The 57671-nt window shown below is 61.0% G+C and carries 56 protein-coding genes and 3 tRNA genes; 32 read left to right on the top strand and 27 right to left on the bottom strand.

Going from position 1 to position 57671, the window contains the following annotated elements:
• Positions 1-128: 128 nt before the first annotated feature.
• Positions 129-659 carry an HU family DNA-binding protein gene (locus HV744_RS18975; RefSeq protein ID WP_175150999.1) on the top strand — a complete coding sequence of 177 codons (531 nt, stop codon included), beginning with the start codon at positions 129-131 and terminating at the stop codon, positions 657-659.
• A gap of 16 nt (positions 660-675) precedes the next feature.
• Positions 676-1125 (top strand): 4-hydroxyphenylacetate 3-hydroxylase N-terminal domain-containing protein, encoded by a 450-nt coding sequence (locus HV744_RS18970; RefSeq protein WP_217469143.1) that lies wholly within the window; start codon positions 676-678, stop codon positions 1123-1125.
• Here HV744_RS18970 and HV744_RS18965 read toward each other — a convergent pair.
• On the bottom strand, positions 1093-2640 hold the full coding sequence (locus HV744_RS18965; RefSeq protein WP_175150998.1) for a methyl-accepting chemotaxis protein: 1548 nt from the start codon (positions 2638-2640) through the stop codon (positions 1093-1095). The two genes, HV744_RS18970 and HV744_RS18965, sit on opposite strands and share 33 nt — an antisense overlap.
• A 533-nt stretch (positions 2641-3173) precedes the next feature.
• Here HV744_RS18965 and HV744_RS18960 point away from each other — a divergent pair.
• From HV744_RS18960 to HV744_RS18935, 6 genes are all read left to right on the top strand, one after another.
• A complete protein-coding gene (locus HV744_RS18960) occupies positions 3174-3491 on the top strand; it encodes a DUF4148 domain-containing protein (RefSeq protein WP_175150997.1) in 318 nt (105 codons plus the stop codon).
• 788 nt (positions 3492-4279) lie between these two features.
• Positions 4280-4549, top strand: a complete 270-nt coding sequence (locus HV744_RS18955) for a hypothetical protein (protein WP_175150996.1) — start codon at positions 4280-4282, stop codon at positions 4547-4549.
• Between the two features lie 135 nt (positions 4550-4684).
• Complete coding sequence (locus tag HV744_RS18950; RefSeq protein WP_175150995.1) at positions 4685-4978, top strand: DUF4148 domain-containing protein; 294 nt, start codon at positions 4685-4687, stop codon at positions 4976-4978.
• 182 nt (positions 4979-5160) lie between these two features.
• Positions 5161-5670: a hypothetical protein gene (locus tag HV744_RS18945; RefSeq protein WP_343056432.1), complete on the top strand. Its 510-nt coding sequence runs from the start codon at positions 5161-5163 to the stop codon at positions 5668-5670.
• A 1063-nt stretch (positions 5671-6733) separates the two neighbouring features.
• The gene (locus HV744_RS18940; RefSeq protein WP_175150994.1) at positions 6734-7009 is read left to right on the top strand and encodes a plasmid mobilization protein; all 276 of its coding nucleotides are present in this window, start codon (positions 6734-6736) and stop codon (positions 7007-7009) included.
• Entirely contained in the window at positions 7009-7206 is a 198-nt protein-coding gene (locus tag HV744_RS18935) for a hypothetical protein (protein WP_175150993.1), read from the top strand. The genes HV744_RS18940 and HV744_RS18935 overlap by 1 nt, the downstream gene beginning before the upstream one ends.
• A 309-nt stretch (positions 7207-7515) precedes the next feature.
• Here the strand turns inward: HV744_RS18935 and HV744_RS38680 are convergent, their stop codons facing one another.
• Positions 7516-7833, bottom strand: a complete 318-nt coding sequence (locus HV744_RS38680; protein ID WP_484555894.1) for a CppA family protein — start codon at positions 7831-7833, stop codon at positions 7516-7518.
• 383 nt (positions 7834-8216) lie between these two features.
• On the opposite strand from HV744_RS38680, the gene HV744_RS18930 reads away from it, so the two are divergent.
• The 6 genes from HV744_RS18930 (at position 8217) to HV744_RS18905 (ending at position 13473) form a co-directional block, all read left to right on the top strand.
• Positions 8217-8306 (top strand) — tRNA-Ser (locus HV744_RS18930).
• A gap of 560 nt (positions 8307-8866) precedes the next feature.
• Positions 8867-11218 (top strand): M23 family metallopeptidase, encoded by a 2352-nt coding sequence (locus tag HV744_RS18925; RefSeq protein WP_175150992.1) that lies wholly within the window; start codon positions 8867-8869, stop codon positions 11216-11218.
• On the top strand, positions 11215-11619 hold the full coding sequence (locus HV744_RS18920) for a hypothetical protein (protein ID WP_175150991.1): 405 nt from the start codon (positions 11215-11217) through the stop codon (positions 11617-11619). Before HV744_RS18925 ends, HV744_RS18920 begins: the two co-directional genes overlap by 4 nt.
• Positions 11620-11900: 281 nt before the next feature.
• On the top strand, positions 11901-12473 hold the full coding sequence (locus tag HV744_RS18915) for a hypothetical protein (RefSeq protein ID WP_175150990.1): 573 nt from the start codon (positions 11901-11903) through the stop codon (positions 12471-12473).
• A gap of 384 nt (positions 12474-12857) precedes the next feature.
• Positions 12858-13103 carry a hypothetical protein gene (locus HV744_RS18910; RefSeq protein ID WP_175150989.1) on the top strand — a complete coding sequence of 82 codons (246 nt, stop codon included), beginning with the start codon at positions 12858-12860 and terminating at the stop codon, positions 13101-13103.
• 220 nt (positions 13104-13323) lie between these two features.
• On the top strand, positions 13324-13473 hold the full coding sequence (locus HV744_RS18905; RefSeq protein WP_175150988.1) for a hypothetical protein: 150 nt from the start codon (positions 13324-13326) through the stop codon (positions 13471-13473).
• A gap of 127 nt (positions 13474-13600) precedes the next feature.
• Here HV744_RS18905 and HV744_RS18900 read toward each other — a convergent pair whose 3' ends face one another.
• The 3 genes from HV744_RS18900 to HV744_RS18890 form a co-directional block, all read right to left on the bottom strand.
• The gene (locus tag HV744_RS18900; RefSeq protein ID WP_175150987.1) at positions 13601-14005 is read right to left on the bottom strand and encodes a RidA family protein; all 405 of its coding nucleotides are present in this window, start codon (positions 14003-14005) and stop codon (positions 13601-13603) included.
• A gap of 249 nt (positions 14006-14254) precedes the next feature.
• Complete coding sequence (locus tag HV744_RS18895; RefSeq protein WP_175150986.1) at positions 14255-14485, bottom strand: hypothetical protein; 231 nt, start codon at positions 14483-14485, stop codon at positions 14255-14257.
• 230 nt (positions 14486-14715) lie between these two features.
• Positions 14716-15936, bottom strand: coding sequence for a Bcr/CflA family multidrug efflux MFS transporter (locus HV744_RS18890; protein WP_175150985.1), 1221 nt, complete (start codon positions 15934-15936; stop codon positions 14716-14718).
• A 265-nt stretch (positions 15937-16201) separates the two neighbouring features.
• Here HV744_RS18890 and HV744_RS18885 point away from each other — a divergent pair, with 265 nt between their 5' ends.
• The 8 genes from HV744_RS18885 to HV744_RS18850 all read left to right on the top strand — a co-directional run bounded on the left by HV744_RS18885 (position 16202) and on the right by HV744_RS18850 (position 23800).
• Positions 16202-16834: a hypothetical protein gene (locus HV744_RS18885; protein ID WP_175150984.1), complete on the top strand. Its 633-nt coding sequence runs from the start codon at positions 16202-16204 to the stop codon at positions 16832-16834.
• A gap of 137 nt (positions 16835-16971) precedes the next feature.
• Positions 16972-18255: a glutamate-1-semialdehyde 2,1-aminomutase gene (gene hemL, locus HV744_RS18880; protein ID WP_175150983.1), complete on the top strand. Its 1284-nt coding sequence runs from the start codon at positions 16972-16974 to the stop codon at positions 18253-18255.
• An 80-nt stretch (positions 18256-18335) separates the two neighbouring features.
• Positions 18336-19493, top strand: a complete 1158-nt coding sequence (gene ribD, locus HV744_RS18875; protein ID WP_175150982.1) for a bifunctional diaminohydroxyphosphoribosylaminopyrimidine deaminase/5-amino-6-(5-phosphoribosylamino)uracil reductase RibD — start codon at positions 18336-18338, stop codon at positions 19491-19493.
• A gap of 15 nt (positions 19494-19508) precedes the next feature.
• The gene (locus HV744_RS18870) at positions 19509-20123 is read left to right on the top strand and encodes a riboflavin synthase (protein WP_175150981.1); all 615 of its coding nucleotides are present in this window, start codon (positions 19509-19511) and stop codon (positions 20121-20123) included.
• Positions 20124-20339: 216 nt separating this feature from the next.
• Positions 20340-21473 (top strand): bifunctional 3,4-dihydroxy-2-butanone-4-phosphate synthase/GTP cyclohydrolase II, encoded by a 1134-nt coding sequence (gene ribBA, locus HV744_RS18865; RefSeq protein WP_175150980.1) that lies wholly within the window; start codon positions 20340-20342, stop codon positions 21471-21473.
• A gap of 49 nt (positions 21474-21522) precedes the next feature.
• Positions 21523-22029 carry a 6,7-dimethyl-8-ribityllumazine synthase gene (gene ribH, locus HV744_RS18860; RefSeq protein ID WP_175150979.1) on the top strand — a complete coding sequence of 169 codons (507 nt, stop codon included), beginning with the start codon at positions 21523-21525 and terminating at the stop codon, positions 22027-22029.
• Positions 22026-22460: a transcription antitermination factor NusB gene (nusB, locus tag HV744_RS18855; protein ID WP_175150978.1), complete on the top strand. Its 435-nt coding sequence runs from the start codon at positions 22026-22028 to the stop codon at positions 22458-22460. Before ribH ends, nusB begins: the two co-directional genes overlap by 4 nt.
• Positions 22461-22603: 143 nt before the next feature.
• On the top strand, positions 22604-23800 hold the full coding sequence (locus HV744_RS18850; RefSeq protein WP_175150977.1) for a pyridoxal phosphate-dependent aminotransferase: 1197 nt from the start codon (positions 22604-22606) through the stop codon (positions 23798-23800).
• A gap of 186 nt (positions 23801-23986) precedes the next feature.
• Here HV744_RS18850 and HV744_RS18845 read toward each other — a convergent pair whose 3' ends face one another.
• Positions 23987-25171, bottom strand: coding sequence for a lytic transglycosylase domain-containing protein (locus tag HV744_RS18845; protein ID WP_175150976.1), 1185 nt, complete (start codon positions 25169-25171; stop codon positions 23987-23989).
• A gap of 608 nt (positions 25172-25779) precedes the next feature.
• On the opposite strand from HV744_RS18845, the gene HV744_RS18840 reads away from it, so the two are divergent.
• Positions 25780-27348, top strand: a complete 1569-nt coding sequence (locus HV744_RS18840; protein ID WP_175150975.1) for a UbiD family decarboxylase — start codon at positions 25780-25782, stop codon at positions 27346-27348.
• A 51-nt stretch (positions 27349-27399) separates the two neighbouring features.
• Positions 27400-28077 carry a LysE family translocator gene (locus HV744_RS18835; protein ID WP_175150974.1) on the top strand — a complete coding sequence of 226 codons (678 nt, stop codon included), beginning with the start codon at positions 27400-27402 and terminating at the stop codon, positions 28075-28077.
• Between the two features lie 57 nt (positions 28078-28134).
• On the opposite strand, the gene HV744_RS18830 is transcribed toward HV744_RS18835, so the two are convergent.
• Positions 28135-29100: a threo-3-hydroxy-L-aspartate ammonia-lyase gene (locus HV744_RS18830; protein WP_175150973.1), complete on the bottom strand. Its 966-nt coding sequence runs from the start codon at positions 29098-29100 to the stop codon at positions 28135-28137.
• Positions 29101-29264: 164 nt separating this feature from the next.
• Positions 29265-29561: a hypothetical protein gene (locus tag HV744_RS18825; protein ID WP_175150972.1), complete on the bottom strand. Its 297-nt coding sequence runs from the start codon at positions 29559-29561 to the stop codon at positions 29265-29267.
• Between the two features lie 774 nt (positions 29562-30335).
• Here HV744_RS18825 and HV744_RS18820 point away from each other — a divergent pair.
• The 5 genes from HV744_RS18820 to trmB all read left to right on the top strand — a co-directional run bounded on the left by HV744_RS18820 (position 30336) and on the right by trmB (position 34341).
• Positions 30336-31271, top strand: a complete 936-nt coding sequence (locus tag HV744_RS18820; protein ID WP_175150971.1) for a Rossmann-like and DUF2520 domain-containing protein — start codon at positions 30336-30338, stop codon at positions 31269-31271.
• Positions 31272-31348: 77 nt separating this feature from the next.
• Positions 31349-31669 carry an EthD family reductase gene (locus tag HV744_RS18815; RefSeq protein ID WP_175150970.1) on the top strand — a complete coding sequence of 107 codons (321 nt, stop codon included), beginning with the start codon at positions 31349-31351 and terminating at the stop codon, positions 31667-31669.
• A 188-nt stretch (positions 31670-31857) separates the two neighbouring features.
• Positions 31858-32421 (top strand): YggT family protein, encoded by a 564-nt coding sequence (locus tag HV744_RS18810; RefSeq protein WP_175150969.1) that lies wholly within the window; start codon positions 31858-31860, stop codon positions 32419-32421.
• A 227-nt stretch (positions 32422-32648) separates the two neighbouring features.
• Positions 32649-32722: transfer RNA gene (locus HV744_RS18805), tRNA-Gly, on the top strand.
• Positions 32723-33558: 836 nt separating this feature from the next.
• Entirely contained in the window at positions 33559-34341 is a 783-nt protein-coding gene (gene trmB / locus HV744_RS18800; RefSeq protein ID WP_175150968.1) for a tRNA (guanosine(46)-N7)-methyltransferase TrmB, read from the top strand.
• A gap of 86 nt (positions 34342-34427) precedes the next feature.
• On the opposite strand, the gene HV744_RS18795 is transcribed toward trmB, so the two are convergent.
• From HV744_RS18795 to HV744_RS18785, 3 genes are all read right to left on the bottom strand, one after another.
• Positions 34428-35264, bottom strand: a complete 837-nt coding sequence (locus HV744_RS18795) for an undecaprenyl-diphosphate phosphatase (protein WP_175150967.1) — start codon at positions 35262-35264, stop codon at positions 34428-34430.
• 90 nt (positions 35265-35354) lie between these two features.
• Positions 35355-35948, bottom strand: a complete 594-nt coding sequence (locus HV744_RS18790; protein ID WP_175150966.1) for a DUF1439 domain-containing protein — start codon at positions 35946-35948, stop codon at positions 35355-35357.
• A 123-nt stretch (positions 35949-36071) separates the two neighbouring features.
• Positions 36072-36410, bottom strand: coding sequence for a YkgJ family cysteine cluster protein (locus HV744_RS18785; protein ID WP_425497763.1), 339 nt, complete (start codon positions 36408-36410; stop codon positions 36072-36074).
• Positions 36411-36631: 221 nt separating this feature from the next.
• Here HV744_RS18785 and hemN point away from each other — a divergent pair, with 221 nt between their 5' ends.
• The 3 genes from hemN (at position 36632) to HV744_RS18770 (ending at position 39612) form a co-directional block, all read left to right on the top strand.
• The gene (hemN, locus tag HV744_RS18780; protein ID WP_175150965.1) at positions 36632-38017 is read left to right on the top strand and encodes an oxygen-independent coproporphyrinogen III oxidase; all 1386 of its coding nucleotides are present in this window, start codon (positions 36632-36634) and stop codon (positions 38015-38017) included.
• A gap of 107 nt (positions 38018-38124) precedes the next feature.
• Positions 38125-38209: transfer RNA gene (locus tag HV744_RS18775), tRNA-Leu, on the top strand.
• A gap of 173 nt (positions 38210-38382) precedes the next feature.
• A complete protein-coding gene (locus tag HV744_RS18770; protein WP_175150964.1) occupies positions 38383-39612 on the top strand; it encodes a tyrosine-type recombinase/integrase in 1230 nt (409 codons plus the stop codon).
• A gap of 469 nt (positions 39613-40081) precedes the next feature.
• On the opposite strand, the gene HV744_RS18765 is transcribed toward HV744_RS18770, so the two are convergent.
• The 16 genes from HV744_RS18765 to HV744_RS36805 form a co-directional block, all read right to left on the bottom strand.
• Positions 40082-41254, bottom strand: coding sequence for a M24 family metallopeptidase (locus tag HV744_RS18765; protein WP_246279113.1), 1173 nt, complete (start codon positions 41252-41254; stop codon positions 40082-40084).
• Positions 41255-41274: 20 nt separating this feature from the next.
• Positions 41275-42396: an FAD-binding oxidoreductase gene (locus HV744_RS18760; protein ID WP_175150962.1), complete on the bottom strand. Its 1122-nt coding sequence runs from the start codon at positions 42394-42396 to the stop codon at positions 41275-41277.
• Between the two features lie 14 nt (positions 42397-42410).
• The gene (locus tag HV744_RS18755) at positions 42411-43667 is read right to left on the bottom strand and encodes an aromatic ring-hydroxylating oxygenase subunit alpha (protein ID WP_175150961.1); all 1257 of its coding nucleotides are present in this window, start codon (positions 43665-43667) and stop codon (positions 42411-42413) included.
• 118 nt (positions 43668-43785) lie between these two features.
• A complete protein-coding gene (locus HV744_RS18750) occupies positions 43786-44712 on the bottom strand; it encodes a LysR substrate-binding domain-containing protein (protein ID WP_175150960.1) in 927 nt (308 codons plus the stop codon).
• A 33-nt stretch (positions 44713-44745) separates the two neighbouring features.
• Positions 44746-45894 (bottom strand): branched-chain amino acid ABC transporter substrate-binding protein, encoded by a 1149-nt coding sequence (locus tag HV744_RS18745; RefSeq protein WP_175150959.1) that lies wholly within the window; start codon positions 45892-45894, stop codon positions 44746-44748.
• Positions 45895-45936: 42 nt separating this feature from the next.
• On the bottom strand, positions 45937-46347 hold the full coding sequence (locus HV744_RS18740) for a cupin domain-containing protein (protein ID WP_175150958.1): 411 nt from the start codon (positions 46345-46347) through the stop codon (positions 45937-45939).
• A gap of 172 nt (positions 46348-46519) precedes the next feature.
• Positions 46520-47524, bottom strand: a complete 1005-nt coding sequence (locus HV744_RS18735; RefSeq protein ID WP_175150957.1) for a LysR substrate-binding domain-containing protein — start codon at positions 47522-47524, stop codon at positions 46520-46522.
• 213 nt (positions 47525-47737) lie between these two features.
• Complete coding sequence (locus HV744_RS18730; protein ID WP_175150956.1) at positions 47738-48508, bottom strand: pyrroline-5-carboxylate reductase; 771 nt, start codon at positions 48506-48508, stop codon at positions 47738-47740.
• Positions 48509-48576: 68 nt separating this feature from the next.
• Positions 48577-50070: an aldehyde dehydrogenase gene (locus HV744_RS18725; protein WP_175150955.1), complete on the bottom strand. Its 1494-nt coding sequence runs from the start codon at positions 50068-50070 to the stop codon at positions 48577-48579.
• 17 nt (positions 50071-50087) lie between these two features.
• Entirely contained in the window at positions 50088-51419 is a 1332-nt protein-coding gene (locus HV744_RS18720; RefSeq protein WP_175150954.1) for an NAD(P)/FAD-dependent oxidoreductase, read from the bottom strand.
• A gap of 6 nt (positions 51420-51425) precedes the next feature.
• Positions 51426-52313 (bottom strand): dihydrodipicolinate synthase family protein, encoded by an 888-nt coding sequence (locus HV744_RS18715; protein ID WP_175150953.1) that lies wholly within the window; start codon positions 52311-52313, stop codon positions 51426-51428.
• 76 nt (positions 52314-52389) lie between these two features.
• A complete protein-coding gene (gene glyA, locus HV744_RS18710) occupies positions 52390-53685 on the bottom strand; it encodes a serine hydroxymethyltransferase (RefSeq protein WP_175150952.1) in 1296 nt (431 codons plus the stop codon).
• An 81-nt stretch (positions 53686-53766) separates the two neighbouring features.
• The gene (locus HV744_RS18705) at positions 53767-54648 is read right to left on the bottom strand and encodes a glycine betaine ABC transporter substrate-binding protein (RefSeq protein WP_175150951.1); all 882 of its coding nucleotides are present in this window, start codon (positions 54646-54648) and stop codon (positions 53767-53769) included.
• 98 nt (positions 54649-54746) lie between these two features.
• Positions 54747-55631: an ABC transporter permease gene (locus HV744_RS18700; protein ID WP_175150950.1), complete on the bottom strand. Its 885-nt coding sequence runs from the start codon at positions 55629-55631 to the stop codon at positions 54747-54749.
• Complete coding sequence (locus tag HV744_RS18695; protein ID WP_175150949.1) at positions 55628-56917, bottom strand: quaternary amine ABC transporter ATP-binding protein; 1290 nt, start codon at positions 56915-56917, stop codon at positions 55628-55630. The genes HV744_RS18700 and HV744_RS18695 overlap by 4 nt, the downstream gene beginning before the upstream one ends.
• A 387-nt stretch (positions 56918-57304) precedes the next feature.
• On the bottom strand, positions 57305-57671 hold a 367-nt coding region (locus HV744_RS36805; RefSeq protein WP_217469142.1), incomplete at its 5' end, for a hypothetical protein.

The following is a 57671-nucleotide window of genomic DNA, read 5'->3' as shown; positions in this document are numbered from 1 at the left end:
CAGACGTTGCGTCTTCATGCCGGTCTTGTTACGCTCGCGCCCGACCCGAGGATTTGTACCTTTGCGTTAGTCGGTGACGGTGCAAAGGCAAAGGTCTTGGGCAACCTTTGACTAGACACAAGGAATTTATGGCAACAACAGCTACAAAGAAAGCCGCTGCTCCGGCTACGAAGAAAGTGGCAGCGCCGGCCGGCAAGAAATCCGCCGCTCCGGCTGCGAAGAAAGCGGCAGCGCCCGCCAGCAAGAAAACCACCGCTCCGGCTGCGAAGAAAGCGGCAGCGCCCGCCAGCAAGACAGCTCCTGCACCAGTTGCGAAGAAGTCTGCTGCGGCGGCTGCTCCCCTGAAACCTATCAAGGGCTCGTTCACGAAGGCATCGCTGACCATTCACCTGGCTGAGCGCTCAGGCGTCGAACCGAAGGCGGCCAAGGCGTTGATGGCGGCGCTCGAAGAAACGGTGCTCGCATCGATTCACAAGAAGGGCGCGAAAGAGTTCACGCTCCCCGGCCTGCTGAAGGTTGTCGCGCAAGACGTACCCGCCAAGAAAAAGCGCTTCGGCAAGGACCCGTTCACGGGTGAAGACAAATGGTTCGCGGCGAAGCCCGCTTCGGTACGCCTCAAGGTGCGCCCCCTGAAGAAGCTGAAGGACGCCGCGCTGTAAGCGAAAGCGTCCTGACGTGATAACGCCCCTCGCGAGCAGAATCCGAGGGGCGTTTTTATTTGCGGCGCAAGACGTCGGCGTAGCAACCGACGAAGGCATCTACGTCAGTGGCGCACGCGTGATTGCGATGCTGGGCCCGGTCTCCGACGAAATGATTATGCACAACCTGCCGCGGTTCCGGGCAGGCGACGAAGACCACGCGCGCATCTTCGCTGTGCCGATGGACGTCAAGGTGATGCGTCAGATTTCCCGCGACCCTTACTACGCCGAAGCGCGTGAGAGCTACGACCATCCGCTGTCGATGCGCTTCGAAGAGAACGACTCCCTACTCATTTTGGACAACGTCTTCGTGACTTTGGGACCGTGTCTTCTGCTATCGCCAGGGCGAGCTGTCGAATCAGTTGTACTCGCATACGCTAACATGCGCGCCGTCTCAGAGCTGGAAGGCACGAACCGCGAGGCGTAGCTGCTGCGCTTGAGTTTCGAGCGCGCTGGCCGCTTGCACTCCCTCCTGCGCGAACGAGGCATTGTTTTGTGTCATACGGTCCATCGTCACGACTGCAGTATTGACCTGGTCGATGCCGGCACCTTGCTCGGCAGAAGCGTTGGCAATCGATTCGACCAGATGAGAGACGCCTGTGACTGCACCAATCAAGTCCGTGATGGTCGCACCCGCTCTTTTGACCGCGACGCTGCTCAGGTCGACTTCGGCGGTCATGCCTTTGATTAGCACGTCGATTTCCTTCGCAGCGCGTGAACTGCGCTCCGCCAGTGCACGAACCTCCTGCGCGACAACAGCGAAACCTCGACCGTTTGCGCCAGCTCGCGCGGCTTCGACTGCAGCGTTCAGCGCAAGAAGGTTTGTCTGGAACGATATGCCTTCAATAACCGACGTTATTTCGCGCACGCGTGCGGAACGTTGTGCCAGCTCGTTCATTCGTTCGATGGCATCTTTCGCAGCGCGGTCACCGTCCTCAGCCTTTTCGGATGCGACGCGAGCAAGAATATGCGCCTGCTCGGCATGCTCAACGTTTGCTTTGACGGTCGACGCGAGTTGCTCCATGCTCGCGGACGTCTGCTGAATTCCCGCCGCATGTTCCTCAGTCCGCCCCGCAAGCCTGGCGTTGCCTGCAGCAATGTTGGCTGTCGCATCGGCGATGGTCTCGGTCGACGACCGGATGTCTCCAATCATCAATGCAAGACGTTCACGCATCGTTGACATCGCGAACAGAACGCTAAGCGTGTCGCCAGGCTTAACGGGGACACTCACTGAAAGGTCGCCGCTGGCAACGCGTCTTGCCGCGTTGGCAGCAACGTGTGGCTCCCCTCCCAGTTCGCGAAAGAGACTGCGCGCCATGCCCGCGCAAAATAACGCGACAATTGCAAGTCCACCGACTATGAACGCACCGACCACCGCCTGGACGACATGCCCGGCATACCGTGCGTGGTCGTACTCCTGTTGTGCGAGCTGCAGTTCCATCTTGCGCAACTCTGAACCCTGAGACCTGACGGCTTTCGTCATCGGTTCGATGGTCTGTGTCTCGACCCATTGCGCCTCCGACAAATTGTTGTCCACGAGCAGCTTCATGGCTGGACGCAGCCCTTTGTCGCGCAATCCGGTCCAGTTCGAGGAGAACTGCGAGGCCAGCTGCTTTACTTCACCGACCGCGCCGTTCTCAGCGTATTGCCGCATCAAGTCGTCGACCTGTCGGATGTGAGCGTCGGCGGCGTCGGTCACGCTCTTCGTCTTTTGCGCGGAAGGGTCAAGGATGGCATCACTTACCGAGAAGCGGGTCTCCGCCACCAGTTCGTCAATCGAGGAGATGACCTGCAGGGCCTTGGCGCGTCCTTCAAACATACGCTGCAATGCATCCGTTGCGCGCGTCACACCAATCAGACCAGCTGCGCCTACACCGAGAAGAACGACAGCAACTGCCGCCGTAAGAAGGACAAGACGGCTCTTCACCGTGAGATTACGCATGGGAGACCTACGATACTTAAAATGACGCCGAATCCATGTTCGTGGATGGCGGGGTCCCAACCACGTTAATTCACAGCTTCGGCCAAACCAACGCGCGCATCAATCCAGGTAAAAATCGATGTGCCGCCCTTCTTCGTCCGTGGCCCGCAGCAGAATCTTTTCCGGTGCCGACGTCAAAGCGGCCACGCCGGAATCCTCTGTGCGACTACCACCTGTCATCTCCATTCACGGCATGACCAGCAAAAACTTGAGAGTGCGCCCTAGAGTTTTCAACGCAAATTGCAGATAGTCCGACGCAGTCGGCTCTCAGGAGAAGATGCCCAACTCGCTGGCGGAGCGCGGGCGCGGATTGATAGCCACGGGTAATCTCACCCAATTTTCGCCTGGGTATGCCCTAGGGTTTACACCTAATTTAACAATAATACTCTCCAGGCAATGCTCTTAATCTTAAGGGTTTGCTCACATAGACTGTGGTCACTGGATTACGAACAGGGCTGTTCGTAGCAGGAAGAAAAAGTCTGGAGGTAGTAACCATGAAGTCCCTCATTCAAGCCGTCGTTGTTGCCGCTGCGCTTGTTGCGCCAGTCGTCTCGTTCGCCCAGCAGTCCGATGCCCCGAAACTGACCCGTGCGCAGGTGCGCGCTGAACTGGTCCAGCTCGAGAAGGCTGGCTATCGCGTGGGCGACGGCGACAACACGACGTACCCCGCGCAGGTGCAAGCCGCAGAAGCGAAGGTCGCGACGCAGAACGGCGCATCAAGCGGATACGGCGGTGCGGTGAGTGGTTCATCGCAATCGGGTAGTCGCGGTGTATCCGCCGCCGACTGGACCGCGATGTACAACCATCCCTAAGTGAATTGATTTCGGCCGCGTGCGAAGGAGGTCAAGAGTCTCCCGCCCACGAACCACGGTCTGAGCGCGCAGCATCACTACGCGTCACCCATCAAGAGAGCTGGCTCGCTCCTGAGGTTAATCCAGGAAGCGGGCCAGTCTCATTTTGAATACCTCCGCCGTCGGCTCCCGATGGCTTCGCTCAGACCGTCCAGGTCTGGGCGCTTTTTCGCAGAACAGCTTGATAACCAGTTCCAGTGTGAACATTGTTCACGGTCTGGTCGTTGTCGTGGACCATGCCAGCCTTAATACGCGACGACTGTACAAGGCTCCGGAGTAAGGAGCGCATATGTACCTTACTTATCGGAACGGTGCGCAAGTGGCAACAAGACTCTGACGCCCAGGCCGTCGAAAAAACGACCGCTGCAGCATCCCCGACTTCGGTGAAAGTGAGAACAAACCGATAGACCTGGTCGCCGATTTGCATCTGGTTGACGCCAGAGTGAGCCAATTCGAGCATCTCATTGGCAAGCGGTATTGCAATCGTCCCTATCTTCTTCAGTTCCTCAAGCGGGCCGGCTACGGGACCGCCGAAGCCAAGCGTGCCGAGCCTTAGCGCACAGGTGCAACTACTTCCGGCGCACCGCGGCTCGCATTATTTCGTTTCTCAGGCGAAATAATTGCAAATTATCGATATAAATAGTTGATAGTAAGTGTTTACACTTATACGGCAACGTCGCAGACACAACTTCCAGACGCTGTCGCGACATCTTCCTGACCCGAAGTCTGAAACATATCCTGGAGTCCTCATGACGACCAAGCCTCTTGCTGCCCTGCTCGTTGCTGCTTCCGCCATGCTCGCCGCACCCGCTTTCGCCAGCGGCTACGGCCCGGCACCGTTTTATCGTCCGGACGTTGGCGCACCCGCGTCGCAACGAGGCCAAAGCGCTCAAACCGTGGCTGCCGAGCGCGCCAATGCGGACGCCAATGCGGATGCCAACACTTACGGCGGCGTCCAGCCAGACGCTACGCAGTCGGGTGCGCGCCAACCGGCAAACAACCCGCAACCGGCTTACTAATCGGGGGCGATGAAGAAGGTAGCCGAGACGGTGAAAGGGGCACGGCGGCACGATGAGTGTTTATTCGAGAGGATTGTCGAATTTTTGATTTATCGCGGTCGTTCGAATTTATTTCAACTTGCTTGGATGTAGAAAATGAAACGTAGTGCGAAGGTCGGATTGTCGGTGGCTCTTCTGCTTGGAAGCGTATCGGCGATGGCTGATACAAAGCTGACCGTTGAAGAATGCAACGATTATCCGTTCAAGCCGGTAGTGGGGAACGTAACGCACGCCCAGTTAGTGCAGGAACTGGCGGAACTTGAATCCGTTGGTTATCAGCCCGCCAAAAGAGACTGGCACTACCCCTCTGACCTTCAAGCGGCTGAGGCCCGATTGCACACGAAGTACCTTGCGGAATGCGCGCCTGTGCCTCCTGGCCAAGGCGGCTGATAACTGCGTAAGATGCCGTGCGCAGGAACCTGTCACGGAGTCTCTCGGGCGCTGAATCTGAGGGAAAGACCCGCCCCGCTCCCAGTTCGACAGGTCCCGTACAGACTATCGTGTGAAGACGCCGAGCGACTGCTCATTCTGGTGTCTAAGCCTGGCTTAGTCGTCGGCTGCCAGCAGCATGGTTGAACAACGGCCCCAAAGCGGAGATCGAAATCGTCATGGCCAGTAAATCGCGTACCCACAAGCATGCGACTCCGGCAATGCCCCCGTCGCTACGTGCATTGACATTTAGCGGTGCCGCGCACAAGCCGCTGACCCAGGCGATGCTCCTACAGGCGTATGCGAGTCTGGATGGGTTTCGTCGAGGATATGGTTCACATGAGCTGTTGGAGAACCTGAGTCGACAACTGCTCGTCGCCGAGGAGCTGTGCCACCTCCGGAACGACGCTCACGGCTGGACTGACATCGAGGCGGCGCGCGCAGCTACGGCACAAATTGCAACAGCCGTAAAGATTAGCGGGGCGTGGCTGATGAACGATTTTGCGTATGCACAACTCTGCAATGCGCTTGGCATCTTCGATAGTCAGCTATCTGTTGCGTCGTTCGGTGATATTGCGAAAGCCGAGGCGCGCGGAGCACGCGCGCTGATGCGAGAGGAGCAAGGCGCCGTAGTCTCCATCGCGGCGGTGTGAACACCGTGTGACCAGGCGTTTCTACCGCCGCGAGGCCCGAGGCGCGAGGGCAGCACAGCACAGTGGCGTCGCCAGCATGATTGGGAAGTACAACAATAACTGGAAATTGGTTGGTGATTATGTCTACGGTAGTGAAAACAAGGCGGCCTGGCGCGGCGCCGGTACCTCTTGGACTCAGATTACGCCGGATGCTGAGCGCACATGAAATTGCCACACTTCTGCTACTAGTTCAGGCGCCGGTCGAGCTCATGGCAGTGACGCCAGACGTGATGGCTCTTCGCGAAGTCGGACTCGTCCAAGATGTTGAGTCGGAACAAGGCGAAGCCACCTCCATGTTCGCACTTACTGCCGATGGACGTTCCTTGTTACGCGCGCTTGGCGCTGGATGATTTGTGGTGGTAACGCTGATGTCGCCAATGCCCAGCTTTGACCCGCATGCCGAAATGCGGCTGACGACAACTCTACGGACAGCTCCGGATACCTTAAGCGTATATGACAGCGGCGGCTTTCACCGCGCTGGAGCAAATATTCGCGATGTAGCGTTTCGCTCGAGACGACGTCGTTGAATTTTCTGAAATGCAGATTTCGTTTAGAGCCATGTGCCTTAGCGCAGCAACGTGTGGGTCGGCATCAGAGACAATCTGCCATATAGCAGCCTTTCGAGCCGGGCCTATACTGTTTTCGTGACCCTTCCATGTCTTTTCCAGGTATGGATTAGGCCCGACTATATAGGCAGGCCTTTTTAGCTCGTCGTTACTGCGGTTGGGTGATGAATGTCGCTCTCACCAAACAATTCATGACTCTCAGGTTCTGGCACGGCCCTCGGAAATGGCCAGAAGCTTTCAGCCGACATCCCTGCGATGCCGGCTTTTTTTCGTCTCAGTGCAGTCGCGTTTTCCTGGCAATGAGCGCGCAGACCGAACAATGCGCCCTGCACCGGCTCGCAGACAAACCGCTCTCCGAGAGCGGCAAGGACTCGACAGATTGCGCGTCAAGAACTGTTTGACTACCCTCGGCCTGAGGCTATAATGTACATACCATGTGCATGTACATAGAGGGGCAAATGGCAGCAGCAACCGAACGGATTGTCGTCCAAGTGACGGCGGTCCAAAAGCGAGCAATAGCGGGCACAGCCAAGAGGCTTGGTCTCAACGTGAGTGAACTGATGCGGCAGGCAGCACAAGGGTTCACGCCATCTGACGACGAACAGGAGATTCTCGCGCTGGTCGAGCGAGTGAATGCTTCCACAAAGGAGACAAACGATGCGCTCGACGACGCGCTCTCGTTTGTCGCGGAGTCGAATAAGCGCATCACGGCGATGACAGAGGGCAAGAAGTAATGGGTGTGACCGACAAAGTGTGGGATGCGCTCACAACCGTTATCAAGATGAACGACAAGGTGGTCTTGCTCGCCAGTACGGTGAAAGAGCAACAGGCGAAAATCGAAGGCCTGACCGAGCGAGTCATTCGTCTGGAAGCGACGCTGGAACTTTTGATGCGCACAGGCGGGGGTATGAAGAAACTGCCACGTTCGTAGACAGGAAAACGACCATCGTGCGCCCCGCAGGGCGCTCCTCATCGTCCGCCGCAAGGCCTGCCGGCCTCAAGGGGTAACTCCGTCATAATGCCGTCCAACCCGCAATTATGTAGGAGTTGGACCAGCGCTTATTAAAGTGGACCCGTGTGTCAAGACAGAGATGATCGCAAGGTCATGAGCATCCAGATACCGCTGCGTTCGGGAAAGATTGTCCGAGTTCATGCACGGTGAAGCACATGATTTTAGCCAATGAACTCAGTTCGACCTATCGTCGAGCTCGACAACATGCCGACTGAAGCCAACCCCGGGCTATGACTTGCCTTTCGGTCTGCTACCAACAATCGACCGCATCTGTTCGATGTGTTCATCGGCTACGCTCGAATCTGCTGTTCGAATCGAGTCTGGAAGACTCGCGCCGAGAACTTTCGCGATGTTCGAAACATAGGGGCGCCTCTGCCCAAGCAATTTTTCTCGGGCTCGCTTGACCACCTCGATTCCATAGGTCTGAACGAGATAAGCGAGTGTTCTCTGGTCAAGTGGGGTCTCCACGATTATTCCCAAATTTTCGGCTTCGTCTAACGCGCTGCCTCCTGGAGAGCCATCCGCGGGTTTCACGGCTTTGCTCATGACTTTACGGTGGGAAGAACCCGAGCGCAAATACATAGACCCACGGCCGGCCGCAGACCGTGCCGCGGTCATCGCCGGCATTTCGCACGAAGCCGAAGCACGGCTCGACAGTCGATTTCAAGTAAATTTTTTTCCCGTTTGACTGCCAAGCGCGCACGCCTGGCAGTCGGTCGCGTTGGCCAGCAGGCCGACGCGACCATGTGTCGGATTTGCCGTACCCATTGCCGCGGACAATTCATGGCGATTGGGCGAGCACGCCCAATCGCCGTGTGCCGGCCCGCCGGTCGGCACACTTCTTGTGCAACCAATATTTGGAGGCGGGAGACGAGCATAAACCCCTGAGGTTGAGTCGCCCCGCCTAGTCCTGTTACAATTGTCGGCTTGGAGGTGTGGCCGAGCGGTTTAAGGCACCGGTCTTGAAAACCGGCGAAGGAGCAATCTTTCCGTGAGTTCGAATCTCACCGCCTCCGCCAATGAAGGCGGCTGAAACCCCGTAAGTTCAATGACTTACGGGGTTTTTGTTTTTTCTGGCCGATCATTCAGCCCATCACTGAGCAAAGCCTAACGGTTCTTCGGGGACTTCCCAGCCGCTCGACGACTGTCGAGCTTCCAATCCGCTCCGTTAAAATCCGGCTATGTCCGCGCAACCCGAAAGGAGGCCGCGATGAGCAAGCCGTGGGAAAACGATAGCTGCGCGACGGTGCAGGCGTGCTACAACGTCTATCCCGTTACGGAAGCGGCGGCCTTGTGGTGCAGAAATGCTTGCTCGCAAGCATTTTTTCTGTGTGCGGTGGCTCGGTGCAGTCAGTCCGCCAGCCGTATTGCGCCATGACAATAGTTGACGAATTTTCGGACTGCAAACGATTGTGGCGGGCACGGTTTACAGGGTATAAGGCTGGACGAACCTGAAAATGGTCCCGCATCGCGGCCTCTCCGACTTTGCAGTTCTGATGCACCGGGCCGCGCCCCCCCCCAATCCCAACCCGCACGGTGTCGTGCCTGTTGCGGGACACGCGCGAGAAGTTCTCACCGGATGATTATCAGCCCCCCGTTTCTGCCGCAACTGAACCCGGCGAAGATTGATTCCACAAAACCCGATCCAATGATGGACGCGGTTGACCAGTTCGAACTTGCCCACGGCATCTATCCGATTACCTTCGACCGACGCTGGCATTGCGGTGCGCATCTCTCGCCTGATATGCATGGTCCCGTGTACGCGATTGCGGATGGCGAGGTGGTGGCGTACCGGGTCTGCCAGCATGCGATTGATTCTGGCAACAGCAACGTGGGATTTGTGCTGCTCAAGCACACGACCGAGACCGGAGAGGGACGGACGCTAACGTTCTATTCGCTCTACATGCATCTGCTGCCGCTCGCTGAATACCATACGTTTGGATATGTTGGCACTCAGTTGCCTGAGTTCCTGCGCATGCCTTCCGGCCAGGTTCCCGTGGGACAGGTGACACCGGCCGTATCGGGTGGCGGAAAGAAGGTCTGGCGCAAGGATGTTCTGGGCTTCCTTGGACGCTACCAGGGCCCGACGTACCTGCACTTCGAAATCTTCATGACGCAGCCGGATTTCGCCGCCTACTTCAGCCACACGCAACTTGGCAATACCTCACCCTCAACGCCAGACGGGCCGGAATGGTGGGGGCACGCGTACTTCACCATTCCGGCGGGCAGCGATTTTTTCAGCCTGCCGCCAGGAACCGGCAGCGACAACAAACTGCACGGGATTGAATTCAAACCAGGCCAGACGGGCCAAAATACCCTGCCGCTGCACGTCGAGACGTACTTCAGTCAGGGCGCGAAGTACACCAACGTCTGGAGTGAGGCGGCTGATGGAACCCGCACGCTGCTGACGCCCCACCCTGTGCCAGAAGAAGGCTACGAATATGGCCTCTACGACCGCGCCACGGCGCTCTATCCGGCGTGTCCCAGCGATGGCTACGAACTCATGCGCCTTGGCCGTATCGTGTCCGCGACGAAAACGCTGGCCGCCGATGCGCGCGCCACGTGGATGAAGGTCGCCTGGGCATCGGGCAAGCAGGGATACATTGATATTAACCCCCTGAAAATCACGAAGCTGTCAGACGTGGATTTCCCGTTCTTCATGGGCTGGCAGAAGGTCACCGACGGCAACACCCCGTTTGGCAGTGACGGGCTGTGCGATATCGACGTGCTCAAAAAGATGCTCAAGGACGTGAGCGATCACGAGTCATTAGCCGATCTGCAACTCACAGGACTCCACGAGAAGGAAGATATCCTGTTGCGCTATGTGCGCATGACGGACGGCGTGCGCGAGAAGTTGCGCGGGTTCGTCTGCCTGGCACCGAGCGAATGGGACAGCACACATAACGACACGCGCTACATGAAGCTACTCGACGAGGGCGGGTTCTATCACGGCAACCAGAAGGGCTATAACGATTTTCTCAAGTATCTGAACGAGGTCCAGTTCTGGGACAAGACGCGCTTGCCCGCAGGCCAGAAGCTCTGGTTCTTCCATCCGCTCGCCTTCATCCGGCATTTCAGGAAGTGTGGGTGGTTGAGCGAAAACGAACTGCTCAGCGTCCTGCCAACATCCGCGCTGCGCTATGCCAAGGCTGCCGACGGGCACAAGTATTGGACATCGGAAAAGGTAGTAGTCAACCGAAACAATCGATTGACCATTCAAAGTACGCATCTGGAACTTAACAGATCAATGCGCAAATTCGGCATATCGCCAAATCCGTGGCGCATAGCGGCGTTTCTCGGTAATACCGTGGAAGAGACACAATGGTTCACCAAACTTCACGAGGACAACTCCGGTGCAAAGTATTGGCCTTGGGATGGCCGGGGCTTTCTGCAGCTAACGTGGCCTGACAACTACGTCAAGTACTGGGAATTTCTCGGGCGAGTCATTCCGGAGCCTTTGAAGCGCGAACTGAGCGCTTCGGCTAAGACAGCCAACAAAGACGGAAGCAATGCAGCCCTTCAGGACAGCAGGCATCCGGCGCTGACTGCGCAGATGATTCAGTGGCGTGAGGACATAGCATCGAAAGCTGTTTTTTCCGCCGAAAGCTCAGGAGCATATTGGGCCTGGACAAAAGCCGCTGTTTATGCTGATAAATTTCCCGTTTTGCAGCGCCAAGCCCAAAATATCACCAAGCCACGCTTTAGTTCCGTTGTTTACTACAGTTGCCTAAGCTATGGGCAGGTGGCGGCAACGGTAAATTTTGGCAGCCCACAAAAGGATGCCTCAAGAATCGCGCGTGTAAATGGCATTCTGGCGCGATATCAGGCTTATACAAGTGCATTAATGGTTCTGGCGGATGGCACACTATTCCCAACGGCGGAATGCCAAGGCTGGGACACCCCTGACGGCTATCAGCGGAGAGATATGTGAAGAGATTTTTTTGTCATTTGATTATGGCTTTTTTGCTGACTAATCATGTGCAAGCTGAAAACGTTGTTGAGCGTCAGGCATCCCTTGATCAGTGCGTTTTTATATTAAGCGATCCATTTAATGGAAGGGTTTCTGTTGACACAGAAAGCGCCCCTCACTCCGCAAGCTACATCGCAATGATCAATACCGAAGCAAAGCGCCCTTTCGAGACGATGATTCGGTTCGACTGTCATAGCAACGTTAGTACGGGTGATTTGTCTGATTTGGCTGGAATATCAAAGAAGGATGGAAAATGGGAAATTGATTTTGATGGAAATGCCGGTGCGGTTATATCTGCTGCGTGGAAAAGGATGGGACGGCGCGAGTATCACCCAAGATCAAACGGGCGGGGACGAGAATAGCCGAAGTCGTGCGTTTACATTTTGTTTGGTACACGGCACCCAAGCGCTGTGTGGCTTAGACGATACAGTGATGTATCTCACCGACCCTGGAGAAACCGCGTGACCTCACATCATTCGATTGCTTGACAGTATCGAATTCGTAAACTGACCGGATTAAATGGCATTCTGGCGCGATATCATGTTTACGTAAGCGCATTAATGATCCTGGCTGACGGCACGTTATTCTCGAACGCGGCGGGTCAAGGTTGGGAGAGCCCTGACGGATATGAACGGAGAGACATGTGAAGAGATTTTTTTTGTATTTGGCTATGATCCCTTTGCTAGTTAACCAGGCATACGCCGAATCTACAGTTGAGCGTCAGGTTGCCTTCGATGGCTGCGAATTCACACTCCGCGACCCATTTAACGGTAGGGTTTCTGTTGACAGCGAGAGCACCCCTTACTCTGCAAGCTATATCTCGGTAATTAATCCGAAGGCGAAATATCCTTTCGAAACGTGGATTCAATTTAGCTGTGAAAATCCTGCAAATGACAAAACATTCTCCGATCTTGCAGGAATAAAAATGAGTGCCGACGGGTGGGCAATGGACACGTCTCCTGGCGCTATCGGCGATCCAAAGGAGAATACGACCTTCTACCCTCTGCGTGGAAAGGGGTGGGACGGCGGCGGTGTTACGCAAGATACTATCAATGGCGACGAAGAGCGCCGCACACGAACTTTTGCTTTCTGCATCTCGCACAAAGCGCTCGCAGTTTGCGGGATCGCTCGCTCAGTGGGTTATCTGCGACATCCCAACGAGTCCGCGCTCCCCCAAGTCATTCGCCTCCTGGACAGTGTTGAATTTGCAAATTAATCCGCTTCTCGTAAATACTTATACAAGTGCGTTAACGATTCTGGCGGATGGCACTCTGTTCCCGAGGGCGGAAGGCTAGGGCTGGGACAGCCCTAATGGTTTTGAACGCAGAGGGATAATGAATTTTAAACTACTTCTATTGGTTCCGCTGTTCTTTATGGCTGCTTCAATTTGGGCCGACGAAGAGAAGGCTGGGAAGGTGATTGCCCACGAAATGAGCTTAGATGGCTGTCACTTCAGGATGACCAACCCTTACGATGGAACACTTACACGGACGAGCGACGGGGGGGACCTCCGGTTGCAAACTACGAAGCTGAAATTAACCCTAAGGTTCAACTCCGATTCGGGATTGAGATTCAATTTGGATGCCATAACAACGTCAGCGTGAAAGACCTTTCCAATTTTTCGGGAGTTAGCAAGCGGGATGGTAGGTGGGTAATTCATTTTGACGGGGATGCAAAGGCAGTGAATACAAGGCTATATCCACTCCGTGGCAAAGGATGGGATGGCACGGATATCACTCAAGATCAAGTGGATGACGACGGAAAACGGTGCGCGCCTGAAGAAAGCGTGCTGCCACAACTCATTAACCTGTTGGATGGCATTGAATTCGTAAACTTACAGGATTAATTCATAACGCTGCATACATGCGTCGCCCAGACTTCCGTCATCGGGCGGCGCTACTCCAAAAGGTCCGTTCTGTTATATGCGGCTTCGACCTTGTTCGACACGGTATGCGCGAGCGTAGCCGTGCTCGCTGGCCCAATCACGGAAGCTGCTTCTGAAGCCGTACAGTGTTGCCATACGTCCCGGCGTGCCGCTCTTGACCTTCACGCGACGCAAGAAAGCCGTGAGCGTCATATCGCTCAATACCTTTTCGCGAGGCAGCGCGACCGCTGCACTCGACGCCAGCGCGATGACAGGCGTGAGCGGCAATGCGGGTGTGAATATCGCGGCCGGCGTGAGCAATGTCCAGTTCAATGGACTGGTGGTTCACTAAGCCGGCATCGGTGATGAGGCTCATCAGTGAGCCGCGCTATAAAGGCTCAATAAAGAGGCACCCCAATGAACCCAATAAACACGAGCGACCGCCAAAACTCGCGACCACTCGTCGCCACGCCCTCGACCTAAACCAGCGCAGTCGCCTCCACCTCGATCTTGAATCCATAGTGCAGTTGGGGGACCGGCACAACGGCACGCGCCGGCCGTGCTTCACCTGCCCAACGCGCGTAGATCTGATTGAAGCTCATCCAGTGCTCGACATCGACGATATAGACGCGCACCTGCACCAGTTGCGCGATGCTGCTGCCAGCGCTTTCGAGAGCGGCTTGCACATTGGCCAGCACCTGTTCGGCCTGCACCTCGAACGACGCATCGGCTAGCTTGTCGCCCTGCGCGCTGATCGGCAATTGCCCCGAGACAAACACGAAGCCATTCGCGATCGCGACGTGGCTGTAGTGACCGCCTGGCTTTGCAAGCGCGGCTGGGTTGTCCGTCTGGGGCAGACGCGGATCGTGCTGGCTACCAGCCATGAATATCACTCCAAAGGCGATGACGTTTCAGCGGCGCAGACTGCACGCATGATGACGCACGCCGCACACGCGGCGAGCGTCATCATGCGCTCATTCGCGAACGCAACGCAACGCAGAGCAGAGTCACGCAACACACGGCAGCAGCAAACAAAAGCTGCTGCGTTCAATGCACCAGGCGATACACCAAACAGCGTCCAGCGCGCCGCGCATGCTTGAATTAGCAAGCCCGCTCGACCACCGCCACGCCCGTCACACGCTAAGCAACTCCAGCTTCTCGCGCGCATCGGCGCAACGGTGATTCAGGTCGCGATGCATCAACTGGCTGTCGAGCAAAGCCGACACGTCGGTCAACCCGTAATCAAAGCGCAAGACGTATTCAATGTCTGTGTAATCGTGATAGGCGCCGCTGTCAGCCAGCTTCTGCGCTTCGGCGAAAGCAGCATGTTGCCGTTCGCCGTTCATCAAGTCTCTGATCGCCATGATTGCCGCTCCGAGGAACAGTGGCTCCATCATAGCAATGCAATTTGATTGGCACGGTAGCGCGCACGCAACACCTGGTGTTTTCCGTAGGCACGCCGTATTGCCGGCGACGAACGGGTATGCGATATCGGCGACGCCGGCATCGTCCCCCTCAGGCAGACCTAAGGCAGCCCTCAGGCAGCCCTTAGGCAGCCCTCAGACGAAGTTCCGGCAACGCCTTCGGGCACCCCTCAAGCGGCAGCGACAGGCGCCTTCGCTCCATGCCACTTGATGACCAGAATCCGCCCGACGTAACACAGCGATCCCGCCACGCCCACCACGATGCCCATGCCTCTTGGCGAGCCGTCCTGCCACAGCCCGACCGCGAGACTCGACAACGCGCCAAGCGCCAGTTGCACCGCGCCGAACACGGCGGCCGCGGCGCCGGCGTTCAGCGGATAGCGGTGCATCAGATCGGTCGTGCAGTTGGCGGACAACAAACCCACCACCCCGACCACGAAGAACAGACCGAACACGATCGACCACAATCCGCCCCAACCGCTCAGCGACACGAGACAGACAAACAGCGAAGCCACGAAGCTCACGGTTGCCGCGAATGAAATGATCGGCAGCGAACCGAGCCGGCCGACGAGACGCGTATTCATGAAGTTGCCGAACATGATGCCGACGATGTTCAACGCGAACAGGAAGCCATAATGCTGTGCCGACACATGGAAATACTCGATGTACACGAACGGCGTCGCCGTGATGTACGCGAACATCGACGCGAACGCCATGCCGCCGCACAGCATATGCCCCCACGCAACCGGATCGCGCAGCAGCTTGCCATATGCGCCGAACGATTTCAGCAGCGCCGACTGCGCACGCTTCTCGCTCGACCACGTTTCCGGCACCTTGAAGAAAGCGGTGACCGCGCACACTGCGCCGAACAGCGTCAGCACGACAAACACCGCGCGCCAGCCACCGAGCAGCAGCAACTGACCGCCGATCAGCGGCGCGAGCAATGGCCCGATCGCCGTGACGATCGCGAGCATCGACAACACGCGGGCGGCATCGGTCGGGCCGTGCGCGTCGCGTGCAATCGCGCGCGCCAGCACCGACGCCGCGCCCGCGCCCAGCGCCTGCACGAAGCGGAACGTCACCAGCGTGCCGATCGAGACCGACAGCGCGCACGCGACGCTCGCGAGCGCATACATGACGATGCCGCCAAGCAGCACCGGCCGCCGGCCATAGGTATCCGACAGCGGACCATAGAGCAGCATGCCGATCGAAAAGCCGAACATGAAACTGGTGAGCGTCGCCTGCGCGGCGCCGGTGCTGATCGCGAAGGCCTGCGCGATGGTCGGCAGGCTCGGCAAATACATGTCGATGGAAATCGGCCCGCACGCGGCAAGCGCACCGAGCAACAGAATCAGCCGGCCATCGGGCCGGCTTCTGACGACGTGAGACATGGGAATCCGAATGGAGCGCCGCGCCGTCACCGGCAGCGGAACGGGTGGAACGGGAAAGCGGCAACTTGTCGGCCTCGATTGTACGCGACGGCTCATGCCGGCGAGTGCCCCCGCTGTGCCCGAGATGCCTGTGTGGATGAGCGGCCGCAGCGTCGACCGTGCGCGGCAAACGCGCCGTCGATCGGTTAAGCTGCCGCCTGAACGTTCGGGCAGCGCGCGAACGCGTTCGCGGCAGCCTTCCCACTTATCCCGTTTCGAGCCTGCGATGACCGCATTCCTGCTGATCTGGAGCCCCGAGAAATGGCCGTGGCCCGAGTTGCCCGACATCGCGCAACGCGTCGCCGCGGGCGTCGCGGTCACTGACGTGTGGGGCTGCGGATTCGCGCGCAGCATTCTGCCGGGAGACCGCGTGTTCCTGCATCGCGTGGCCCGGCAACCGAAGGGCATTTTCGGCTCCGGTTACGTGACGCGCGCGCCGTATGAGGTCCCCGACCCGGCGACGAAACGCGGCTATCGCCTGTGCATCGACTTCGTGTACGACTGGCTCGTCGACGCGCACGAAGCGCCGGTGATCCCGCGCGAGATGTTGCGCACGCATCCGCTCTCCGTGCAGACCTGGGATGCGCAATGCTCGGGCACGGTGATCAAGCCGATTGCCGAAGGCGCGCTGGAAAAGCGCTGGGCTGAGCTCACCGGCAAACGCAAGCCGCCGAAACTCGACACGCCGACGGGCCCCACACGTTCGAGCAAAGTCACGGCCCACGCGGCGGCGGCGGCAAAGAGCGCGGCGGCGAGTCGCCCAGGCACGAAGCCGAAAGCGGCAAGCAATCAGACCGCTGAATCCGCAACCAAAACAGCAACGAAGAAGACGGCGACGAAACGCCTACAAGAAGGTTGAGCAAAAGGCCGCACGCCGGGGCAACCGCACAGCCCGTTCACGCTGACTCCGGTACAATTTCTCCACCTATCCCAGCATCGCGCGAATCGCCCACGGGCAGCCTGCGCCGCTGCGCAACCCCAATTTCAGCCATCGCCATGTCCAGAAACGAAATCCTCTTCGACCGCGCGCAACGCACCATCCCCGGCGGCGTGAACTCGCCGGTCCGTGCCTTCCGCTCCGTAGGCGGCACACCGCGCTTCATCGAGCGCGCACAAGGCCCCTACTTCTGGGACGCGGACGGCCAGCGTTATATCGACTACATCGGCTCATGGGGCCCGATGATCCTCGGCCACGTCCACCCGGAAGTCCTCGAAGCGGTGCAGCGCGTGCTGGCCAACGGCTTCTCGTTCGGCGCGCCAACCGAGTCGGAAGTGGAAATCGCCGAAGAGATCTGCAAGCTGGTGCCGTCGATCGAACAGGTCCGCATGGTGTCGAGCGGCACCGAGGCGACCATGAGCGCGCTGCGTCTCGCGCGCGGCTTCACCAACCGCAGCCGCATCGTCAAGTTCGAAGGCTGCTATCACGGTCACGCGGACAGTCTGCTGGTCAAGGCGGGCTCGGGCCTGCTGACCTTCGGCAATCCGACGTCGGCGGGCGTGCCGGTGGATATCGCCAGGCACACCACCGTCCTCGAATACAACAACGTCGCCGAACTCGAAGAAGCGTTCAAGGCATTCGGCAACGAGATCGCCTCGGTGATCGTCGAGCCGGTCGCGGGCAACATGAACCTCGTGCGCGCCACGCCGGAATTCCTGCAAGCGTTGCGGCGCCTGTGCAGCGAATATGGCTCGGTGCTGATTTTCGACGAAGTGATGTGCGGTTTCCGCGTCGCGCTCGGTGGCGCGCAAGAGGTCTACGGCATCACGCCGGACCTGACGTGTCTGGGCAAGGTGATCGGCGGCGGCATGCCGGCGGCGGCCTTCGGCGGACGGCGCGACATCATGGCTCATCTCGCGCCGCTCGGCGGCGTCTATCAGGCGGGCACGCTGTCTGGCAATCCGATCGCGGTGGCCGCCGGCCTAAAGACGCTGCAACTGATTCAGGCGCCGGGCTTTTACGACATGCTCGCCGCGCGCACCACGCGTCTCGTGCAGGGTCTCGCGCAGGTCGCGCGCAAAGCGAAGGTGCCGTTCGCGGCCGATTCGCTCGGCGGCATGTTTGGCCTCTACTTCACCGAGTCGATCCCGACCAGCTTCGCCGAAGTCACGAAGAGCGACGTGCCGCGCTTCAACGCGTTCTTTCACAAGATGCTCGACGCAGGCGTGTACTTCGCGCCGTCGGCGTATGAGGCGGGCTTCGTTTCGATCGCTCACGACGACGCGATCGTCGACGCCACGATCGATGCAGCGCGCGGCGCGTTCGCGGCGCTGGCGGCCTGAAGCCGGCACGCTCCAGCAACACCGAACCCGCCGAAACCGAAACTCAACACAGCCTAGCCACCGTACCCGACCGGACCCCGATGTTTTCGCAAACCGACTTCGTCCATATGGAACGCGCGCTCGCGTTGGCCAAGCGCGGCATGTACACGACCGACCCGAACCCACGCGTGGGTTGCGTGCTCGTCAAGAACGGCGAAGTGATCGGCGAAGGCTTCACGCAACCGGCCGGCCAGGATCATGCGGAGATTCGCGCGTTGAAAGACGCGCGCTCGCGCGGCCATGATCTGGGCGGCGCCACCGCCTATGTGACGCTCGAACCGTGCAGCCACTTCGGCCGCACGCCGCCATGCGCGAACGCGCTCATCGAAGCTCGGGTCGCGCGCGTGGTCGCGGCGATGGAAGACCCCAATCCGCAAGTGTCCGGACGTGGTCTCGCGATGCTGCGCGACGCCAGCATCGAAGTGCGTTGCGGGCTGCTCGCCAACGAAGCGCACGAACTGAACATCGGCTTCGTGTCGCGTATGACGCGCGGCCGCCCGTGGGTCCGCATGAAAGTGGCGGCTTCGCTGGATGGCCGCACCGGCCTGCCGTCGGGCGTCAGCCAGTGGATCACCGGCGAAGCGGCGCGCGCCGACGGCCACGCGTGGCGCGCCCGCGCGTCGGCGATCCTGACCGGCATCGGCACCGTCAGGGAAGACAATCCGCGCATGACGGTGCGCGCCGTCGACACGCCGCGCCAGCCGCACCGCGTGTTGATCGACAGCCAGCTCGACGTACCGCCGGATGCGCACATTCTGGCCGGCGCTCCCACGCTGATCTTCTGCGGCAATCTCGATCAGCGTCATGCCGATCGCGCCAACGCGCTGCGCGATCGCGGCGCCGAGATCGTCCAGCTGGCGAACGCGGCCGGCAAGGTCGATCTGCCTGGCGTGCTGAAAGTGCTCGGCGAGCGCAGCGTCAACGAGCTGCATGTCGAGGCGGGCTACAAGCTGAACGGCTCGCTGCTGCGCGAAGGCTGTGTCGACGAACTGCTCGTGTATCTTGCACCGAGCCTGCTCGGCATGGATTCGATGAGCATGTTCAATCTCAGCGCACCCGAAACGCTTGATGGCCGTGTCAAACTGAATTTCCACGCGGTCGACCGGATCGGCGACGATCTGCGGATTCTCGCGCGCTTCGCGCCGCAGGCCGCGCCCGAAGCCGGCATCGATCACGCACTCCCACCCGTTTCGAATTGACCAAGGATTAGCACGATGTTCACAGGAATCGTCGCGGCAGTGGGCCGCATCGAATCAGTCAAGCCGCTGGGCACGGACGGCGACGCGGGTGTGCGCCTGAACGTCGAAGCCGGCGGCCTGGAGCTCGGCGACGTGCAGCTCGGCGACAGCATCACAATCCAGGGCGCCTGCATGACCGTGGTCGCGAAGACCGCCCATTCGTTCGAAGTCGACGTGTCGCGCGAAAGCCTGAACTGCACGGCGGGCCTCGGCGAGATCGGCGAAGTCAATCTCGAGAAGGCGCTGCGCGCGCACGACCGGCTCGGCGGCCATATCGTTTCCGGCCACGTGGACGGCCTCGGCACGGTCACGCATTTCGCGCCGGTGGGCGAATCGCACGAACTGCGCGTGCTGGCGCCGCGCGAGATCGGCCGCTACCTGGCGTACAAAGGCTCTATCACTGTCAACGGCGTGAGCCTGACCGTCAACTCGGTTAAAGATCGCGACGACGGCTGCGAATTCTCGATCAACCTGATTCCGCACACGGTCGAAGTGACCGCGCTCAAGCGTCTGCGTGAAGGCACGCAGGTGAATCTGGAAATCGATCTGATCGCGCGCTATGTCGAGCGCATGCTGAACGCGCCGAAATAACGGGCCAACGCCGGGCCGCGTGCCCGGCCACGCATGGGCCGGCGGCGGCGCCCTGCCGCTTTGCGCCGGTTCATGCGTCCATCGTTTCAACGAGCATAGCAACGGCGAACGGCTCATCGCCAGTCGGCCAAACGGCCTATGCCATTCGGCGGAGGCGACTTGGACTCGCGCGTGGCGTAAAATACGCGCTTTCCCGATAATCTCGCCAACGCCAACATGACGCTCGCCTCCACCCCAGAGATCATCGCCGAACTGAAAGCCGGCCGGATGGTGATCCTCGTCGACGAAGAAGACCGCGAAAACGAGGGCGACCTCGTGATCGCCGCCGAGTTCGTCACGCCGGAAGCGATCAATTTCATGGCCCGCTACGGCCGTGGTCTGATCTGCCTGACGCTGACGCAGGAACGCTGCAAGCTGCTGAACCTGCCGCTGATGACATACCGCAACGGCACCCAGTACGGAACCGCTTTCACGGTCAGCATCGAAGCGGCCGAAGGCGTGACCACCGGCATTTCGGCGGCCGACCGCGCCCGCACCATCGCCGCGGCGGTCGCGCCGGACGCCAAGTCCGAGCACATCGTGCAGCCGGGCCACATCTTCCCGATCATGGCCCAGCCCGGCGGCGTGCTGGTGCGCGCCGGCCATACCGAGGCGGGTTGCGACTTCACGGCGCTGGCCGGCCTTACGCCGGCCGCGGTGATCTGCGAGGTCATCAAGGACGACGGCACGATGGCGCGCCTGCCGGACCTGCTGGAGTTCGCAAAAGAACACGATCTGAAAATCGGCACGATCGCAGATCTGATCCACTATCGCAGCCGCACCGAGTCGATCGTCGAGCGTATTTGCGAACGCACGATGCACACGGCGCACGGCGCGTTCCGCGCGGTCATGTATCTCGACCAGCCGAGCGGCCAGCCGCATATCGCACTCGTGCGCGGCAAGCCGCACCCGGAGCAGGACACGCCGGTGCGCGTACACGAGCCGCTGTCGGTGCTGGATCTGCTCGAAGTCAGCGAATCCACTCACTCGTGGACGCTGGATGCGGCAATGAAAGAGATCGCCGCACGCGACCTCGGCGTGGTCGTGCTGCTGAACTGCGGCGACTCGAAAGACCATCTGATCGACGTTTTCAAGGCGTTCGACTCGAAGGAAAAAGCGCAGGCGCTCAAACGCCGGCCGGTCGACTTCAAGACATACGGCATCGGCGCGCAGATTCTGCGCGAACTCGGTGTCGGCAAGATGCAGGTGCTGTCGAACCCGCGCAAGCTGGGCAGCATGTCGGGTTACGGTCTCGAAGTCACCGGCTTCGTACCGATGCCGGGCAGCACCGCGCAGGCCCCGCAAGGCTGATCCAACCATTCACGCGCTTAGCGCCCACTCAAATCACTACGGAATTCACATGGAAATCGGACAATACCAACCGAATCTCGACGGCGACGGACTGCGCATCGGCATCGTCCAGGCGCGCTTTAACGAACCCGTCTGCAATGGCCTCGCGGACTCCTGCATCGAAGAACTCGAACGCCTAGGCGTGACCGGTGAAGACGTGCTGCTCGTCACCGTGCCGGGCGCATTGGAAATCCCGCTGGCGCTGCAAAAGCTCGCGGAAAGCGCGCAATTCGACGCACTGATCGCGCTCGGCGCGGTGATTCGCGGCGAAACGTACCACTTCGAACTGGTCTCGAACGAAAGCGGCGCAGGCATCTCGCGTATCGGCCTCGACTTCGGCATTCCGGTTGCGAACGCCGTACTGACCACCGAAAACGACGAACAGGCCGTCGCCCGCATGACCGAGAAGGGTCGTGACGCAGCGCGCGTGGCCGTCGAAATGGCGAACCTCGCCGTCGCGCTCGAACAACTCGGCGGCGACGACGGAGAAGAAGACGAAGAAGAGGAAGAGGCATGAAGAGCGCACGCCGACGCTCCCGCGAACTGGCCACGCAGGGGCTTTACCAGTGGCTGCTGTCGGGTTCGCCCGGCGCTGAGATCGACGCGCAGCTGCGCGGCGCGCAAGGCTTCGACAAGGCCGACCACGAGCATCTGGACGCAATCCTGCACGGCGTGATCCGCGATTCGGAGGCGCTGTCCGCCGATATCGCGCCGTGTCTCGACCGCCCGCTCGACCAGCTCTCGCCGGTCGAACGCGCGGTGCTGCTGGTCGCCGCGTTCGAACTGAAGAATCACGTCGATATCCCCTATCGCGTGGTCATCAACGAAGCGGTTGAGCTTGCCAAGACGTTCGGCGGCGCGGACGGCTACAAGTACGTGAATGGCGTGCTGGACAAGCTGTCGGCGCAACTGCGCGCGACTGAAACGCAGGCGGCTCGCAAGCCCTGAGCGTCTGGCGCATGACTTCGGCAGGGTCCCGGCATGCGCCGCGCCGCACGCGGCAAACCGAACCGCCGGCAAGGACGCGGTCTCGCGCATGAACGATTGCGCAGGCGCCGTCCCGCTTTTGCTTCTGAACTGGATTTGATTGTATGAACTCCGTGACCGAACCTTTGGTGCGGCTTGCTGCGCGCGTCGACGCCATCCAGCCTTTCTACGTGATGGAACTGGCCAAGGAGGCCGCGCTTCTCGAGCGCGACGGACGCGACATCATTCACATGGGAATCGGCGAACCCGATTTCACCGCGCCCGAGCCGGTCATCGAAGCGGCGGCCAGCGCGCTGCGCCGCGGCGTGACGCAATACACCAACGCGCTCGGCGTGCACGCGCTGCGCGAAGCGATTTCGGCGCATTACGCCGAGGTCTACGGTGTCGACGTCGATCCGGCGCGGATCGTCGTCACCGCGGGGGCCTCCGCCGCGTTGCTGCTGGCCTGCGCGGCGCTGGTCGATCGCGACGACGAAGTGCTGATGCCCGATCCGTGCTATCCGTGCAACCGGCACTTCGTGATCGCCGCCGAAGGCAAGCCGGTGATGGTGCCAAGCGGCCCGGCCGAACGTTTCCAGTTGACCGCCGCTGACGTCGAACGCCTGTGGAACGAGCGCACCCGTGGCGTGCTGCTCGCGTCGCCGTCGAACCCGACCGGCACATCGATCGAGCCGGCCGAACTCGAGCGCATCGTCAAGGCCGTGCGGGCGCGCGGCGGATTCACCATCGTCGACGAGATCTACCAGGGCTTGAGCTACGACGCGAAACCCGTGTCGGCGCTCTCGTTCGGCGGCGACGTGATCACCGTCAACAGCTTTTCGAAGTACTTCAACATGACCGGCTGGCGTCTGGGCTGGCTGGTGGTGCCGCCCGGCATGGTCGGCGCCTTTGAAAAGCTCGCCCAGAACCTCTTCATCTGCGCATCGGCGCTTGCCCAGCATGCGGCGCTCGCCTGCTTCGAACCGGAAACAATCGCCGTCTACGAAGCCCGTCGTCTGGAGTTCAAGCGTCGCCGTGACTTCATCGCGCCCGCGCTGGAGTCGCTGGGCTTCTCGGTGCCGGTGATGCCCGACGGCGCGTTCTACGTCTATGCCGATTGCCGCACCGTCGCGCATCAGGCGGCCGGCGACAGTGCGGCGCTCACCAAAGCGATGCTGCACGATGCGGGCGTGGTGCTGGTGCCGGGCATGGACTTCGGCACGCATGCGCCGAAGGAGTACATCCGGTTGTCGTACGCCACCGCCTATCCGAAGCTGGAAGAGGCGGTTGAGCGGTTGGCGAAGTTGTTCGGTCGGCACTGACCGGCATGTTGTGAAGCCGCGGCGCCGAGATCGCCGCCGCGGACGTGCTTGAAGTACGCGTCGAGCGCCACACACCGCGCCCCCGCTTTGCGCGCCCGCCAGGCGCAAAAAAAAGGACACTCGTGAGTGTCCTTTTTTCATAGCGGCCGCTCCTGCATCAGACCGCCGACATGGCGCTGCTCAAGCTCAAGCGCCCAACTCCGAAGCCGACGCCACGTGCTTCGTATTCGAGCTGGCATCGTCCTGCTCGGAAGCAGCCGGCGTCTTCACCGGCGCGCTCAGCACATGACCGCCTTCGAGCGTCACCTGCACACGCTTGCCGCTGCTGGCAGCAGCCGTCGCCGTGTTGGTCGATGCGGTCAGAACAGGTGCCTGCGGGGCGTTGATCGGCACCTTGCGGCCGCGCGCCACGTCGCGCAGACGGCCACGCTCGGCCATCACCTTGGCGCCGTAGCCGCCGTCATCCTGTGAGGTCGAGCCGACGTACAGGCGCAAGCCGCCCGGCAGCGAACCGCCGCGTGCGATACAGTCCTTCAGCACCAGCGCGCCCACCTTGATGTTCGCGAGGGGTTCGAGAGCCGCGCTCTCGCCGCCGAAATACTGGAATTTGTCCGAATGCACTTTGGACATCACCTGCATCAGGCCTTGCGCACCCACGCCGCTCTCGGCGTACGGGTTGAAGCCCGATTCGATCGCCATCACGGACAGCAGCAGAAGCGGATCGAGACCGACTTCGCGGCCGGTGTCGAACGCGGCCTTCACGAGCTCGCCGACGGGCTCCTGAGCGACGCGATAACGCCGCGCCAGGTACGACGCGACCATATCCTGCTCACGGCTCGATACCAGCACGCGGTCGTCGCGTGCGTCGGGCGACACGCGCTGCGCCGGAATCAGGCGCGCCAACGCGCTGACGCTCTGCATGGTGCGCGGGTCGAGCCCGTTCAGCGCGGCGACGCCCATCCCGGCCGAGCCGGGGCCGTCGAAAGCGCCGTCGAAGCTGGTGTTGGTCGCGGTGAGGCTGGTGTTGCCGCTATTCGAACCGCTCGCGGGGTCGGTGCTGTTCGGCGAGTTGGACGACAGCGACTCGTCGGAGGGCGCGCCAACGTTGCCAGGCGGCCCGAAAGACGGCAGCGGGTTGCCCTGCAGCAGACGGGCGGGGCCCGCTTGCACGGCGGCGGAAATTACCGGCATCAAGCGCGCGGCAAGGGTGCCGCGCCAGGCCGGCATCAGCCACAGTGCGACTGCCAGCACGACAGCGATACCGCCGACGATGCTGAACAGGTGATGACTCATTCGCGTCCCGCGACGCAGCACACCACGCACAACTTGCGCGATACGCTCATCGGGACGCCACGATAACCAGGCGTTCATTCAGATCTCCCATGTTGCATGATCCGCGAACCCCGCCAGATGAAGATGGCGGCACCACACGCTCGCAGAATCAAGACATCGCGCGCTCTGTCTGGTTAGGGCAGCAGCGACGTCGGGAAAACGGCAAAAACCGTTTGTGGGAAGCCATCTTGAAAAAATGGCCCGCGCCATGCCAAAAAAGCATGCGGGCGGTGGCTCCCACGCGAAAAACCAGCGTCCGTCGGCGCTGGCAAGAACTTCAATAAACCGTCAAATACCGTGCAGGGGATCGGTAAGCGGTGACGCGTTGCGTCTGATGGGACCGGGGGCAGTGGTAAAAAGGTTCACGCCCTGCAACCAATGTGGACGGATTCTATGCACGGTTTTATAGATCGTCAACACTATAGAGTCGCAAAAATATAACTATTTGTAATAATGAACACTGTTCAGTCCGCCAGGAACCGCGCGCCACGCGCCTTTTGAGCGGTCTGAACTCATCCGTTCCGGCTAAGCCGTTTGGTCAATCTACGTGCGCTAGCCAACGCAGGTAAAATCGACAATTGTTCTGGCGCCGTGCAGCCTGCCGCGCCCTTCTCTTTCGCCGCTGACGCGGCACTGAACCGCACCAGATGAAATACAAAGACCTGCGCGATTTTGTCAGTCGTCTCGAGGCGATCGGTGAATTGCGCCGTATCTCGCAGAACGTCTCGCCAAACCTGGAAATGACCGAGCTGTGCGACCGCGTGCTGCGTGCCGGCGGTCCCGCATTGTTGTTCGAGAGCAAGCAACAGCATGCGTTCCCGGTTCTCGGCAACCTGTTCGGCACGCCGCGCCGTGTCGCGCTCGGCATGGGTGTCGACGCGCAAGCCGGTGAAGGCGATGGCGCGGCGCTGGAGTCGCTGCGCGACGTCGGTCGCCTGCTCTCCGCGTTGAAGGAGCCGGAGCCGCCGAAGGGGCTCAAGGACGCGGGCAAGCTGTTTTCGCTGGCCAAGGCGGTGTGGGACATGGTGCCCAAGACGGTAAGCGCGCCGCCCTGCCAGGAAATCGTCTGGGAAGGCAACGACGTCGACCTCGCCAAGCTGCCGATCCAGACCTGCTGGCCGGGCGATGCCGGCCCGCTGATCACATGGGGTCTGACCGTCACAAAAGGCCCGAACAAGAGCCGACAAAACTTAGGCATATATCGCCAGCAACTGATCGGCCGTAACAAACTGATCATGCGCTGGCTTGCGCATCGCGGCGGCGCACTCGACTTCCGCGAATTCGCGCTGCAGAACCCCGGCAAGCCGTATCCGGTGGCCGTCGTGCTGGGCGCCGATCCGGCGACGATCCTCGGCGCGGTCACGCCGGTGCCCGACACGCTGTCCGAATACCAGTTCGCCGGACTGCTGCGCGGCGCGCGCACCGAACTCGCGAAGTGCGTCACGCCGGGCGTCGACGGCCTGCAGGTGCCCGCGCGTGCCGAGATGGTGCTCGAAGGCTTCATCTATCCGCAGGAAGGCACGCCCTCGCCCGCCCCCGCAGGCGCGCCGCCGCGTCCGGCCAAGGGCGCGGCGGCGGCGTATGAACATGCGCTCGAAGGGCCGTACGGCGACCACACCGGCTACTACAACGAGCAGGAGTGGTTCCCGGTCTTCACGGTCGAGCGCATCACGATGCGGCGCGACGCGATCTACCACTCCACCTACACCGGCAAACCGCCCGACGAGCCGGCTGTGCTCGGCGTCGCGCTCAATGAAGTGTTCGTGCCGCTGCTGCAGAAGCAGTTCACCGAAATCACCGACTTCTATCTGCCGCCCGAAGGCTGCAGCTACCGCATGGCCATCGTGCAGATGAAGAAGAGCTACCCCGGCCACGCCAAACGCGTGATGTTCGGCGTGTGGAGCTTCCTGCGGCAGTTCATGTATACGAAGTTCATCGTCGTGGTCGACGAGGACGTCAATATCCGCGACTGGAAGGAAGTGATCTGGGCGATCACCACGCGCATCGATCCGGCCCGCGACACGGTGCTGGTGGATCGCACGCCGATCGACTATCTGGATTTCGCGTCGCCCGTGGCGGGCCTCGGCTCGAAGATGGGACTCGACGCGACCAACAAGTGGCCTGGCGAAACCGATCGCGAATGGGGCCACCCGATCGTGATGGACGACGCGGTGAAACAGCGCGTCGATAGCTTGTGGAACGAGTTGGGCCTGTGAGGCGAGCCGTACGACAAGACCAACAACAAAGTAGATGGAGCAGTTGCACGGATGCACGCCTTTTCAATGATGTCGGACGGATTTTTTCTGTCGTTGTCGTTGTGCCTGGATATCGGTCTCGTGAACGTCGCGATAATTTCGCTGACGCTGTCGCACGGTTTCAAGCCGGGGTTCTGGCTCGGCCTGGGTTCGTGCGTCGGCGATCTGATTTACGCGGCGCTCGCGCTAGCGGGCATGGCCGCGCTGCTGCAGTTCGAATCGGTGCGCTGGGTGGCATGGATCGGCGGTGCGGCGATCCTGCTGTTCCTCACGTGGAAAATGGCGCGTGAAGCGATGTTCCCGGCGTCGGCGCCGGCGTTGGCCGGCGAAGGCGACGCCAATGCGCCGCACCTGTCGCCGTGGCGCGGCTTTTTGCGCGGCGTGCTGCTGGCCGTGTCGTCGCCGTCGGCGATTCTGTGGTTCGCGGCGGTCGGCGGCGCGCTGATCGCGAAAGCAGGCGCCACGAGCCCGAAGACCGCGCTGGTGTTCCTCGGCGGCTTCTTTCTCGGCGGTCTGTGCTGGACGATCTTTATCTGCGGACTCGGCAGCCACGGCCGCAAGCGCGCAGGCGCCGGTCTGCTGCGTGCCTGCCACGTGCTGTCCGCGCTGCTGTTCGCTTACTTCTCGTACAGCGTGATCGTCAACGGGTATCACGATCTGATCGTGCAAACCGCGCCCGTCGCGAGCTGACGAAAAAACGGCTCGCGTTGGCGAGCCGTTTTCTCCAACCAGATTCGAGCCGATCGATCAGGCCAGATACTCCGCAAGCTTCGCCAGATCGACATTGCCGCCGCTCACCACCACGCCGACGCGCTTGCCCCTCACCGGCACGATGCCTTTGAGCACCGCGGCCGCCGCGAGGCAGCCCGTCGGCTCGACGACCATCTTCATGCGCTGCGCGAAAAAGCGCATCGTCCCGATCAGCTGCTCGTCGCTGACGGTTTCGATGCGCGCCACGCGCTCGCGGATAATCGCGAACGTGTAGTCGCCGAGATGCGTGGAGGCGGCGCCGTCGGCGATCGTGCGCGGCGTGTCGATATGCACGATCTCGCCGCGTGCGAGCGATTGCTGGCCATCGTTGCCCGCTTCCGGCTCCACGCCGATCACCGTGCACGCCGGGCTCAATTGCGCCGCTGACAAAGCGCTGCCGCCGAGCAATCCGCCGCCGCCCAAGCACACGAACAGCATGTCGAGCGGGCCGGTTTCGTCGAGCAACTCTTTCACGGCGGTGCCCTGCCCGGCGATCACATGCGGATGGTCATACGGTGGAATCAGCGTCATACCGCGCTCTTCGGCGAGCCGCCGGCCGATCTCTTCGCGGTTCTCCGCATAGCGGTCGTAGGTGATCACTTCGCCGCCATAGCCCTTGGTCGCCGCAACTTTGGCCGCAGGGGCGTCGCGCGGCATGATGATCGTCGCGTGGATGCCGGCGAGACGCGCCGACAGCGCAATGGCCTGCGCATGATTGCCCGACGAATACGTCAGCACTCCCGCTTTGCGTTGTTCAGCATCGAAGTGCGATATCGCGTTATAGGCGCCGCGAAACTTGAACGCGCCCATGCGCTGAAAATTTTCACATTTGAAGAACACCGACGCGCCCGTGTGTTCATCGAACGTGCTCGACGTCAGGACGGGGGTGCGATGGGCGACGCCTTCAAGACGCGCGGCGGCGTCGAGTACGTCGTCGAAAGTGGGAGCGGGAAGCGCTTGCATCGGCGAAACTCTCCAGAGCGTTGGCGAAACAGCCATTTTCCCAGTTTCGCGAATGCTTTGGAACGTCGGCCTTGCCGGCACGGGAACAGAAATGCAAAAACGGCGCAACCCGGCGCTCAAGCCGGCGTTACGCCGTCGACATAGTTAGGGATTGCCTGCCGCACTTAGTAGCGATAGTAACCGTGGCGGTAACCGCGGTAGTAGCCGTGGTGATAGTAAGGACGGCCATAACCGCCGTAGTAACCACCCACCACCACAGCAGGCGGCGGTGCATAGTAGACCGGCGGCGCATAGACCGGCGGCGGCGGTGCATAGTAGACCGGCGGCGGTGCTGCGTACACCGGATAAGCCGGCGCAATCGGAACCCCAATACCGATACCAACGGAAACGTGCGCCTGAGCGGCACCGGCGAGTCCCAGGCCGAGTGCTGTGGCAACCACGAACGGAACGATCTTTTTCACTTTTGTTCTCCTAGCGCGGCCTACCTAGGTCGCCGACTTCGCATGCCCTGCATGCTACTGCACCAATGTATCGAAAAAGACCGCGCGCATTTGTTCGCATTTGTTGCAAATTGCAATTCCCGGCAATCGCCCGTCATTCGCGTGAGCGCGGCAGGCTCTGGGGCGGCATCCTGGGGGGCTGAAGATCAAGGGTTTGAGCGGACTTCAACGGATGTGAATAGGCCATTCTGTGGAACCCGCGCTTTCCATGTTCGCATTTCAGTAATTTTTGATTACACATTAGCTTCAATCCTGACAGCGTGAATGGGTCGCCCAATAAAAAATGCCCGGCGAATTGCGCCGGGCATTTCTCACCAGTGAAGCCGCCAGTTCAGCCGACCTTCACATACGCAAATTCGCGGGACACACTGGGCGGGACGTAGGCGCCGCTGATATGCACACGCGGCTTCAGGCGCTTTTTCTGATCCCACCAGCGACGGCGCTGTGCATGTGTCAGGAACCGCAAGTGCTTTCGGTAAGAAAAAATACTCATCGTGAACCTCCCGAATCTGACTGCGAAACGAAGTACCCAGAAACAGCCACTGCCAAACCGGCGCATCAAGAATTGCGAGCAGTTTTCAAACTTGCGGGCGGCGCGCGGCCGGATGACCGGCTGCAGACACCATATTGCGCGCCATCTGATCAGACGAAAGCCGGTGCCGGATCGCGCTGCTGACAACCGAATGCGCGATACTTCTGCTTTCCGTTCAAATGTTCCGTCTGGAGCAGGCAACCATGTCCCAGTCCCATCTGCCGCGCCTCGGTTTTATCGGTGCGGGCCGGCTCGCGCGTTGTCTCGCGCTGAGCTTTTCACGCGCCGGCTATCCGGTCACGGCGGTGGCGAGCCGCTCGGCGGCCTCGGCCGGCCGGCTTGCCAGTCAAATCGAGCATTGCGCGGCATCCACCGATCCACAACAGGTGGTCGACGCCGCCGATATCGTGTTTTTAGCCGTTCCCGACGACAGCATCGGTACGTCAGCGCACACACTGCGGTTCGGCCCCGACGCCGCCAGCCGGCACGGCAAGGCGCTGGTGCACTGTAGCGGCGCGTCGCCGGTCGAATTGCTGGCGCCGGCGCGCGACCAGGGCGCGTCGATCGGCGGATTTCATCCACTGTACCTCTTTAGCGGGGATCTCGCCGACCTCGAACGGATCGCCGGCTGCTCGGTGACGATCGAGGCCGACGGCGCGCTGAAGGACACCCTGACGGCGCTGGCTATCGCGCTGCGCTGCCATCCGCTGTCAATTCCGGCGGGCGGCCGCATGCTGTATCACGCCGCCGCGCACTATGCGGCCAGCTTCGCGCTATGCAGCCTCGCCGAATGCGTCGCGCTGTGGCGCACCTTGGGTTTTGCCGAGGACGACGCGCTGCGCGCGTTGCTGCCGATGCTCGCCGGCACTATCGAAACCGCCCGCGACAAGGGTTTGCCCAACGCGCTCGCCGGTCCCGTGTCGCGTGGCGACACGGGGGTCGTCGAAAAGCAGTTGGCGCTGCTGGAAGGCCTCGGCGGCGACCACGCCGCGCTGTACGGTTTGCTGTCGCGGCGCGCGGTCGGACTCGCCGAACGCCGCGCGACACCGCCCGCCGCGATTGAAGCCATCTCCGAAGCCGTGGAAGAATCGCTCAATCGGTCGCTGAATCAGGCCGCGGCAGGTGCAAGCGTGAAGTAAGGCGTGATAATGTGACGTCCGGCGCCGCGTGCAATCCGCCAGCGCCGCGCTTCGGGATCAACAGACGAGAACGCACAATGATCAAGGTCAGCATCCTCTATCCGTACCGGGAAAACGGTCACTTCGACGTGGACTATTACTGCGTCACGCACATGCCGCTGGCGGCGAAGCTGTTCGGGCCGTCGCTGAAGGGCTGGTCGGTCGACGTCGGCATCAACGCGGGGCCGCCCGGAACGCCGCCGCCGTACGTGGCAGCGGGGCACTTCCTGTTCGATAGCGCGGACGAGTTCTATAAAGTCTTCAAGCCGGCCGCCGGACAACTAACGGCCGACATCCCCAATTACACCGACGGCGGCAACGGCACGATTCTGATCAGCGAGATCAAGATTTCCATGTGATGCCCGCGGACGGAAGCGAAACGGCGGCGTGCAATTCAGCTAGCCGTTCAATCCGGATCGAAAGCCGCGTCACCGAATCACCGCGCGAAAGGCGCATGCTGTTCCAACCAACCGCCGGCGCACCGATCGGTCCACGCCGGCACCCCGCGGCCGATCGGCGGCCGTCATCCGAAGCATAAGGACACGAGATGTTTGGCGATATCGCCCGTTTTCTGCTCAATACCGTCTTCACGCTGTTCGGCGCGGCGTTGTTGCTGCGCGCCTGGCTGCAGGTCGTGCGCATGCCGGCCTACAACCCGGTGACCAACGCCGTGCTGCAAGCCACCAACTGGATCGTGCTGCCGCTGCGGCGCATCTTGCCGAGTACGCGCAGCATCGATTGGGCGAGCCTTGTCGCGGCGCTGCTCGCGGCGATCGTGTATGTGGTGCTGATGGTGGTCCTCACCGGCGCCGATCCGCTCACGCTCGTGCCGACGCTGCTGATCGTCGCCGTGCTGACCGTCGTCAAGTGGGCGCTGAATCTGATCATCTGGATGACGATCCTGATGGCGCTGCTGTCATGGCTCAATCCGCGCTCGCCGGCCATGCCGATTCTGTATCAGCTGACCGCGCCGTTTCTGAATCCGCTGCGCCGCGTGATGCCGCAGCTCGGCGGGATCGACCTTTCGCCGATTCTGCTGTTCGTGATCGTGCAGGTGCTGCTGATGGTGGTGACACGCGCAGCCGTTCAGCTGACCTACTTCGTGATCTGACGACGCGCGATGCGTCCGTGGGAAAGAGGTGGCTGCGTGATTTGTGCAGCCCACCCTTTCCCGAGTAAAACCATGCGCCGCCGAATTGTTCGCCAATTTGAAGATGAAGAAAATCGAGCGGGCGTAAAGGCTGCTTCCCGAAATCGCCGGGGTCGACACACTTTCACGCCGCTTGCCACCGCCTGCACTCCCCAAAGTGCCGAAACCCCTGTAAGATAGTGCGTTCTGCGGGCGTCGTATAATGGTAATACCCTAGCTTCCCAAGCTAGAGCCGTGGGTTCGATTCCCATCGCCCGCTCCAGATACTTTCAAGTCGGCTCCGCCGCGAAAGAATCTGCATCTGCAGCACTTCTGTCCGCCTCCCCGAGAAAGCATTGCTTAACGAATCGCTTCCCACAACGAGCGAGCCGAGTCAGCATTGCGATGCTCGCCAAGAATAGAGCGATTGCCGCCACAATATTCTTCGACCGCGTTGCCGATGAACCTCACAGATTCAACTCACATTGTGACGGCAATAACCTGTAAAGCTCGTGTGCGGAAGACTTCGAATTGCGCAAATCCACTATCCCGCTAGATTCCTGCACCATCAATCACAGTAAATCATTGAATTGAGTGCGCACCACGCCTTAAATCGGCATCGCCTAAACGACGCGCAGTCTGCGAAGGTGTCGCAGCGGCGGCCAGATCACTTTCAACCCAGCCTTCTTCGCCGCGGCAACGATAATTGTGTACATACTCGCCCACCGCGAAATTCGCGCAGATAATCTGCCGCGAAAGAATAGATTTCAAAACGATAAAATCGCACGGCCGCCGATTCCGGTTATCAGAGCGCATTATGAGTGACCACCTCCATATTCATCACCCGCACCCTCCTTCTGGACGCACCCTTTTCGGTTGTGCTACCTTACGCGCACTTGCAACGCCCGCTCCACCTTGCCGCTGAGCCTTCAGCGGAATCCAGCACGAGCCGCCTCCCTGAAGGCGGCTTTTTTGTAGTGGCAACGGCCCGGCGTAGCGAGTCGCAAACACTGCGCCTGCAAACCGCGCGCACTTCGCGGCGCCTGCCGCGCGAACGCGGACAGGCACGTTGCAGTACGCCGCGCAAGCCGCGAAGCCCTCACCCTTGTAGCATCGACGATGATCCACGATCCAAACGACACCGGCCTGCCGGACGAACTCCCGACGCCCTCCAGCGCAGCCGCAGGCCATCCCGCCGGCGACGACGCGCCGCAAGCAGAAGCGCCGCACCGGCGCCGCATCCGCAGCTTTGTCACGCGCGCCGGCCGCGTGTCGACCGGTCAACGCCGCGCAATGGACGAACTCGGCCCGCGCTTCGTGGTGCCCTTCACGCCGCAGCAACCGGACTGGCACAGCGTGTTCGGCCGGGCCGCACCGCGCGTGCTGGAAATCGGTTTCGGGATGGGCGCGACCACCGCGGAAATCGCCTCGCACCGTCCCGACGACGATTTTCTCGGCGTCGAAGTGCACGAACCGGGCGTCGGCGCGCTGCTGAAGCTGATGGGCGAGCAGTCACTGTCGAACATCCGCATCATTCAGCACGACGCGGTCGAAGTGCTCGAACAGATGATCGCGCCCGACAGCCTCGACGGCGTGCACATCTTCTTTCCAGACCCGTGGCACAAGGCACGCCACCACAAGCGCCGGCTGATCCAGCCGAAGTTCGTCGCGCTGCTGGTTTCGCGCCTGAAGCCGGGCGCCTATCTGCATTGCGCGACCGACTGGCAGAACTACGCCGAACAGATGCTCGAAGTGCTGGGCGCCGAGCCTGCGCTGGAGAACACCGCTGACGGCTACGCGCCACGCCCGGAGTATCGCCCGGTGACGAAGTTCGAGCGCCGTGGACTGCGGCTCGGGCACGGCGTGTGGGATCTCGTGTTCCGCAAACGCGGCACGGCATAAGACCGCGCGCCGGCCGTTCACCCGCCGATAGCAAAAAGGTCCGCAAATGCGGACCTTTTTGCATGGCGCGAGCGGAACGAACGACCTCAGTCGGCCCAGTTCAACGCACCGCTATAGCCGACCAGCAGGATCAGCAGTCCGAAGCCGATCCGATACCAGGCAAACACGGTGAAGTCATGTGACGCAATGTAGCGCAGCAGCCAGCGCACGCAGATAAAGGCGCTGACGAAGGCCGCGACGAAGCCGAGCGCGAAACGGCCGAGCGCGTCGGTGGACAGCAGATGCCAGTCCTTGTAGAGCTCATAAGCGGTCGCGCCGAAGATGATCGGAATCGCGAGGAAGAACGAAAACTCCGTCGCGACCCGCCGCTCCAACCCGAACAGCATCCCGCCGATGATCGTCGCGCCCGAACGCGACGTGCCCGGAATCAGCGCGAAACACTGCGCGAGACCCACCTTCAGCGCATCCAGCGCGCTCAGATCATCCACGCTGCGCACCCGCACCGCCGCTTCGCCCCGCGCTCGCTGGCGAGCCTCCGCCCACAGGATCACGACACCGCCCGCCACCAGCGCGAACGCGACCGGCACCGGCGAGAACAGCGCCGCCTTGATGGATTTTTCGAACAGCAGGCCGAGCACGATCGCCGGAATCGTCGCGATGATCACATTCAGCGTGAAGCGGCGCGCCTCGGGACGGCTCGGCAAGCCGGCCACCACGCTCCCGATGCGGCGGCGAAACTCCCAGCACACGGCGAGAATCGCGCCCAGCTGGATTACGACGTCGAAGGTTTTAGCGTGTTCGTCGGTGAAATTCAGCAGACTGCCGACCACGATCAGATGTCCGGTGCTCGACACCGGCAAAAACTCCGTCAACCCTTCGACGACGCCCAGAATCAACGCCTTGCAAGCCAGTAGCCAGTCCATCCATGCCCCTTATGGCGGTAGATTGTCGGAACGAACAGGACCGGCACGAGCAATCACATGCATGCGCGGCCCTGCCGGCCGCGCGCCGCGTCATTTTTCGACGATTTGCACGCGTATGCCGTTTGTAAGAATGGTGATTGTACCGGGTTCGTAATTCACCCCGGCAAATTGCAGTTGTTCGGGCTTGAACGTGTAGATCGGATAGTTGGTCAGCAACTGCGTCGCAAGCAGTGCCGCCGCCGCGTTGATCTGCTGGATGTAGGCCTGCGCCTGGCCGTTCACGCTGACGTTGTCGACGTTCGGCGACTTGAGCACGACTGATTTGCTGGCGGCGTCGTAGGCCAGTTCGCTCGAAAGCGTGAACACGGCGTCAACCGGCTGCGGCATGAACGGGCTCGCGAAGCGCGCGTCGAGCTTCACCGAAACGCGGTTCGCATCGGGCAGCAAACCAACCACCGGATTGGTCAGCGCGACATCGAACACTTGCGAGACCGTGCGCTGGTACGGGAATTTGCGCTGCACCGCCTCCTGCACCTGTTTCTGCGAGAACGTGTAGTGCGATGGCATGAACGGAAAAATCGGCGTCGCGCAGGCCGCCAGCGATACGGTGATGCCGAGTACGCTGCAGCCTGTCAGCGCTGCGCGCAGAAAGCGGCGCCGGGCCGGCGCTGCGGGTCGAGTCATGCGAAATCTCCTGTGGAAGCCTTCTCGATCATGCGGTTGGGTTGCTTGATGTTCGGTTGGTGCGGGTTTGAATGGCGCGCGTGGCAGGCCTTATTGACGTAACGGGCTGACAGGACTGACGGACTAATGGGCCGCCGCTTGCGGTTGAGTTTGCACCTCGAGCTGCGTCAGCCATGCGAGCGCTTCGCCACGGTTCGTGCCGCACATTTCAGTCTGCGGTTGCAAACCGGCACAGCACGCCGGCCGCCCCGGCTGGCCGAAGATCGCGCAGCGCAGGTCGTCGCCGAGTTGCACGCAGCGCACGCCCGCCGGCTTGCCGTGCGGCATGCCTGGAATGGGGCTCGAAATCGACGGCGCGATACAGCACGCGCCGCAATCCGGGCGGCACGCGTGATCGGCCACGCGAAACGGAGACCCGCACTTCACTACGCTGTTCGGCACGCTATTTGGTACATCACTCACGACATTCTTCCTGATCTCGAAAACAGGCAACGCATTGCCAGACCCGCATTGTGCCATCGCATTCCGTGCGACCTTTTTACGCAATCCGGCCAACGGCCACTCACTTAAACTCGATGGCTCCGAAAGGCCACGCTCAAGAGGCGTCCGCGCTGTTCGATCCGCTCTGGCGAACACCGCCGGCTCCCGCCTCGGCTACGGTGGCCAAGCGACCCGAGCCCCTCATGACCCTCGCCAACACGCTATTCCGCCCTGACCTGCTCGCCAAATACAGCGCGCACGGTCCACGGTATACGTCCTATCCGACCGCGCTGCAGTTCCACGACAAGTTCGACCCCGCCGACTATTTGCGCGCCGCCGCCGACCCAGGCGCGGCCGCGACCGATCTCTCGCTGTACTTCCACATTCCGTTTTGCGACACCGTGTGTTTCTACTGCGGTTGCAACAAGGTCGTGACGAAAAACCGCGCGCACGCGCGTCCTTACCTCGATCAGTTGAAGCGCGAAATAGCGTTGCAAGCCGAGTGTTTCGATACGCGGCGTCGGGTGTCGCAACTGCATTGGGGCGGCGGCACGCCCACCTTTCTGTCGCACGACGAAATGGCCGAACTGATGGCCGCCACGCGTGAGCACTTCGCGTTGCGGCCCGACGCCGAAGCCGAATATTCGATCGAAGTCGATCCGCGCGAAGCGTCGCCCGACACGATCGCGCATCTGCGCGAACTCGGCTTCAACCGGTTGAGCCTCGGCGTGCAGGACTTCGATCCGGTCGTGCAGCGGGCGATCAACCGCATTCAGCCGCTCGAGATGACCACCTCGGTCATGCACGCCGCGCGCGACGCGAACTTTCATTCGATCGGCGTCGATCTGATCTACGGACTGCCGCATCAAACGGTCGACAGCTTCAGCCGCACGCTCGACACGATGCTCGGGCTCGCGCCCGATCGTCTGTCGGTGTTCGCCTATGCGCACATGCCGCAGCTCTTCAAGATGCAGCGTCAGATGGACCCCGCCACGCTGCCTTCGCCGCAAGAGCGGCTCGCGCTGCTGCAACGGGTGGTCGAACGACTGACGGGCGCAGGCTATGTCTACATCGGCATGGATCACTTCGCACTGCCCACCGACGAACTCGCCCGCGCGCAAGCGCAGCGCACGCTGCATCGCAATTTCCAGGGCTATAGCACGCGGGCGGAATGCGATCTGATCGGTTTCGGCGCGTCGGCGATCGGCAAGGTCGGCGACCTGTACGCGCAGAACGCGAAAGACCTGCCCGGCTATGCGGCGGCGATCGACGCAGGCCAGCTCGCGATCACGCGTGGCGTGCGCCTCACCGCCGACGACCGTCTGCGGCGCGACGTGATCACCCAGCTCATGTGCAACCTGGAATTGCGCTTCGATGAATTCGAGGCGACTTATGGCATCCGCTTTGCCGCAACGTTCGGGCCGGAACTGGAGCGTTTGCGCGGCTTCGAGCAGGATGGACTGGTGTCGGTCAGCGCCGGCAAGCTCGAAGTGCAGATGGCCGGACGCATGCTCGTGCGCAACATCGCGATGGTGTTCGACCGCTATCTCGGCCAGCAGACACTCGAACGATTTTCCCGCACGGTTTGATTGCTTCACGGCGGCCGAAAGCAAGTGGCTTGCCCGTCGTCGAATTTTCGGCCATAATCTGCGTCTTCGCGGCGCGCCATGTTTCTGACGCGTACGCTGCAAGACCTGCCCAGGTGGTGAAATTGGTAGACGCAGGGGACTCAAAATCCCCCGCCGCAAGGCGTGCCGGTTCGATTCCGGCCCTGGGCACCAACAGATGTTCCGGCAAAAGCCGAAGTGTTCCGAGAAACCCCGTAAGATCAAGGTCTTACGGGGTTTTTTATTGCCCAGCGATCCGCGTTGACTCATCGACAGCCGGTGGTATCTGGTGGTATTTTTGGTGGTATCTGGCTCGTTTCTCGGTTTTTCCAGCGGGAGATACCACCATGTCGTTGACCGATGTCCAGGTTAGGAACGCGCGCTACAACTCTGATGGAACCGGCAACCGCCTCGCAGACGGTGGTCGCATGTATCTCCAGCTCGACAAGTCCGGCGCGAAATACTGGCGGATGAACTTCCGGTTCGCCGGGAAGGACAAAACGCTTGCACTCGGCGTCTATCCGGACGTGTCGCTCGCAGCAGCGCGGAAAAAGCGAGACGACGCCCGCGAAAAATTGGCCGCCGGATTCGACCCAAGCAATGTCAAGCGCCTTGAGAAACGCGCCGCCAGGATCGCAGCGGCTAACTCCTTCGAGGCAGTCGCACGCGGCTGGATGGATGAGCGCAAGAGCGGCGTCGAGCCGGCACAGCACGCGAAGACGCTCGCCCGCATGGAAAACGACGTGTTCCCGTGGCTTGGCAAGCGTCCGGTTACCGACATCGACGCGCCGGACGTTCTGGCCGTCCTGAAACGTGTCGACCGCCGCGGCGCCAGCTTCACGGCCCATCGTGTGCGCAGTGAGATCAGCCGGGTATTCCGGTACGGCATCAAAGAGGGACATTGCAAGGCCGACCCCGCGCGGGATCTGGTCGGCGCAATTCCACCGGCACAAACAACCCACTTCGCTTCAATCACAGAGCCGGCGAAGGTCGGCGAAATGCTGCGCGCGTTCGACGGGTTCGCCGGCACATTCCCGGTCCACTGCGCGCTCAGACTTTCGCCGTTACTGTTTGTCCGGCCCGGGGAGCTTCGCCGGGCCGAATGGTCCCAATTCGATCTGGACAAGGGCGAATGGCGCTACCTCGTCACCAAGACTGAGACTGAGCATCTGGTACCGCTTTCAACACAGTCGGTCGCCATTCTGCGTGAACTGCACGCACTCACCAGCACCGGCCACTATGTCTTCCCTGGCGCGCGGGATCGCAAGCGGCCGATAAGCGAGGCCACGATCAATGCAGCACTGCGCAGGCTCGGCTACGACACGCGCACGGAGATCACGGGACACGGCTTTCGTGCGATGGCGCGCACGATCCTGCATGAGGAACTCGATCAGAAGCCCGAAGTGATCGAGCATCAACTCGCGCACACAGTGCCGGACAACCTGGGCGCAGCCTATAACCGCACGAAGTTCATCAAGGAACGCCGGGTAATGATGCAGAAATGGGCCGACTATCTGGATCGGCTCCATTTGGGTGCGGAGGTTATTCGTATAGAGAGCGGGAAAGCTGCGACTTAGCGACTGCGCTGGGACATTGCAGGCGTGCCAACATTTGCACAACCGTTGATGTCCCGGGCACGCTGAATCAACTTTCAAATGGTCGAAACGGGTTTGATTTTCGGGAGCACTCTCCATCGCTCTCGCGTTCAAAGATTTTCCGTCTCCGGTCTGATCGGGAAACTGAACGCGTCCTGAACGATCATTGATCCGGGTTTGCTGTTGCCCGGTTCCGTTTTTGCTCGCGACGGCGTACCGGACTGCTGAACGAACTTCCGCGGGTCCGAACGAGTGAAAGCCGGGTTCGCTTTGTTTCGCGATTGTTGGGAGCCAGGTATCCCGCGGGTGTGCGTTCGTCGTTTCGTCGTATCCTGGAGCGCGTAGCGAAGCGCACTGGCCGTTATGACCACGCCGGCCTCCTTCGCCTGATCGATCAGTTGCTCAAGCGAATACCCCTTCGCACGAGCAGCATTGATATGGGCGCGAACCCTCACAGCCAGTCCGTTTCAAATTCGCACGACGCGAGCGGCACGCAACCGCTCTCTATCAGCACGACCTGCTGTTCAAGTTTCACGCCCTGTGCCCCGCCCTCTGAGCCGATATAGCTCTCGACACAGAGCGCCATGCCCCGTTCGAACTGTCCGTCATAGCCGCTGCTCTCCCAATCGATCTGATGCGCGACAGCCGGATATTCGTCCACCATGCCTATGCCATGCGCGATGCAGCTATAGCGGTTCTTCAGATACATATCGGGGATCTTCCACGCCTTCTCCGAGAACTCACGAAACGTCATCCCGGGGCGCAGCAAACCCATGTTGAAATGAATCTGCGAATACGCTGCTCCGTAAAGTTTGCGTTGCTCGTCCGTCGGACGGACGTGGCCAACTGTCCACGTCCGCGAAATATCGGCGCAGTAGCCATTCGGTCCGACCATGTCGGTGTCGAACGCCAGCAACTCGCCATGCTGCAAGGCCCGCGCGGAACATTCGTGCATCCATGGATTGGTCCGGTCGCCCGACGACAGCAGGCGCGTTTCGATCCACTCGCCGCCATGACGGATATTTTCGTAGTGCAGATGCGCCCAGAGGTCCTGCTCAGTGATGCCCGGCCGAAGCTCGCCATGCATACGTTCGATGCCCTTCTCGCACGCACGTATCGACGCCTGCATCAGCACCAGTTCACCCGGCGACTTGATGCTGCGCGCCAATTCCATCATCGCTTGCCCATCGAGCAACGTCACGCCGCTTTCGATCAGACAGCTCGCGCCGAACGAATCAAGCCGATCCACAGCGAGACGAAGTTCGTTCGGCGCGTGCACGGTCAACACGTCGACGATTTCCGCGCTCCATCGCTTCGCGCGACGCTCTACGTCGGGCCCTGCGTTGAAGAACGTCCAGCTGATCGCATCACGCAACTCGACGTCGAGACACAGGCCGTCCCATACGTGCTCGCAACCATGAAACTCCCAGCCGATCACGCGGCCATCCGCGAATACCATCACATACCGCGATGGATTGCGTCCCGTCCATATCTGCATGTTCGACGTATCCGTCGCATAGCGGATATTCACCGGGTCGTAGAGCAGGATCGCCGGACAGCCGGCCTTACGTAGCTGCGCCTGCACGCGCGCCAAACGGTACGCCCTGACATCGGACATGGGCATGCGATCACTTCCGTCGTGTGTCATAGCTCCAACACCAGATCGGACGTCGCACGGCTGCAGCACAGCAGCCTGAAGCCTTTGGCGACTTCCCTGTCGCGTATCCCGCCGTTGTGCTGCATGTCGACGTTGCCTTCGAGAAGTTTCGTTTTACAGGTGCCGCACACGCCCCGGCTGCACGACGAAGGCACCGCAACGCCGGCCTTTTTCGCCGCGCCGAGCACCGTTTCCGTCGCGCTCATCGTGAACGATCTGGCGGAGCGGGACAGCTTGACCGTGTACGTCTGGTGACTCACAGCGTTCGCAACCGATGACGCCGGCTGCGCGAGGTCAGCGCCGATGTCGAAACTTTCCTGGTGATAGCGCGCCGGATCGTGACCACCTTCGCGAAGCATCTGCCTCACCACGCTCATGTATCCCGCTGGACCGCACGTGTACACCTCACGCTCCGCAAAATCGGGAATCCACTTCGCCAGAAGCGCCAGACTGAGCCGGCCCGTCGGCCCTCTCCAAGCCACCTCATCGCCAATGCCTTCGCACACGAAGAACAGACGCAGGCCCGGTGACAGTGCCGCGAGTCTGTGCAGCTCGTCGCGAAAGACGATATCGGCGGGCGTTCTTGCGCTATGCACGAACGCGACATCACGGTCAAGGCCAAGATCGATGCTCGCGCGCATCATCGACATCAACGGCGTGATGCCCGACCCCGCCGACAGATACAGCGACTTCGTCGCGTATGCCCCCGTCGGTGTAAACGCGCCTGAAGGTCCATAGGCCTGCAACTGGCTGCCCGGCTTCATGTTGTCGTGAAGCCAGTTGGACATCACGCCGCCCGGAACCCGCTTGACCGTGATGGACAGCAGCCACGGACGCGTCGGCGGCGACGAGATCGTATAGCAGCGCTCGACCGTTTGCCCGTTTACATGCGTCGACACCGTCAGGAATTGCCCCGGCTCAAACCGCACGGGCAAGCCGTCGCCGGTGCGGAACTCGAAGCTCTTCACATCATGTGTTTCGTCGATAACGCGGCAACACGTCAACATCTGCCGCTGGTTGCTTGGCCAAACCTTGCCGAAGCTCTCCCAGGTGCTGCCAGCTCCGAAGCAATCGGGCACAGGGTCGAATACCCGTTCAACAGAATTCATCGCTGTCACCGTGCTCAGATGCCGTGCGCGCTCAAACGCGCTGCATACCAGCGCGAGAACTGATCCACATAGGTTTCCGTGAACGGCGAGAACATACCCGGCGTATAAGCCGGGTCCTGCGTGCCTTCATGCGTGATTTCGACAAGATGTTTGTCTTGCGTGTTAGTCGCGATCCACACCTCTGTCAGGTCCGACACGTTGTAGTCGACGCCTTCCACCGCATCCGCGTGGACGAGCCACTTCGAGCGCACCAGCGTCTTGTCCGGCGCAAGCGGAATGATGTAGCTGATCACCGCGTGGTCGCTCATCACGTGCGTCCAGGAATTGTGCGTCCAGAGATGCATGTCGCCGAGATCGCGGCGCTGCAGATTGCCGAGCAAACGGGTGCTCGCCACCCGGGTGCTGAGCGTCTGCGATTCGCCGTTGCCTGCAATGACCAGTTGCTGCGTCCTGAACTGGGTGACAGCATCCTCATCGAGCCGCTCGACAGGAGCGCTGACAAACCCGTCCTGCTCCCAGCTCGCCTGGCACGCGGCGTTGCGCGCCTTGTACTCGTCTAGCGCTCGCAGCGCTTCCTCGTTCAGAGTGTCGGGACAAAAACCGAAGTCTTCGGGAAGAAACGACGCCGTCAATTCCGGATGCGTGCCCGCGCAGTGATAACACTCCCGGTTGTTTTCGATGACGAGTTTCCAGTTGCCGTTCTCGATGATTTCCTGCTCGAAAGCGATCTTTGTATTCCGCAGGTCATACGGCGCGAAACGCGGCGTCATCGTTTCTTCGAGCTTCGCAATGTCTTCCGGCGGATCAGCGGCCAGGCACACGAAAATATGCGTGCCGACGATCTTCGTATGCACCGGCATCAGGCCGCGGCATGTCGAATCGAAGTCCTTACCCATGTGCGATGCGTGGCGCAGGCTGCCGTCGAGATCATAGGTCCACTGGTGATACGGACACACCAGCATGCCGACAGTCGACTTCCCTACCTCCTTCAGACGCGCGCCGCGATGCCGGCACACATTCCTGTAAGTGCGCACGTTCTCGTCGTCATCCCGCACGATGATGATCGACGCCTTGCCGATATCGACGACAGACACATCGCCCGGTTCCGGCACATCCGCCGTGACGCCGACGAGAATCCAGTGCCTGTGAAAAAACACCTTGATGTCCGTCTCGAACACGTCCTGGCGCCCGAACAGCTCGCCGGGCATGCCGTGACCCGACTGACGGCTGCGGATCAATTCGCCATGAGTTTTGCATTGCGTTTCGGACATCGCCTTCTCCAACGTTCAGGGGATGCAGGAACTCGCCATGTTCCTGCGATAAACCCAGTATTGGATTGACGAAAAAGTGCGTCAACGCGCTTTATTTTCGGTCTGGCATTACTCTGGATTATGCGAGCGTATCCTGCCGGAGCCATTCGATCAGACTGTCGATGGCGGGCGTCATGGTACGTCCGTGCGGCACGACGATGAAGTACGCATCGTTCGTCTTGAGCGACGCGACAGGCAGCCTGACGAGTTCGCCGGCATCGATGAGATCGTGAACGAGCCGCCCCCAGCCGAGCGCCACGCCCTGGCCGTAGCGCGCCGCCAGGATCGCGTCCGTATAGAGGCTGCAGCGCAACGCGAAGTTCAGCCGCAGCGGACGCAGGCCGACGGCATTGAACCATTCCTCCCATCCCATCCAGCCTTCCGACGTCGAATCCGATTCGATCAGCGCCACATTCGCCACGTCCTCCAGCGATTCAGGCATGCCGTACGACGCCAGCCACTTCGGCGAGCACACGGGAAAGACTTCTTCGTCGAATAGCAAGCTTGCCGTGCCGTCGCTCCATCTGCCGTTGCCGAACCGGACTGCGACGTCGATCTCCTTATGACGCAAGTCGGCCGTGAACATCTGCGTGGAAAGGCGAAGCTGAAGATTGGGATGCGCGTCCTTGAGCGACGTGAGACGCGGCAGAAGACGAAAATGCGAGAACGCCGAGGTGGCCGCCAGCACCAGTTCCTGTTGCACGAGTCCGCTGGAGAGCCGGTCGAACACGCCGGCGATTTTCTGCATCGACTCCGCGACGACGAGATACAGCGCCTCGCCTTCTTCCGTCAGCGCAATCGAACGGTGCAGACGATGAAAGAGCCGCACGCCGAGCGTGTCCTCGATAAACTTCACCTGCCGGCTGACAGCGGCCTGCGTGACGCCGAGTTCATTCGCCGCGACCGTGAAGCTCCCAAGGCGCGCAACCGATTCGAACTCGACGAGCGCAGTCATTGAAGGAATAACACGCCGGTATCCTTTGGTGCCTGCGTTGGGCGGTTTCATTTCGAGTCTCGGGTCAAATAGCTCGTTGTCTGTTCATTCGGCGCTGATCGTCGTCACGGGTACCCATTTCGCGTTCTTCACCTGATAAAGCGTCGATGTCGGATGCTTGAGATCGCCATATGCATCGAATTCGATTTTCCCCGTGATCCCATCGTATTGCGTCGTGCGCAGCGCCGGCATGAACACCTCAGGTTTGGCGGAGTTCGCCTGCTTCATCGCGTTGATGGCCACCCAAGCGCAGTCATACGCGAAAGGCGCGTAAGTCAGTGTGTCCGCACCGAAGCGCCTCTTGAACTTCTCAGCGAAGGCCTTGCCTTGAGGCAGCGATTCGACGGGGCGCCCATATTCCCACGCCATCGCACCTTCGGCGGCACTGCCCGCAACGCTGGTGAAAATACTATCGGCAATACCGCCACTGCCGACGAACTGCGCGTGCATGCCGAGCTGCTTCATACGCTTCGTCAACAATGCCGCCTGATTGTTCAGTCCAGCGAAGTACAGCAGATCGGCATTCGCCGCCTTGATGCTCGTGAGTTGCGCGTTGAATTCGACAGCCTTGTCATTGGTGAATTCCGATGCAACGATCCGGCCACCCGCCGCCTGCACCGCCTTCCTGAATTCGTCCGCTGCGCCCTGGCCGAATGCCGTGCGGTCGTCCATCACGGCAATGCGTTGTGCCTTGGTGACGCTCACCGCGTACTTCCCGGCATTGCCGGAGTTCTGCGCATCGGTGGCGATGATGCGAAACACGTTTTTCAGGCCTTGCCGCGTGATGGCAGGATTCGTCGCGGCTGGGTCGATCAACGGAATGCCAGCCTTGGCGAAAATCGGCGATGCGGGCAGCGCGACGCCCGAGTTGTAGTAGCCGACCACCGCCACCACACCGTCGTCCACCAGTTTCTGCGCGACCTGCACGCCGATGCGCGGGTCACCCTGATCGTCGACAGAATCGAGTTCGAAGCGCACGTCCTGGCCGCCCAGCTTGATATGCTGCGCGTTCGCCTCTTCAATCGCCAGGCGCACGCCGTTCTCGATGTCCTTCCCGTTCGCCGCGCCATTACCCGTCAGCGGTGCGGACACACCTATCTTCACGACTTGCTTTGCACTGCAGACGTGGCTCGAAAGCGTCAGCGCGACGGCAGTCAGCGCGAAAGCGCAAAACCTGCGTGAAGTATTGAGCATGGTTCTACTCCTGTCGCTGGCGTGTCACGCGTCGCCGGGTTCTCAACCCGGTGCGCGGGAAACGATCGTCGAGCCAGTGTGCGCGACCACCAGCACCGTGCAGCCTTGCGCAGATGACGTGCTATGCCGCGAGCCCGCCGCGTAGCACACCGTGTTTCCTGGAAGGAAGTCGGTTTTGTCGTCGTCGGTGAATACGCCGTCGAGAATCATCACGAGTTCTGTCGAGTCGTGCTGATGCTCGAACGAGCGCGCGCCCGGCTGCAGCCGCATCCAGTAGCTGCTCCACGCGCCGCCTTCGTCTTCGGCAACGGGAATCCAGAAGAAGCCGGGCAGCAACGTTTCGCCGATTTTCATCGGGTGCCAGTCGCGTTCGTCGATCGAATACCAACGGCGCGGACCTTCGACCTTCAGGCCGAACAGCACCATTTCATCACCCAGTTGTGCTGTCGTCATGTCGTATCGTTCCTTGGTCGGGTTGTACGTGGTCGCCGTGTGCGGGTCAGCTTTCGGCCAATCATCCACGGCGCGACCTGAATGCCGCAGCTCGCGCGCACCGGCAAGAGCGATTCCTCGACGATAGTCCACGAATAGCGCACGGGCCGACTCATGTGCCTGTCCCAATACACTATTTCGTCGTCGCTTCGGCTTCGACGCTGCGCCATTCGCCCATCATCGCGCGGACTTCTTCGCCAAGCCACTCGCGGAACTGTAGATACTCTGGCCGCAGCTTCGCATTCTTGTGCGTGATCAGATAGTGATGGCGATCGTTGAATTCGAGCGCATCCTGCACGGGCCGCAACAGCCGGCCCTGTTCGACCTGGCGATGCACGAGGTGATGCCAGCCGAGCAACGTGCCTTCGCCTGCCTCCGCCTGCGCGACGAGCAGCCGGTAGTCGTTGCTCTGGAATTGGTCGTTCTCGACCAGCCGGTCCGAGCCGTCGCCTTGCTGGAACCAGTTGCGCCACACGCGCCAGTCGACATGCTCGCAAACCTGGGCGCGGCCCAGCAGCGAAAGATTCAAGGTGGGATGCGACAGCAGATCCAGCGGCTTCAACTGTCTCGCATGGAAATGCCGCTCGTGAAACGACGGACTGCACACAGGATACACCACGTCGTGAAAGAGCGGTTCAATCTCATACTCCGGCTCGCGCGGCGGATTCTTCGTGATGATCATGTCGGGTTCCATGAGCTCGTCCAGCTCCATGAAATGCTCGGTGACCATCACATGCAAACGGATCTCCGGAAAGCGCTTGCGAAACGCCGGTAGTCTGAACGACAGCCATAGCGCCGAGAACGTATGCGACACGCAGATCGTCAGCGCATGCCGGTCCGTGCGGCGCACGGCTTCGGCCGCTTCGGCGATATTCATGATCGACAGATAGGACGCGTTGTACAGAATGCGCCCGGCGTCCGTCAGCGCGATATGCCTGCCCGTCCGCTCGAACAGAGCGACGTCCAGCGAATCTTCCAGTTCCTTGATCTGCCGGCTGATGGCGGCCTGGGTAACGCACAGCACTTCAGCGGCCTGGGTGAAGCTTTCATAGCGGGCGGCCGTGACGAAGCAGCGCAACGCGCGCAGAGAAGGCATCTGCGCGAGCAGTCGGTCGGCGAACAACTGTTTCTTTTGCATGGCTTTCACCTGTGAAGCGGATGCGCAATGCGGCCGCGGCGCGCCGGGCCGTCAGTGCCCGCGCAAAAATAGTGTGCGATTCTTCCCCGCAACTGGCAATGGCGGGCAACCCGAGTGCGCCAGGGCGTCTGTTGTTGCGCTTTTGCCTTCCGGCTGCGTCTGATGATTATCCGCTTGCGGCATGCGCAGTACGCATTCGAAGCGCTGGCTCCGTTACGCGCGCCGGCGGATGCGCCGCAACACACCGTCGAGCGCCTCGCTGTAACACGCGTAAGCGCCACGGCGCGAAAGCTCGGCGTGCACCTGCTCGTTGATGCCGCCCGGTGTCATGGAATGCTTCACCATCGCTGAAAACGGCTGGTCGGTGCGTGTCGTGTCGTGGGCAAGCCCCACACAGTAGCCGGACAAGAATGCACGCGCGTCGGCATAATCGAGTCCCTGCTGCACGAGCCACGACGCGTGCGTGTCGAGCACCGCGTAGAAGCTCGCCATCGTCGCCGTTACGGCGGATAGCGCATCGAACTTGTCTTCGCTGTCCACTTCGACGGCTTCGCCTAGCGGCGCGAATATCGCCCTGGCAACCTCGTCGGCGGGACAGATCGCCGTGCTGCCTTTGCCCTCGGCGACAGCAGGCAGCGGCACGGCGCGCGCGATCTTGCCGCCCGTGCGGACAAGACCGCGCAACCGCTCCAGCGGAACGCCCGCCATGAAGCTGATTACATGGTGACGCCCGTCGAACTCGAGGTCACTCAACACTTCTGACGCGATTTGCGGCACAACCGCAAGACACACGATGTCCGAACGCTGAAGAACTTCCTGATTGCTCGAACAGACGTGAATACGCCCGTCGCGCGTCGCCAGTTCCGCCGCCGTTTGTGCGTTGCGCGGCGTCAGCGATAGCCGCTCGAACGGCACGCCGAACCTGAGCATGCCTGTCACGACCGCCTGAGTGATCGTGCCCGTTCCAATAAAGCCTAGTCGCATGGAGTTTCGCGTTGAGTTGTGAGAAAACCCGGCCTGAGCGGCCGGGTTGGCGTTCGTGTTCAGCCAGTCTAGTCGAGCTTCAGCCAGGTTGTCTTCAGCTCGCAGTACTGGTCGTGCGCATAGACCGATTTGTCGCGTCCGCCGAAGCCCGATTGCTTGAACCCGCCGAACGGCGTGGACAGATCGCCCTCGCCGAAGCAGTTCACCGTGACCGTGCCCGCGCGAATCCGCGCCGCGACCTTGTGCGCGTTGTTGACGTTATCGGTCCACAGCGAAGCGGCGAGACCATAGCATGAGTCGTTCGCGATCCGCACAGCGTCATCCACATCGGCATATTCGATGAAGCAGACCACGGGGCCGAACACTTCTTCGCGCGCGATGCTCATTTCCGGCGTCACGTTGTCGAAGATGGTCGGCTCGACGAACCAGCCACCCGACGCCGCGCGCGTGGCCTTGCCGCCGCACACGACGCGCGCCCCTTCCGCCTTCGCCTTTTCGATGTGCGCGAGCACCTTTTCAAAGTGCTTCTGCTCGATCAGCGACCCGAGCTTGACATCGGGGTCGAGCGGATCGCCCGTTTTCCAGCCTTCGAGTACTGCCTGCACTTTTTCGAGCAAGCTCGTTTTCAGCGAAGCAGGAACCAGGATGCGCGAGCCCGCGCTGCAGTTCTCGCCCATGTTCCAGAATGCAGCGGCGACGGCCTGCTCCGCAATGGCATCGAGATTCGCGACATCGGGCAATACGACTTGCGGATTCTTGCCGCCGCATTCGAGCACCACGCGCTTCAGGTTCGTGTCCGCCGAGTAATGCAGAAACCGTTTGCCCGTTTCCGTCGAACCGGTGAAAGCCACGAGATCGACGTCGGCATGGCGGCCCAACGCCTGCCCCGCGCTTTCGCCGAAGCCCGTCACCACGCTAAACACACCCGCCGGCACGCCCGCTTCCTGTGCCAGATCGGCGATGCGCAGCGTCGACAGCGATGTCTGCTCGGCGGGCTTCACGACCACGCTATTGCCGACCGACAGCGCCGGGCCGATTTTCCACGCGAGCATCAGCGCCGGAAAATTCCACGGCAATACCGCACCGACGACGCCAATCGGCTCGCGCGTAATCATGCTGACCACGCTCGCGCCCGACGGCGATAGCGCGTCATAACGCTTGTCGGTGACTTCCGCATGCCAGCGGATGCACGCGGCCGACTCGGGAATGTCCAGTCCCATGCATTCGCTGATTGGCTTGCCGGCTTCGAGTGCTTCGAGCAGCGCCAGTTCTTCGGCGTTCTCGTCGATCAGTTGCGCGAGGCGCAGCAGCACGGCCTTGCGCTGCGCAGGCGCGGCCTTCGACCACACGCCAGACTCGAATGCCTCTCGTGCTGCAGTGACTGCACGGTCGATATCCTTCGCGTCGCACTTCGCGATATCGGCGAGTACTTTTCCCGTCGAAGGATTGAGCGTCGCGAACGTCTCATTCGACGCCGCGTTTGCACGTTCTCCCGCGATAAAGGCTCTGCCGTCGAGCGACAAGGCGTGCGCTTTCTGCGTCCATTCCTGATACGTCATCATGTCCTGTCCTCACAGATTTAAAGCTCGGCTCCCGCCGAAAATTCCTTCACCCAGATAGCCGCCGACACCGCAACATCGGCAATCGGCCGCACGGGCAGCGAACGCGGATGCGGCTGATTCAGAAGCTGACGCACGAGATCACTGGACTGACCGAGCGCGTATTCGGCGATCAGCTTGCCCGAAGCCGAACCGCGGCTGAGACCCAAGCCATTGCATCCGACTGCTTCGAACACGCCGTCGGCCCTGCGCCCGAACAGCGCGCCGTTGTTCGCCGATAGACACAACGGACCGCCCCACGTGTATTCGAGTTCGACGTCCTTCAGCATCGGAAAGCGCCGGTCGAACGAGCGTTGATGCAGACTCTTCGCTTTCGCGAGATCCGCTTGCGAGACTTCGAGGTTCGGCCGGAACGCGAAGTGATTGCGCACACAGATGCGATCGGTGCCCAGACGTCGCACGGTCGAACCCATCGGGTCGGCGGGAATCAGCGCCCATGAACGCGTGCCGCCTAGCCGCTTCACTTCGTCAGGATTCATCACGCGCGTCATCGATGCGAACGTGTAGACGGGCAGCAGTCCGTTCGGATGTCCGCCGAACGTCGCTGCGTACGCATTGGTGCAGAGAATCACGCGCTTCGCAAGGATCTTGCCGCCCGCGAAGGTCAACACCTTCGATAGCCCGTCGTCCTCGATGCGCTTCACTGCACTGAGTTCGAACACCTGCACGTTGTCGGGCAAAGTCGCGGCTAGGCCGCGCATCAACGCTGCGGGCTGCACCGTGCTGCATCCCGGCGTGAACAGCGCGCCTTCATAGAAGTCCGTGCCCGTGACCTTCGCGATTGCGGCCTTGTCCAGCCACTCGAAGGCTTCGTCGATTCGCTCCAGCCCTTCGGCAAAATGCGCGAGCGCCGCATGTCCCTTGCGATTCACCGAAGCATGAAATTTCCCGTCGTCGCGCCAGTCGCATTCGATCATGTGCTCCTTCACCACCGAACGCACATAGTCGATACCGTGACGCTGGAAGCGCACATCCGCCTTGTCCGCTTCCACGCTGCGCGAATAGCTCTCGCTGCTGATGTCGTGCGGCAGATCGACGAAGAAGCCGGAATTGCGCCCAGCCGTCGTGCGCCCGATGCGATCCGCCTCGACGAGCGCAATCGACGCATTGGGCGCAAGCTCGGCAAGCCGTCGGGCCGCGCACAAGCCCGTAATGCCGCCGCCGACCACGACCCAGTCATAGCGGCGTTCCGAGGACACCGCGACGACAGGCGAAGGCGGAGGCAGGCTTTCCCACCATCCGTTGACGCCGTCCGGAGCGGGAAACCGCGCGAATTCCAGTTTCGAGGCCATGCAGGTTTACTGGGCGTTGCGCAACAACGGGCGAACGAGCTTTGCAAACGTGCTGCGTTCTTCTTCATCGAGCGTGCCGAGCGGCGCGCGTGCAACACCGACGGGCGTGCCCGCCAGTTCGCAGCCATATCGAACGTACTGAATAAACTTGCCGCTGCGTTCGAGCAGTTCGAGCACGGGCAGCAATTGCGCCATCAACTGGCGGCCGGTCGTGAAATCGCCTTGCATCACGCAGGCATCGAAGAGCGCGGTGTGCGCTTCCGGCAGGAAGTTGGATGCGCCGCCCACCCAGCTCTTTGCGCCCCACACGAAGAATTCCAGCGCCTGGTCGTCCATCCCGCAGCTCAGCACCAGGCGGTCCTTGAAGTGCGTAGCGAGATGATGCAGATGCGAAATGTCGCCCGTGCTCTCTTTCATCGCGACAAAGTTGGAACGTTCGAGCAGTTTCGACAGCACGTCGTCGCCGATCGCCGTGCCTGTGCGCGCCGGGAAGTTGTACAGCATGACGGGCATGCCGAGGGCGTCGTCGACCTTCAGCAGATGGGTCAGCAGTTCTTCCTGGGTCGGTTGTGCGTAGTACGGCGCGGCGAGCAAGAGCGCGTTCAGGCCCGCACGCTTTGCTTCCTGACCGAGGCGGATCACTTCTTTCGTCGTCGTGGCGTTGATTCCCGCCGTCAGATACGTCTTGCCGCCCGCTGCTGCGGCGACGGTGTTGAAGGTTTGCACACGCTCGTCGAAACTCAACGCATAGTATTCGCCCGTGGTGCCGCCAATGCCGAAGCCCGAAACACTGCCCGCGAGATTCGCGGCGTGCCTGCCGAGCAAGACGTGATCAATTTCTCCGTCGGCCTTGAACGGGGTGACGAGCGGTGTATGGACTCCCTCGAAGCTCATTTCGGTTCTCTCTTGAGTAATTGCACTGACGGCGCGCGAAACTTCGTGCCGCGATTGATCCAGGCAGCGGCGTGGCCTATACAAGCGCCTCCGCATCCGAGTAGATGGGGAACTGGTTGCACAGGTCTCGCACGCGGCTGCGCACGGCGCGTTCCACCTGTTCATCGCCACTTGGTTCTCGTTCCAGTGCCGACAGCACTTCAAGAATCATCTGGCCGATCTGCTCGAATTGCGCTGTGCCGAAGCCGCGCGTCGTACCTGCCGGCGTGCCGAGGCGGATGCCCGACGTGACGGTCGGGTTCTCCGTATCGAACGGAATGCCGTTCTTGTTGCAGGTAATGCCCGCCCGCTCCAGCGCTTTCTCCGCCTGCGTTCCAGTCAGACCCTTCGAGCGCAGATCGACGAGCAACAGGTGATTGTCTGTTCCGTCCGTCACGAGGGTCACGCCACCCGACTTGAGCACGTTGCCGAGCGCCTGCGCATTGCGCAGCACCTGGTCGATATACGCAGTGAACTCAGGACGCAGTGCTTCGCCGAACGCAACCGCCTTGCCCGCGATCACATGCATCAGCGGACCACCCTGCAAGCCGGGGAACACAGCCGAGTTGATCTTCTTCGCGATGTCGCAATTGTTGGTGAGAATGAAGCCTCCGCGCGGTCCGCGAAGCGTCTTGTGTGTCGTCGATGTCACGACGTCGGCGAACTGAACCGGGTTCTCGTGCCGGCCCGTTGCGACGATGCCTGCAATGTGCGCCATATCGACCATCAGCAGCGCACCCACGCTATCGGCTATGTCGCGGAAGGCGGCAAAGTCCAGCGCGCGTGGATACGCCGAATAGCCCGCGATAATCAATTTCGGCCGATGCTCTTCAGCAAGACGGCGCACCTGGCCATAGTCGATGCGATACGTATCCGGGCTCACGCCGTACTGAACCGCGTTGAACCACTTGCCGGACAGTGCGGGACGCGCGCCATGCGTCAAATGCCCGCCCGCATCGAGCGACATGCCCATCACCGTTTCGCCCGGCTTGACGAGCGCGAGCATGACCGCGCCGTTCGCCTGTGCGCCCGAATGCGGCTGTACGTTGGCGAATTCCGCTTCGAATAACGCTTTGACTCGATCTATCGCGAGCGCCTCGACGCGATCCACATGTTCGCAGCCGCCGTAATACCGCTTCGACGGATAACCTTCTGCGTACTTGTTGGTCAGCACCGTGCCTTGCGCTTCCATCACGGCCGCCGACACAATGTTCTCGGAGGCGATCAATTCAATCTGCGTTTGCTGGCGGCGCAATTCCAGCGCAATCTCCGATGCGATAACAGGGTCGCGGCTGTGGAGCGTTTCTGCAAAAAAGCGCGAGTTCTCGTTCACGTGGTCACTCCGGGAAAAATCGTGAAGCATGTCGTACAAGACGGCACAAACCAGTTGATGCGATGCGGGATGCGGTGAGGCTTATTGCTGCAACCAGGCCTTCAGCTTTTCCGGATGTGCATCGACGAATTTCTTGGCTGCCGTTGCGTAGTCGTTCGTGCTGTTGCCTTCGAATTCGATCGCTTCGACGTCGGCGAGCGTCAGCTTGAAGTGCTTGAAGAACACGTCAGCACGGGGGAACCTGGTGGCGAACTGCTTCGATGCGAAAGCATGTACCTGCTCCTCGCCGCCCAGCGTGCCCTTCGGATCTTTCAGGTAACGCATCTGCCACTTCTGGAACAGCCAATGCGGGCTCCACACCGTCGCGACGATCCATTGCTTCGACTGATAGGCGCGCGACACGCCTGCGAGCATGCCCGCTTCGCTCGACGACTGCAGGTTGTAGCCGTTCAGGTCATATGCCTTGATGGCTTTCTCGGATGCCTGCATCAGACCGCCGCCTGGCTCGATGCCTTGAATCGTGCCGTTCAGTTTGCTCTTTACGTCGGGCTTCTCGAGGTCGGAAATGGTTGCAACCTGCGACTCGGGAATGTAGGCAGGCACCGCCCAGCCGTTCTTGCCGCCGGTGTAGATGATGCCGACGTCATCCATGTCGTTCTTGTACTTCGCGTAGTACGCGCCGTGCGTGACGGGCAACCATCCGCCGACCATGATGTCGAGGTCGCCGCGCGCGACGCCCTGGTACTGGATGCCGATATCCGCCTGCACGAACTGGGCGGGCTGCTTGAGGCTCGTTTCGAGCGCGTACTTGGCCACGTTGGCGACAGCGAGCACGTCTGCCCAGTTGGTGACCGCCATCTTGATCGGCTCGGCGGCGAGTACGTGGCCCGCGCCGACGCTCATCGCAACGACTGTCGACACAGTCAGCTTCGCAACCAGTGACTTGAACAGATTGATCTTCATACAGTACTCCTACGCGATTATGAAAATTGTCGAGAATGGACAGGCATAGCGGTGTGGTGTTCTGCTGCTTTACTTCGAGACGCCGGCGTGCAAGATATTCAGGTGCGCGCCGCGGCACCCGCGCCAGGCTTTGCGGTTCGCACACTGCTGCGTTTTGTCTTCTTTGCCTTCACGCCGAAGCTTTCCGTGAGACGGTCGAGCACAATGGCAAGCAGCACGACGCCCAATCCGCCCTCGAAGCCAATCCCGATGTCGAGCCGCTGGATACCGCTCAGCACGTATTCGCCCAGACCGCCCGCGCCGATCATCGACGCGACCACGACCATCGAGAGCGCCATCATGATGGTCTGATTCACGCCCGCCATGATCGACGGCAGCGCATTGGGCAACTGGATCTTCCACAGCAGTTGCGAATCCGTGCTGCCGAACGAGCGGCCTGCTTCCAGCAGTTCTTCGCGCACCTGGCGAATGCCGAGCGTGGTGAGACGAACGACGGGCGGCATCGAGAACACGATGGTTGCGATCACGGCCGGCACGCGGCCGAGTCCGAACAGAATGACGGCAGGGATCAGATAGACGAATGCGGGCATCGTCTGCATGAAATCGAGTAGCGAGCGCAGCACCATCTCAACACGCCTGTTTCGTGCGCCCCAGATGCCCAGCGGCACGCCGATCACAAGACTGAACACCGTGGCGGCGATCACCAGCGCGAGCGTCGAGACGGTCTGCGTCCAGAGGCCCATGTAGTGAATTGCAAGCAAGGCAATGCCGACAAAGATCGAGAACACAACACCGCGCCGCCACAACGCAAAAGCGACGAGAAACACGAGCATCGCCGCGAACGGAACGGCGGCGAGCCCGTCTTCCAGCAGCTTGATGACGGCACCCAACGCAGCGGAGAAAGCGTCGAATCCGCCGCGGAAATGCTGAAACAGAAAATTGACCGCGTTTTCCGCAAACTTCCCGATGACTGACGAGTTCATGCTGCTCTCCGTTCCATGACCTGCTTGAGAATCGTCCGGCATGACACGACGCCTGCCAGCTTGCCGGCCGTGTCGGTGACGGGTACGTCGTGTTCCTGGTTCAATGCGATCGTCGCGAGTTGATGCAGGTCCGCATCCAGCGAAACAGCGTTCATGTCCTTCACGAACGCGTCACGGATGGGATGAGTGCCCGACTTGTGCAGCGAAGCCGGCGTGACGCACCCTTGATATCGACCGGCTTCGTCGCAGACATAGCCGCATTCGACGCCGCTATCGATCAGCTGATTCAGGTAGCGAGCGGAAGGCGCGGCGACGTCGCACGAAATCAAGCCACGCTCAACTGTCGTCATCAGGCTCGACGCCTTCAGGAAACGCGACACGTCGACATTGCGGAAGAAGTCGCGCACATAGGCATCGGCGGGCGACTGGATCAGTTCGGCGGGCGTGCCGACCTGAATCAGACAGCCATCTTTCATGATGCCGATGCGGCCGCCGATCTTGATCGCTTCTTCGATATCGTGCGAAATAAACACGATGGTCCGTTGCTCTTCCTTCTGAAGCCGCAACAGTTCGTTTTGCATTTCAAAGCGGATCAGCGGATCGAGTGCGGAGAACGCTTCGTCCATCAGCAGCACGGAAGGATTCACAGCGAGCGCGCGTGCAAGGCCGACCCGTTGCTGCATGCCGCCGGACAGCTCACCCGGCAGCAGTTTTTCATAGGAACCGAGCCCGACGCGCGTCAACGCAGCGCGCGCGATGTCATAGCGTTGCGCTTTCTTGAGACCCGAGACTTCCAGTCCGTACGCGATGTTGTCGAGCACCGTGCGGTTCGGCAGAAGCGCGAACGACTGGAACACCATCGCCATCTTCTTGCGGCGCACCTCGCGCAGTTCGAGCGTCGACATGGGCGCGATGTCGCGGTCTTCGAGAATCACCTGGCCCGAGGTCGGTTCGATCAGCCGGTTGAGCAGGCGCACGAGCGTCGATTTGCCGGAACCGGACAGGCCCATCACGACGAAAATCTCGCCGGCCTTGACGCTGAGGCTCACTTGATTGACGGCAACCATATTGCCCGTCTGTTCGAAGATCTCGTTGCGGCCGAGACCTTGCCGGACCAGTTCGGCGGCACGCTCGGATTTGGGGCCGAAAATCTTCGACAGGTTCTTGACCGTAAGAATGTCGGTCCCAGAGATCGCGACGGACTTCGCCGCAGCGGAGAAGTTTTCCGCTCCGATCGCCCCCGGATGGATCACGCTGTCTGGCGCAAATGTCAGGTTTGGGGTCATTCTGTCATTCCAACAGGCAAGTTCAAGAAATTGGCGGCGCGCGTCGCGTATGTCTCGCGTGTGTCGTTGCGCGGCATCAGCGACTGCGAACCCGGGTTTCATTCACTCAATATGCCGCCTGTCTTCTGATTTACAGAAGATTTGTGCGTCACATCTGGCGAACGTCGGGCTTAATGCATGAAGTGCAGCGTATCAAGCCAATTTGCTTCAACCAGCTACATTTTCTGCGCTCTTTTCCATACCTCTGGTAATGGAAGGTGCCGGGGGTCGCGAATACGAGCAGCGGGTCCACCTCGAACGAGACACACGCTTCCAGATGGGACGGGGCTTTGCGGCCGATCGGGGCGAACAGCCGGCGTTGCGGTCGATGACGGCGGGCGGGCTCCTTCAGTTGGCTTTGTAGGGATAGTCCCAGGGCGGGGTCGAGCAAGAACGATCTTGTTTCGCCTGGCGACGCGAGCGGTCGCCCGATATCCTCGACCGAATGTTGGATGTCTGATAGTAAAAGACGTTCGAATGTCCGCTCCCCTCGACAAGTGAACGGCCGCTCATGGCGGGCGGTACGCGCTCGTGCAAACCGCCGGAACTTGCCATGGAGAATCCCAACGTCCTAACGGCGGCACGTTCATCGAACTGGTGCTTTCGTTTAGGGTTGTTCGATGCCTGCCATGGTCCGCAGGAATGTGAGCGCGCCACCGCGCGTTGCTGGCAGGCGTCGAACAAGCCTCGATGGAGGAAACCGCGGAGTGCTCCG

Source organism: Paraburkholderia ultramafica (genome assembly GCF_902859915.1).
Lineage (GTDB): Bacteria > Pseudomonadota > Gammaproteobacteria > Burkholderiales > Burkholderiaceae > Paraburkholderia > Paraburkholderia ultramafica.
The sequence above is the reverse complement of the archived record's forward strand: the minus strand, read 5'-3'. Positions and strand labels throughout refer to the sequence as shown.

Coding starts and splice junctions, on each gene's coding strand:
- HV744_RS18975 (WP_175150999.1), top strand. CDS start 129: ATGGCAACAACAGCTACAAAGAAAGCCGCTGCTCCGGCTACGAAGAAA.
- HV744_RS18965 (WP_175150998.1), bottom strand. CDS start 2,640: ATGCGTAATCTCACGGTGAAGAGCCGTCTTGTCCTTCTTACGGCGGCA.
- HV744_RS18960 (WP_175150997.1), top strand. CDS start 3,174: ATGAAGTCCCTCATTCAAGCCGTCGTTGTTGCCGCTGCGCTTGTTGCG.
- HV744_RS18955 (WP_175150996.1), top strand. CDS start 4,280: ATGACGACCAAGCCTCTTGCTGCCCTGCTCGTTGCTGCTTCCGCCATG.
- HV744_RS18950 (WP_175150995.1), top strand. CDS start 4,685: ATGAAACGTAGTGCGAAGGTCGGATTGTCGGTGGCTCTTCTGCTTGGA.
- HV744_RS18940 (WP_175150994.1), top strand. CDS start 6,734: ATGGCAGCAGCAACCGAACGGATTGTCGTCCAAGTGACGGCGGTCCAA.
- HV744_RS18935 (WP_175150993.1), top strand. CDS start 7,009: ATGGGTGTGACCGACAAAGTGTGGGATGCGCTCACAACCGTTATCAAG.
- HV744_RS38680 (WP_484555894.1), bottom strand. CDS start 7,833: ATGAGCAAAGCCGTGAAACCCGCGGATGGCTCTCCAGGAGGCAGCGCG.
- HV744_RS18925 (WP_175150992.1), top strand. CDS start 8,867: ATGATTATCAGCCCCCCGTTTCTGCCGCAACTGAACCCGGCGAAGATT.
- HV744_RS18900 (WP_175150987.1), bottom strand. CDS start 14,005: ATGGCTGGTAGCCAGCACGATCCGCGTCTGCCCCAGACGGACAACCCA.
- HV744_RS18895 (WP_175150986.1), bottom strand. CDS start 14,485: ATGGCGATCAGAGACTTGATGAACGGCGAACGGCAACATGCTGCTTTC.
- HV744_RS18890 (WP_175150985.1), bottom strand. CDS start 15,936: ATGTCTCACGTCGTCAGAAGCCGGCCCGATGGCCGGCTGATTCTGTTG.
- HV744_RS18885 (WP_175150984.1), top strand. CDS start 16,202: ATGACCGCATTCCTGCTGATCTGGAGCCCCGAGAAATGGCCGTGGCCC.
- hemL (WP_175150983.1), top strand. CDS start 16,972: ATGTCCAGAAACGAAATCCTCTTCGACCGCGCGCAACGCACCATCCCC.
- ribD (WP_175150982.1), top strand. CDS start 18,336: ATGTTTTCGCAAACCGACTTCGTCCATATGGAACGCGCGCTCGCGTTG.
- HV744_RS18870 (WP_175150981.1), top strand. CDS start 19,509: ATGTTCACAGGAATCGTCGCGGCAGTGGGCCGCATCGAATCAGTCAAG.
- ribBA (WP_175150980.1), top strand. CDS start 20,340: ATGACGCTCGCCTCCACCCCAGAGATCATCGCCGAACTGAAAGCCGGC.
- ribH (WP_175150979.1), top strand. CDS start 21,523: ATGGAAATCGGACAATACCAACCGAATCTCGACGGCGACGGACTGCGC.
- nusB (WP_175150978.1), top strand. CDS start 22,026: ATGAAGAGCGCACGCCGACGCTCCCGCGAACTGGCCACGCAGGGGCTT.
- HV744_RS18850 (WP_175150977.1), top strand. CDS start 22,604: ATGAACTCCGTGACCGAACCTTTGGTGCGGCTTGCTGCGCGCGTCGAC.
- HV744_RS18845 (WP_175150976.1), bottom strand. CDS start 25,171: ATGAACGCCTGGTTATCGTGGCGTCCCGATGAGCGTATCGCGCAAGTT.
- HV744_RS18840 (WP_175150975.1), top strand. CDS start 25,780: ATGAAATACAAAGACCTGCGCGATTTTGTCAGTCGTCTCGAGGCGATC.
- HV744_RS18835 (WP_175150974.1), top strand. CDS start 27,400: ATGCACGCCTTTTCAATGATGTCGGACGGATTTTTTCTGTCGTTGTCG.
- HV744_RS18830 (WP_175150973.1), bottom strand. CDS start 29,100: ATGCAAGCGCTTCCCGCTCCCACTTTCGACGACGTACTCGACGCCGCC.
- HV744_RS18820 (WP_175150971.1), top strand. CDS start 30,336: ATGTCCCAGTCCCATCTGCCGCGCCTCGGTTTTATCGGTGCGGGCCGG.
- HV744_RS18815 (WP_175150970.1), top strand. CDS start 31,349: ATGATCAAGGTCAGCATCCTCTATCCGTACCGGGAAAACGGTCACTTC.
- HV744_RS18810 (WP_175150969.1), top strand. CDS start 31,858: ATGTTTGGCGATATCGCCCGTTTTCTGCTCAATACCGTCTTCACGCTG.
- trmB (WP_175150968.1), top strand. CDS start 33,559: ATGATCCACGATCCAAACGACACCGGCCTGCCGGACGAACTCCCGACG.
- HV744_RS18795 (WP_175150967.1), bottom strand. CDS start 35,264: ATGGACTGGCTACTGGCTTGCAAGGCGTTGATTCTGGGCGTCGTCGAA.
- HV744_RS18790 (WP_175150966.1), bottom strand. CDS start 35,948: ATGACTCGACCCGCAGCGCCGGCCCGGCGCCGCTTTCTGCGCGCAGCG.
- hemN (WP_175150965.1), top strand. CDS start 36,632: ATGACCCTCGCCAACACGCTATTCCGCCCTGACCTGCTCGCCAAATAC.
- HV744_RS18770 (WP_175150964.1), top strand. CDS start 38,383: ATGTCGTTGACCGATGTCCAGGTTAGGAACGCGCGCTACAACTCTGAT.
- HV744_RS18765 (WP_246279113.1), bottom strand. CDS start 41,254: ATGCCCATGTCCGATGTCAGGGCGTACCGTTTGGCGCGCGTGCAGGCG.
- HV744_RS18760 (WP_175150962.1), bottom strand. CDS start 42,396: ATGAATTCTGTTGAACGGGTATTCGACCCTGTGCCCGATTGCTTCGGA.
- HV744_RS18755 (WP_175150961.1), bottom strand. CDS start 43,667: ATGTCCGAAACGCAATGCAAAACTCATGGCGAATTGATCCGCAGCCGT.
- HV744_RS18750 (WP_175150960.1), bottom strand. CDS start 44,712: ATGAAACCGCCCAACGCAGGCACCAAAGGATACCGGCGTGTTATTCCT.
- HV744_RS18745 (WP_175150959.1), bottom strand. CDS start 45,894: ATGCTCAATACTTCACGCAGGTTTTGCGCTTTCGCGCTGACTGCCGTC.
- HV744_RS18740 (WP_175150958.1), bottom strand. CDS start 46,347: ATGACGACAGCACAACTGGGTGATGAAATGGTGCTGTTCGGCCTGAAG.
- HV744_RS18735 (WP_175150957.1), bottom strand. CDS start 47,524: ATGCAAAAGAAACAGTTGTTCGCCGACCGACTGCTCGCGCAGATGCCT.
- HV744_RS18730 (WP_175150956.1), bottom strand. CDS start 48,508: ATGCGACTAGGCTTTATTGGAACGGGCACGATCACTCAGGCGGTCGTG.
- HV744_RS18725 (WP_175150955.1), bottom strand. CDS start 50,070: ATGATGACGTATCAGGAATGGACGCAGAAAGCGCACGCCTTGTCGCTC.
- HV744_RS18720 (WP_175150954.1), bottom strand. CDS start 51,419: ATGGCCTCGAAACTGGAATTCGCGCGGTTTCCCGCTCCGGACGGCGTC.
- HV744_RS18715 (WP_175150953.1), bottom strand. CDS start 52,313: ATGAGCTTCGAGGGAGTCCATACACCGCTCGTCACCCCGTTCAAGGCC.
- HV744_RS18705 (WP_175150951.1), bottom strand. CDS start 54,648: ATGAAGATCAATCTGTTCAAGTCACTGGTTGCGAAGCTGACTGTGTCG.
- HV744_RS18700 (WP_175150950.1), bottom strand. CDS start 55,631: ATGAACTCGTCAGTCATCGGGAAGTTTGCGGAAAACGCGGTCAATTTT.
- HV744_RS18695 (WP_175150949.1), bottom strand. CDS start 56,917: ATGACCCCAAACCTGACATTTGCGCCAGACAGCGTGATCCATCCGGGG.